Annotated in this window: 57 protein-coding genes (2 of these 57 only partly in view); 29 read left to right on the top strand and 28 right to left on the bottom strand. The window is 69.6% G+C overall.

Translation table 11 applies throughout. The annotated features are described in order from the left end of the window. From KBZ33_RS03275 to rpoD, 3 genes are all read right to left on the bottom strand, one after another. On the bottom strand, positions 1-271 hold the start of the coding sequence (locus KBZ33_RS03275; protein WP_254950408.1) for a glycosyltransferase family 39 protein. 1,529 nt of this gene lie to the left of the window's left edge; the window shows 271 of its 1,800 coding nt (coding positions 1-271); it begins with the start codon at positions 269-271; the stop codon falls past the left edge of the window. A 78-nt stretch (positions 272-349) separates the two neighbouring features. Continuing rightward, positions 350-1,459, bottom strand: coding sequence for a glycosyltransferase family 2 protein (locus KBZ33_RS03280; protein WP_254950406.1), 1,110 nt, complete (start codon positions 1,457-1,459; stop codon positions 350-352). Positions 1,460-1,498: 39 nt separating this feature from the next. Then, positions 1,499-2,848 (bottom strand): RNA polymerase sigma factor RpoD, encoded by a 1,350-nt coding sequence (gene rpoD, locus KBZ33_RS03285; RefSeq protein ID WP_254950404.1) that lies wholly within the window; start codon positions 2,846-2,848, stop codon positions 1,499-1,501. A gap of 436 nt (positions 2,849-3,284) precedes the next feature. On the opposite strand from rpoD, the gene priA reads away from it, so the two are divergent. Next, complete coding sequence (priA, locus tag KBZ33_RS03290; RefSeq protein ID WP_254950402.1) at positions 3,285-5,582, top strand: primosomal protein N'; 2,298 nt, start codon at positions 3,285-3,287, stop codon at positions 5,580-5,582. Positions 5,583-5,606: 24 nt separating this feature from the next. Here priA and KBZ33_RS03295 read toward each other — a convergent pair whose 3' ends face one another. The 3 genes from KBZ33_RS03295 to KBZ33_RS03305 are packed head-to-tail and all read right to left on the bottom strand — an operon-like array spanning position 5,607 to position 8,201. After that, the gene (locus KBZ33_RS03295; RefSeq protein WP_254950401.1) at positions 5,607-6,740 is read right to left on the bottom strand and encodes a DUF3153 domain-containing protein; all 1,134 of its coding nucleotides are present in this window, start codon (positions 6,738-6,740) and stop codon (positions 5,607-5,609) included. Continuing rightward, positions 6,733-7,629 (bottom strand): acetylglutamate kinase, encoded by an 897-nt coding sequence (gene argB / locus KBZ33_RS03300; RefSeq protein ID WP_254950400.1) that lies wholly within the window; start codon positions 7,627-7,629, stop codon positions 6,733-6,735. Before argB ends, KBZ33_RS03295 begins: the two co-directional genes overlap by 8 nt. Next, positions 7,626-8,201 carry a DUF2854 domain-containing protein gene (locus tag KBZ33_RS03305; RefSeq protein ID WP_254950398.1) on the bottom strand — a complete coding sequence of 192 codons (576 nt, stop codon included), beginning with the start codon at positions 8,199-8,201 and terminating at the stop codon, positions 7,626-7,628. The genes argB and KBZ33_RS03305 overlap by 4 nt, the downstream gene beginning before the upstream one ends. 29 nt (positions 8,202-8,230) lie before the next feature. On the opposite strand from KBZ33_RS03305, the gene KBZ33_RS03310 reads away from it, so the two are divergent. After that, positions 8,231-8,506 (top strand): hypothetical protein, encoded by a 276-nt coding sequence (locus KBZ33_RS03310; protein ID WP_255011533.1) that lies wholly within the window; start codon positions 8,231-8,233, stop codon positions 8,504-8,506. 25 nt (positions 8,507-8,531) lie between these two features. Here KBZ33_RS03310 and KBZ33_RS03315 read toward each other — a convergent pair whose 3' ends face one another. Beyond that, complete coding sequence (locus tag KBZ33_RS03315; RefSeq protein WP_254950396.1) at positions 8,532-9,059, bottom strand: single-stranded DNA-binding protein; 528 nt, start codon at positions 9,057-9,059, stop codon at positions 8,532-8,534. 32 nt (positions 9,060-9,091) lie between these two features. Here KBZ33_RS03315 and KBZ33_RS03320 point away from each other — a divergent pair, with 32 nt between their 5' ends. After that, the gene (locus KBZ33_RS03320) at positions 9,092-9,958 is read left to right on the top strand and encodes a precorrin-6A/cobalt-precorrin-6A reductase (RefSeq protein WP_254950394.1); all 867 of its coding nucleotides are present in this window, start codon (positions 9,092-9,094) and stop codon (positions 9,956-9,958) included. Continuing rightward, a complete protein-coding gene (gene cutA, locus KBZ33_RS03325; protein WP_254950393.1) occupies positions 9,951-10,340 on the top strand; it encodes a divalent-cation tolerance protein CutA in 390 nt (129 codons plus the stop codon). The genes KBZ33_RS03320 and cutA overlap by 8 nt, the downstream gene beginning before the upstream one ends. On the opposite strand, the gene KBZ33_RS03330 is transcribed toward cutA, so the two are convergent. The 4 genes from KBZ33_RS03330 to KBZ33_RS03345 all read right to left on the bottom strand — a co-directional run bounded on the left by KBZ33_RS03330 (position 10,276) and on the right by KBZ33_RS03345 (position 14,945). After that, positions 10,276-11,271: an adenosine kinase gene (locus KBZ33_RS03330; RefSeq protein WP_396107891.1), complete on the bottom strand. Its 996-nt coding sequence runs from the start codon at positions 11,269-11,271 to the stop codon at positions 10,276-10,278. The two genes, cutA and KBZ33_RS03330, sit on opposite strands and share 65 nt — an antisense overlap. A 56-nt stretch (positions 11,272-11,327) precedes the next feature. After that, positions 11,328-12,641, bottom strand: a complete 1,314-nt coding sequence (locus KBZ33_RS03335) for an adenylosuccinate synthase (protein ID WP_254950389.1) — start codon at positions 12,639-12,641, stop codon at positions 11,328-11,330. A 74-nt stretch (positions 12,642-12,715) separates the two neighbouring features. Beyond that, on the bottom strand, positions 12,716-13,129 hold the full coding sequence (gene psb27 / locus KBZ33_RS03340; protein WP_254950387.1) for a photosystem II protein Psb27: 414 nt from the start codon (positions 13,127-13,129) through the stop codon (positions 12,716-12,718). Between the two features lie 46 nt (positions 13,130-13,175). After that, positions 13,176-14,945 (bottom strand): proline--tRNA ligase, encoded by a 1,770-nt coding sequence (locus KBZ33_RS03345; RefSeq protein ID WP_254950385.1) that lies wholly within the window; start codon positions 14,943-14,945, stop codon positions 13,176-13,178. 247 nt (positions 14,946-15,192) lie between these two features. Here KBZ33_RS03345 and KBZ33_RS03350 point away from each other — a divergent pair, with 247 nt between their 5' ends. Beyond that, entirely contained in the window at positions 15,193-15,618 is a 426-nt protein-coding gene (locus tag KBZ33_RS03350) for a hypothetical protein (protein WP_255011519.1), read from the top strand. A gap of 431 nt (positions 15,619-16,049) precedes the next feature. On the opposite strand, the gene KBZ33_RS03355 is transcribed toward KBZ33_RS03350, so the two are convergent. Continuing rightward, a complete protein-coding gene (locus KBZ33_RS03355; protein WP_254950381.1) occupies positions 16,050-16,736 on the bottom strand; it encodes a class I SAM-dependent methyltransferase in 687 nt (228 codons plus the stop codon). A gap of 131 nt (positions 16,737-16,867) precedes the next feature. Between KBZ33_RS03355 and KBZ33_RS03360 the strand changes: the two genes are divergently transcribed. Together KBZ33_RS03360 and KBZ33_RS03365 are read left to right on the top strand one after the other, a co-directional pair. Further along, positions 16,868-17,230, top strand: coding sequence for a 2Fe-2S iron-sulfur cluster-binding protein (locus KBZ33_RS03360; RefSeq protein WP_254950379.1), 363 nt, complete (start codon positions 16,868-16,870; stop codon positions 17,228-17,230). A gap of 6 nt (positions 17,231-17,236) precedes the next feature. Beyond that, the gene (locus KBZ33_RS03365; RefSeq protein WP_254950377.1) at positions 17,237-17,602 is read left to right on the top strand and encodes a Spx/MgsR family RNA polymerase-binding regulatory protein; all 366 of its coding nucleotides are present in this window, start codon (positions 17,237-17,239) and stop codon (positions 17,600-17,602) included. On the opposite strand, the gene KBZ33_RS03370 is transcribed toward KBZ33_RS03365, so the two are convergent. Then, positions 17,599-19,116 (bottom strand): hypothetical protein, encoded by a 1,518-nt coding sequence (locus tag KBZ33_RS03370; RefSeq protein WP_254950376.1) that lies wholly within the window; start codon positions 19,114-19,116, stop codon positions 17,599-17,601. The genes KBZ33_RS03365 and KBZ33_RS03370 overlap by 4 nt on opposite strands. A 67-nt stretch (positions 19,117-19,183) precedes the next feature. Between KBZ33_RS03370 and lepB the strand changes: the two genes are divergently transcribed. After that, the gene (gene lepB / locus KBZ33_RS03375; RefSeq protein ID WP_254950374.1) at positions 19,184-19,912 is read left to right on the top strand and encodes a signal peptidase I; all 729 of its coding nucleotides are present in this window, start codon (positions 19,184-19,186) and stop codon (positions 19,910-19,912) included. Here the strand turns inward: lepB and KBZ33_RS03380 are convergent. Continuing rightward, a complete protein-coding gene (locus KBZ33_RS03380; RefSeq protein WP_254950372.1) occupies positions 19,866-21,146 on the bottom strand; it encodes a dihydroorotase in 1,281 nt (426 codons plus the stop codon). The two genes, lepB and KBZ33_RS03380, sit on opposite strands and share 47 nt — an antisense overlap. Before the next feature lie 27 nt (positions 21,147-21,173). After that, positions 21,174-22,499: a histidine phosphatase family protein gene (locus tag KBZ33_RS03385; RefSeq protein WP_254950370.1), complete on the bottom strand. Its 1,326-nt coding sequence runs from the start codon at positions 22,497-22,499 to the stop codon at positions 21,174-21,176. Between the two features lie 107 nt (positions 22,500-22,606). On the opposite strand from KBZ33_RS03385, the gene KBZ33_RS03390 reads away from it, so the two are divergent. From KBZ33_RS03390 to KBZ33_RS03410, 5 genes are all read left to right on the top strand, one after another. Beyond that, entirely contained in the window at positions 22,607-24,016 is a 1,410-nt protein-coding gene (locus KBZ33_RS03390; RefSeq protein WP_254950368.1) for a CPBP family intramembrane glutamic endopeptidase, read from the top strand. A 57-nt stretch (positions 24,017-24,073) separates the two neighbouring features. After that, positions 24,074-24,514 carry a hypothetical protein gene (locus KBZ33_RS03395; RefSeq protein WP_254950366.1) on the top strand — a complete coding sequence of 147 codons (441 nt, stop codon included), beginning with the start codon at positions 24,074-24,076 and terminating at the stop codon, positions 24,512-24,514. After that, positions 24,514-26,364 (top strand): peptidoglycan D,D-transpeptidase FtsI family protein, encoded by a 1,851-nt coding sequence (locus tag KBZ33_RS03400; protein ID WP_396107855.1) that lies wholly within the window; start codon positions 24,514-24,516, stop codon positions 26,362-26,364. Before KBZ33_RS03395 ends, KBZ33_RS03400 begins: the two co-directional genes overlap by 1 nt. Before the next feature lie 128 nt (positions 26,365-26,492). Beyond that, positions 26,493-27,662: a transaldolase gene (locus KBZ33_RS03405; protein ID WP_254950364.1), complete on the top strand. Its 1,170-nt coding sequence runs from the start codon at positions 26,493-26,495 to the stop codon at positions 27,660-27,662. A gap of 77 nt (positions 27,663-27,739) precedes the next feature. Further along, on the top strand, positions 27,740-28,129 hold the full coding sequence (locus KBZ33_RS03410; RefSeq protein ID WP_254950362.1) for a Crp/Fnr family transcriptional regulator: 390 nt from the start codon (positions 27,740-27,742) through the stop codon (positions 28,127-28,129). Between the two features lie 38 nt (positions 28,130-28,167). Here the strand turns inward: KBZ33_RS03410 and KBZ33_RS03415 are convergent, their stop codons facing one another. From KBZ33_RS03415 to pyrH, 3 genes are read right to left on the bottom strand one after another with little or no spacing between them, the layout of a single operon-like run. Further along, complete coding sequence (locus tag KBZ33_RS03415) at positions 28,168-29,307, bottom strand: NAD(P)/FAD-dependent oxidoreductase (protein WP_254950360.1); 1,140 nt, start codon at positions 29,305-29,307, stop codon at positions 28,168-28,170. Continuing rightward, positions 29,304-29,843 (bottom strand): ribosome recycling factor, encoded by a 540-nt coding sequence (gene frr, locus KBZ33_RS03420; RefSeq protein WP_254950357.1) that lies wholly within the window; start codon positions 29,841-29,843, stop codon positions 29,304-29,306. Before frr ends, KBZ33_RS03415 begins: the two co-directional genes overlap by 4 nt. A gap of 28 nt (positions 29,844-29,871) precedes the next feature. Then, the gene (gene pyrH, locus KBZ33_RS03425; RefSeq protein ID WP_254950356.1) at positions 29,872-30,591 is read right to left on the bottom strand and encodes a UMP kinase; all 720 of its coding nucleotides are present in this window, start codon (positions 30,589-30,591) and stop codon (positions 29,872-29,874) included. 99 nt (positions 30,592-30,690) lie between these two features. Between pyrH and KBZ33_RS03430 the strand changes: the two genes are divergently transcribed. Further along, entirely contained in the window at positions 30,691-30,876 is a 186-nt protein-coding gene (locus tag KBZ33_RS03430) for a hypothetical protein (protein WP_254950354.1), read from the top strand. 24 nt (positions 30,877-30,900) lie between these two features. Here KBZ33_RS03430 and cobO read toward each other — a convergent pair whose 3' ends face one another. Both cobO and KBZ33_RS03440 read right to left on the bottom strand, forming a co-directional pair. Further along, the gene (gene cobO / locus KBZ33_RS03435) at positions 30,901-31,602 is read right to left on the bottom strand and encodes a cob(I)yrinic acid a,c-diamide adenosyltransferase (protein ID WP_254950352.1); all 702 of its coding nucleotides are present in this window, start codon (positions 31,600-31,602) and stop codon (positions 30,901-30,903) included. A 62-nt stretch (positions 31,603-31,664) separates the two neighbouring features. Beyond that, positions 31,665-32,864: a site-specific integrase gene (locus tag KBZ33_RS03440; protein WP_261362214.1), complete on the bottom strand. Its 1,200-nt coding sequence runs from the start codon at positions 32,862-32,864 to the stop codon at positions 31,665-31,667. 203 nt (positions 32,865-33,067) lie between these two features. Here KBZ33_RS03440 and hemH point away from each other — a divergent pair, with 203 nt between their 5' ends. From hemH to ppsA, 6 genes are all read left to right on the top strand, one after another. Further along, positions 33,068-34,243 carry a ferrochelatase gene (hemH, locus tag KBZ33_RS03445; RefSeq protein ID WP_254950350.1) on the top strand — a complete coding sequence of 392 codons (1,176 nt, stop codon included), beginning with the start codon at positions 33,068-33,070 and terminating at the stop codon, positions 34,241-34,243. Then, on the top strand, positions 34,224-34,838 hold the full coding sequence (locus tag KBZ33_RS03450) for a M23 family metallopeptidase (protein ID WP_254950349.1): 615 nt from the start codon (positions 34,224-34,226) through the stop codon (positions 34,836-34,838). Before hemH ends, KBZ33_RS03450 begins: the two co-directional genes overlap by 20 nt. A gap of 199 nt (positions 34,839-35,037) precedes the next feature. After that, positions 35,038-36,837, top strand: coding sequence for a biosynthetic-type acetolactate synthase large subunit (ilvB, locus tag KBZ33_RS03455; protein WP_254950622.1), 1,800 nt, complete (start codon positions 35,038-35,040; stop codon positions 36,835-36,837). A gap of 17 nt (positions 36,838-36,854) precedes the next feature. Beyond that, positions 36,855-37,175, top strand: a complete 321-nt coding sequence (locus KBZ33_RS03460; protein WP_254950348.1) for a hypothetical protein — start codon at positions 36,855-36,857, stop codon at positions 37,173-37,175. Continuing rightward, positions 37,172-37,366: a GIVxVP protein gene (locus KBZ33_RS03465; RefSeq protein ID WP_254950347.1), complete on the top strand. Its 195-nt coding sequence runs from the start codon at positions 37,172-37,174 to the stop codon at positions 37,364-37,366. The genes KBZ33_RS03460 and KBZ33_RS03465 overlap by 4 nt, the downstream gene beginning before the upstream one ends. Positions 37,367-37,390: 24 nt before the next feature. Further along, positions 37,391-39,853: a phosphoenolpyruvate synthase gene (gene ppsA / locus KBZ33_RS03470; protein WP_254950345.1), complete on the top strand. Its 2,463-nt coding sequence runs from the start codon at positions 37,391-37,393 to the stop codon at positions 39,851-39,853. Here ppsA and KBZ33_RS03475 read toward each other — a convergent pair. Beyond that, complete coding sequence (locus KBZ33_RS03475; protein WP_254950343.1) at positions 39,824-39,967, bottom strand: hypothetical protein; 144 nt, start codon at positions 39,965-39,967, stop codon at positions 39,824-39,826. The two genes, ppsA and KBZ33_RS03475, sit on opposite strands and share 30 nt — an antisense overlap. 94 nt (positions 39,968-40,061) lie before the next feature. On the opposite strand from KBZ33_RS03475, the gene KBZ33_RS03480 reads away from it, so the two are divergent. After that, positions 40,062-41,762, top strand: coding sequence for an NAD(P)/FAD-dependent oxidoreductase (locus KBZ33_RS03480; RefSeq protein WP_254950341.1), 1,701 nt, complete (start codon positions 40,062-40,064; stop codon positions 41,760-41,762). On the opposite strand, the gene pgeF is transcribed toward KBZ33_RS03480, so the two are convergent. The 3 genes from pgeF to KBZ33_RS03495 are packed head-to-tail and all read right to left on the bottom strand — an operon-like array spanning position 41,704 to position 44,697. Beyond that, positions 41,704-42,537: a peptidoglycan editing factor PgeF gene (gene pgeF, locus KBZ33_RS03485; protein ID WP_254950339.1), complete on the bottom strand. Its 834-nt coding sequence runs from the start codon at positions 42,535-42,537 to the stop codon at positions 41,704-41,706. The genes KBZ33_RS03480 and pgeF overlap by 59 nt on opposite strands. Next, on the bottom strand, positions 42,530-43,414 hold the full coding sequence (locus tag KBZ33_RS03490; RefSeq protein WP_254950337.1) for a Tab2/Atab2 family RNA-binding protein: 885 nt from the start codon (positions 43,412-43,414) through the stop codon (positions 42,530-42,532). Before KBZ33_RS03490 ends, pgeF begins: the two co-directional genes overlap by 8 nt. Next, positions 43,411-44,697, bottom strand: a complete 1,287-nt coding sequence (locus tag KBZ33_RS03495; RefSeq protein WP_254950335.1) for a S1 RNA-binding domain-containing protein — start codon at positions 44,695-44,697, stop codon at positions 43,411-43,413. Before KBZ33_RS03495 ends, KBZ33_RS03490 begins: the two co-directional genes overlap by 4 nt. 71 nt (positions 44,698-44,768) lie before the next feature. Here KBZ33_RS03495 and KBZ33_RS03500 point away from each other — a divergent pair, with 71 nt between their 5' ends. The 6 genes from KBZ33_RS03500 (at position 44,769) to folE (ending at position 49,968) form a co-directional block, all read left to right on the top strand. After that, positions 44,769-45,575: a creatininase family protein gene (locus KBZ33_RS03500; RefSeq protein ID WP_254950334.1), complete on the top strand. Its 807-nt coding sequence runs from the start codon at positions 44,769-44,771 to the stop codon at positions 45,573-45,575. Positions 45,576-45,610: 35 nt separating this feature from the next. Beyond that, on the top strand, positions 45,611-46,342 hold the full coding sequence (locus tag KBZ33_RS03505) for an aldehyde oxygenase (deformylating) (protein ID WP_254950332.1): 732 nt from the start codon (positions 45,611-45,613) through the stop codon (positions 46,340-46,342). 81 nt (positions 46,343-46,423) lie between these two features. Further along, positions 46,424-47,473, top strand: coding sequence for a long-chain acyl-[acyl-carrier-protein] reductase (locus tag KBZ33_RS03510; RefSeq protein ID WP_254950330.1), 1,050 nt, complete (start codon positions 46,424-46,426; stop codon positions 47,471-47,473). A gap of 17 nt (positions 47,474-47,490) precedes the next feature. Next, on the top strand, positions 47,491-48,480 hold the full coding sequence (locus KBZ33_RS03515) for an acetyl-CoA carboxylase carboxyltransferase subunit alpha (protein ID WP_254950328.1): 990 nt from the start codon (positions 47,491-47,493) through the stop codon (positions 48,478-48,480). 25 nt (positions 48,481-48,505) lie between these two features. Then, positions 48,506-49,216 (top strand): SDR family oxidoreductase, encoded by a 711-nt coding sequence (locus tag KBZ33_RS03520; RefSeq protein WP_254950325.1) that lies wholly within the window; start codon positions 48,506-48,508, stop codon positions 49,214-49,216. 8 nt (positions 49,217-49,224) lie between these two features. Then, positions 49,225-49,968: a GTP cyclohydrolase I gene (gene folE, locus KBZ33_RS03525; protein ID WP_254950324.1), complete on the top strand. Its 744-nt coding sequence runs from the start codon at positions 49,225-49,227 to the stop codon at positions 49,966-49,968. 15 nt (positions 49,969-49,983) lie between these two features. Here the strand turns inward: folE and KBZ33_RS03530 are convergent, their stop codons facing one another. Beyond that, the gene (locus KBZ33_RS03530) at positions 49,984-50,514 is read right to left on the bottom strand and encodes a hypothetical protein (RefSeq protein WP_254950322.1); all 531 of its coding nucleotides are present in this window, start codon (positions 50,512-50,514) and stop codon (positions 49,984-49,986) included. A gap of 56 nt (positions 50,515-50,570) precedes the next feature. Further along, complete coding sequence (locus KBZ33_RS03535) at positions 50,571-51,224, bottom strand: phosphoribosylanthranilate isomerase (protein WP_254950621.1); 654 nt, start codon at positions 51,222-51,224, stop codon at positions 50,571-50,573. A 79-nt stretch (positions 51,225-51,303) separates the two neighbouring features. Here KBZ33_RS03535 and KBZ33_RS03540 point away from each other — a divergent pair, with 79 nt between their 5' ends. Beyond that, complete coding sequence (locus KBZ33_RS03540; protein ID WP_254950320.1) at positions 51,304-52,608, top strand: site-2 protease family protein; 1,305 nt, start codon at positions 51,304-51,306, stop codon at positions 52,606-52,608. Here the strand turns inward: KBZ33_RS03540 and KBZ33_RS03545 are convergent. Continuing rightward, positions 52,542-53,432, bottom strand: coding sequence for a lipoyl protein ligase domain-containing protein (locus KBZ33_RS03545; RefSeq protein ID WP_254950318.1), 891 nt, complete (start codon positions 53,430-53,432; stop codon positions 52,542-52,544). The genes KBZ33_RS03540 and KBZ33_RS03545 overlap by 67 nt on opposite strands. A 20-nt stretch (positions 53,433-53,452) precedes the next feature. Here KBZ33_RS03545 and KBZ33_RS03550 point away from each other — a divergent pair, with 20 nt between their 5' ends. After that, positions 53,453-54,262: a sulfite exporter TauE/SafE family protein gene (locus tag KBZ33_RS03550; protein WP_254950316.1), complete on the top strand. Its 810-nt coding sequence runs from the start codon at positions 53,453-53,455 to the stop codon at positions 54,260-54,262. Here the strand turns inward: KBZ33_RS03550 and KBZ33_RS03555 are convergent. Further along, positions 54,223-54,617: the 3' portion of a CRR6 family NdhI maturation factor gene (locus KBZ33_RS03555; RefSeq protein WP_254950314.1), read on the bottom strand. The gene runs 91 nt beyond the window's last position; 395 of the gene's 486 nt are visible here — the last part of the coding sequence; the start codon falls outside the window, past its right edge; its stop codon occupies positions 54,223-54,225. The genes KBZ33_RS03550 and KBZ33_RS03555 overlap by 40 nt on opposite strands.

Genomic DNA, 54,617 nt, shown 5'->3' on the forward strand with positions numbered 1-54,617 from the left:
GGCCCACCATCCAGTACCCCCAGACGGGGTAATCGAAGAAGCGCTCGCCGTTCCACCAGGGGGTGATCCAGTCGCCCCGCTCCAGCATCTGGTGGCCCACCTCCACGAACAGGGCCTCGGTCTTGTCCATCAGACCGAGGCTGCCCAGGCCCTGGAAGAAGGCCAGCCAGCAGAGCAGCAGGAGCCAGAAGCCGGTCAGCACCCAGATCATCCGCCGGTGCATGCGGGCGCTGGCACGCTCCGGCAGGGCCCCGTGGGCAGCAGACACCATCCCTTGATGAACGCCAGGTCAAGAGAAAGTTAAGGCCGGGCGCCGCCAGCGTGGGCAACGGCTGACGGCGGACCCTGCTCAGGGGGTGTTCCAGACGAAACGGGAGGACGCCGCGTACTTCCAGACGAAGTCGACGGCGATCCCCGCCAGCAGGGCGAGCAGCGGCTGCGGAGTGACCTGGCGGAAGAAGGCGGAGGACACCCCGACGTTGGCCGCCATCCCCAGAGATGTGACGAGCAGAAAGCGGATCAGACCGAACACCAGCGCCATGCCGCTGAGCTGCTGGGAGCGGAAGGTCAGCACGTTGTTGATCAGATAGTTGGAGCAGCCGGCACAGACCACCGCCACCACCTGGGCCTGCTCGAAGCCCAGTCCGGCCAGCTGCTGCATCAGGGCGAACACCAGCAGGTGAATACCGATGCCGGTGGCGCCCACCAGGGCAAAGCTGACGGCCCGCCGCGGCACCATCCGCAACAGCAGGGTATGCAGGATCGAGACGCCAAGATCCCAGATCACCGCCACATTCAGCTTCGACTCGCCAGCACTGCGGGGCTGGAATCGCAGCGGCATCTCCGCCACCACCAGGTGACCGTGGCTGAGCGCCAGCAATTCGTAAAGAAATTTGAACCCGTTGACATCCACCTGCCGGACGAAAGGCAGGCACCGCTCCGGACGCAGAACGAAGAAGCCGCTCATGTAGTCGGTGAGATGGCGGTAACGGGGCAAGCTGAAGCGGGCCACCGCATTGGCCCAAGTGGAGTTCCGCTCGCGCTGCTCGCTCAGGCCCATGATGCTGGCCTGATGGTGGAAGCGGCTGCCGATCAAAAGATCGCCACCACCTTCCAGAAGTGCTGAAACGGCGTGGGCCACGGAGGCAGGTTCGTGCTGGCCATCGCTGTCCATGACCACCACGACATCACCGGTGGCATCGAGAATGCCTTCCTTGATGGCACTGGAGAGGCCGAAACGCCCCACCCTGCGGATCAGCCTGACGCTGTCATGGTGATGGGCCAGCTGACGGATTTTATCGGATGTTCCGTCGTTGGAGTCATCATCAACGAACAGCAATTCAAGATCATATTGATCTCCCAACGACAGCAATGAGCTGACGATGGGTTCAACGTTGTCGCATTCGTTGAACGTGGGCAGGACCACCGACAGCCGCAACACATCACCAGCTTCAATCATCAGGAGGGTTGCCCTTATGTGGAGGCTGTCAATGGGCGGCTACTTGATGTATTCCTTCAGAACACCATTGCGGTTGGGATGGCGCAGCTTGCGAAGTGCTTTGGCTTCAATCTGACGAATGCGCTCGCGCGTCACGTCGAAGATCTGGCCGATTTCTTCCAGGGTCTTCATCCGGCCATCATCCAGGCCGTAGCGCAGACGCAGCACGTCACGCTCGCGGGGGCTGAGGGTGGCCAGGACACCTTCGAGGTCTTCCCGCAGCAGGTTCTTGGCCACGTCCTGCTCAGGATTTTCGATGTCGGCCTCGATGAAGTCGCCCAGCCTGGAGTCTTCCTCCTTACCGATGGGCGTTTCCAGGGAGATCGGCAGCTGGGCCGATTTGGCGATGAAGCGCAGCTTCTCGATCGTCATCTCCATGCTCTCGGCGATCTCTTCTTCCGTGGGCTTACGGCCGAATTCCTGCGAGAGGGTCTTGGTGGTCTTCTTGATCCTGGAGATCGTCTCGTAGAGGTGAACGGGAAGCCGGATCGTGCGGCTCTGGTCGGCAATCGCGCGGGTGATCGCCTGGCGGATCCACCAGGTGGCATAGGTGGAGAACTTGTAGCCCTTCTCGTGGTCGAACTTCTCAGCGGCACGAATCAGGCCGAGGCTGCCCTCCTGGATCAGGTCCTGAAAGGAAAGCCCCCGGTTCATGTATTTCTTGGCGATCGACACCACCAGTCGCAGGTTCGACTGGACCATCTTTTCCTTGGCCCGCCGGCCCAGCATCAGACGCCGACGGAACTTGATCAGCGGCATGTCGAAGATGCCCGCCCATTCCTTGCTGTCGGGGAAATGGCCCTTGTCGGCCTCAAATTCGGCCGCCTTCTCCTCCAGTTCGAGCAGGTCTGCGATCTTGCGGGCCAGCTCGATCTCCTCATCGGGCCGGAGCAGACGGATACGGCCAATCTCCTGGAGATAGACGCGAATCGAATCCTCGGTGTAGACCCCCTTGGGCCCCACCTTGATGCCGGCCAGGGCCTTGGCGCTCTTGGCCTCCTTAGGGGCGTCGGCGCCGGACTCCGGCTGGTCATCAACGCCGTTGAGGCCCTCCTCGAGGACCACCACCGCGGGCTGGGCCGCAGTGGGTTTAGCGGCAGTTTTCGCTGCCGTCTTGGGGGCAGTTTTGGCGGCGGTTTTCGGAGCGGCTTTCGGAGCGGCTTTCGGAGCGGTTTTCGGAGCGGTTTTGGCCCCAGGCTTCGCCGCCGCCTTGGCGCGGGGAGGCGTCTTTCTGGCCGTCGCAGAGGCTGCCGCAGCCGCCGGCTCGATCGGCGTCACTTCACCGCTGGCGGTGACGGTGGCCAGGATTTCAGGAACGGCGAGTTTGGCCTTGGCGGCGACTGGGCTCATGGAAACGACGCGAAAAGGAAGAGGGGCGGAGCAGAAGGGAGGCGAGGCAGGACTGGCGGGGACGACCCGCTCGATCCGTCGGGGCTCAGGGGGCGAGTTCTCAACCTGGGGCTCGGATCCTCCACGGACCCGGCACGAAGCAGGTCGGGAGGGAAAGGACAGCAACAGGACGTCGCGGGATGGATGACCCCCGTTACGGAGCCCCTGAGTCTGGATCGTGGATGGATCGCTCCAGGAGCGCGAATGGGATGGGAAGAACGGCCAGAGCCGGTGCAGGGCTGTCACGGGTGGTCTCAGACCGGAGAAATGGCAAAGGAGTAAATCCCTGCATCCTCAGCGGGTCTTCCCTGTGGACGGAACTCTGCTCGGTTCCGACAGCCGCCTTGCGAGCGGCCCAACTCCGCCATCCTAGGAATGGCGTGAGATCTTTGCAAGATTGCTAGCCAGCTCCACCCCCCCTCTGCTCGGGACAGCCGCTCCAGGCTGGCTGGAGGTCTGGCTGGAAGCCGGCCGGGAGGGGCGGATCTTCACCTACGCCAACCCCGAAGCCCTCGGCATCGGCGTGGGCGACCTGGTGCGGGTCCGTCTCCAGGGGCGGCCCCACACCGGCCTGGTGGTGGCCACGGCGACGGTTTGCCCGGCGGCCATGGAGGGACGGACGATCCTGCCGCTGGAAGCGGTGCTGCAGAGCGCCGCGATCGATCCCCACTGGCAGGCCCTGCTTGAGGCGGTGGCCCGGCAATGCCACACCGGCCTGTTCCGCACCCTGAAGAGCGCCCTGCCGCCCGGCTGGCTGGGACAGGCCCGCCGGGCGCCCGCGGGCCAGGGGCGGATCCTCTGGACGGTGCGGCTCAACCCGGACACCAGCGCGGTGGCCAGGCACCCCCGCCAGCAGGAACTGGTGGACCATCTGGCCAGCCACGGGGGAGCGCGGCTGTTGCGTGATCTGGTCCAGGAGGCCGGCTTCGGACGCAGCCTGATCGGCACGATGGAGCGCCGCGGGCTGCTCCTGAAGGAGTCCGGCCGCGGCCCGGCGCGGGCCAGCGGCGCTGGGGCCACCCCCCTGGAGCTCCCCCAGCGGGCCAGCCCAGCCCAGGCCGAGGCGATGGCGGCGATCGCCGACGCCCCACCCGGCCAGGCCCTGCTTCTGTGGGGGGTGACCGGATCCGGCAAGACCGAGGTCTACCTGCAGGCCGCGGCCCGGGAGCTGGCGGCGGGGCGCAGCGTGCTGGTCCTGGCGCCGGAGATCGGCCTCATCCCCCAGCTGCTGGATCGCTGCCGGCGGCGCTTCGGCGTGACGGTGATTGAATATCACAGCGGCATGGGCGATGGCGAGCGGGTCGTGGCCTGGCGCCGCTGCCTCGAGGCCGCCCTGCACCAGGAGCCCTGCCTCGCCGTCGGCACCCGCTCCGCCGTCTTCCTGCCACTGGGCCACCTGGGCCTGATCGTGCTCGATGAGGAACACGACGCCTCCTACAAGCAGGAGAGCCCCATGCCCTGCTACCACGCGCGGGAGGTGGCCCGGTTGCGGGCCCACCAGACCGGGGCCAGGCTGGTGCTCGGCAGTGCCACGCCCTCGCTGGAAACCTGGTGGCGCTGCCAGCCGGGGCCGCAGGGCCTGCCCGGCGACACCCGCCTGTTGCCGCTGCCGGAGCGCATCGGCCAGCGGCCCCTGCCGCCGGTGCGGCTGGTGGACATGCGCCAGGAGCTGGTCGACGGCCATCGCCGCCTGATCAGCCGCCCCCTGATGGCCCGGTTGGAGAAGCTGCAGGAAACGGGCGAGCAGGCCGTCGTGCTGGTGCCGCGGCGCGGCTACCGCTCCTTCCTGAGCTGCCGCAGCTGCGGCGAGGTGGTGCTCTGCCCCCACTGCGACGTGGCCCTGACCGTGCATCGCGGCGCCCGGGCCGGCGGCCAGGAGGGCCGGGAATGGCTGCGCTGTCACTGGTGCGACCACCGCCAGGAGATGGGCGACCGCTGCGGCCACTGCGGCTCCACCGCCTTCAAACCCTTCGGTGCCGGCACCCAGCGGGTGATGGAGCAGCTCGCCACGGAGCTGGAGGGCCTGCGGTTGATCCGCTTCGACCGCGACACCACCCGGGGGCGGGATGGCCATCGCCGCCTGCTGGAACGCTTCGCGGCCGGCGAGGCGGATGTGCTGGTGGGGACCCAGATGCTGGCCAAGGGCATGGACCTGCCGGCGGTGACCCTGGCGGCGGTGCTGGCGGCCGACGGCCTGCTGCACCGGCCGGACCTGCGCGCCTCAGAACAGTGCCTGCAGCTGCTGCTGCAGCTCGCCGGCCGGGCCGGTCGGGGCGAACGCCCCGGCGAAGTGCTGGTGCAGACCTACAGCCCCAACCATCCCGTGATCCGGCACCTGGTGGACGGCCGCTATGGGGCCTTCCTGGCCGAGGAGCTGGAGCTGCGGCGCCAGGGGGGCATGGTGCCCTTCGGGCGGGCCTGCCTGCTGCGACTGGCCGGTCCCAGCGCCAGCGGCACCGCCACCGCCGCCGCCGCCCTGGCCGAAAGAATCCGCCCCGCCCTGGAGAAGGCCGGCTGGGTGCTGATCGGGCCGGCGCCAGCCCCGGTGGCCAGGGTCGCGGGCCGCAGCCGCTGGCAACTGCTGCTGCACGGCCCTGGCACTGCGGTCCTGCCCCTGCCCCCCGAAAGCGACCTGCGGCGGGCCCTGCCCCAGGGGGTCAGCCTGACGATCGATCCCGACCCGCTGGAGCTCTGAAGATTGGCGCCGGCGGCGAGGGCCTCAGGCCGGCAGTTCCGGCAACCCGAAGCCCAAGCGGCGGCGAGTCGCCTGCAGGGCGAGCACCAGCGGCAGGACCAGGCCCACCGCCGCCGCCCCCACCCCCAGGCCGCTCCAGCGCCAGCAGCGCAGCTCCAGCACGTTGATCTCACCGGGCTGCAGGGGCCAGACCAGCTGACGGCGGCCGCCCCGCTCGCCTGGAGGGGCAGCGGCGAGACCGCAGGGGGCCGCCTGCAGGACGGCCGCTGGCCGCACCGGGGCCAGGACGACCGCCAGATCCAGCCCAGGGATCGCCTCCAGCGGCTGCAGATCAAGCTCGAGCAGAAGGTGCTGGCGCACGCCCACCAACCAGTTGCGCTCCTCCCAGCGGACCAGCGGAGCGGCCAGGGCGACACCGCTGAGCTGGCCGGCCACCTTGAGGCTGCCGGCCAGGGCCCCAAGGGCCTGGCCGGCCGGCAACACCGGGGTGGCGAGGATCTGCTCACCACTCCCCTCCGACAACCGAAACGGACCGGGGGCAGGAATCTGGGGCCCATGCCCCTCCAGCGCCGCGGCGAACCGCTTCTGCCAGGGGCTCGGCGGGCCGCCGGAGCTGCGCAGCTGGTGGCTCACCTGCAGCCGCCCGGGCCCCTCGAAGCGCAGCTCGGTGCGCACCTCCATGCAGCCCCCCAGCAGGAAGGCCAGCAGCAGCAACACCACGACCACCACCAGCGCGAAGCCGACCGGGGCCCGGGTGGGGCCCACCGGCGGTGGCGGCGGTGGCTCGGGGCGCCGGCGCGAGCGACGGGACACACCGCCGCCGACCCCTTCGAGGGGGGTGGTGCCGGCCAGATCCGGCAGGGTGAGCGACCAGTTGCTGGGACGGCGCAGCTCCGGGGCCTCCAGCACCATCAGCAGTGCCTTGGCCTGGGCGCGCAGCGTCGGGTCCTGGCAACGCACCAGGCCCCGGCAGCAGGCGGCGGCCTGGTCGGTGCGGCCCTGGCCCATCAGGGCGGTGGCCATCAGCAGGCGCAGCTCGGCACCGGCGGCGGTGAGCGGCGAACGCTCCTCCTGGAGGGGCTCCAGCAGCCGCAGCACCTGGCCGTACTCGCCGCGATCCAGGGCCCGCCGGGCCTCGGCCAGCGGATCCTCAGGCATGCAGCAAGCCGGGGCTGCCCACCACCATGGTGCCGATGCCGGCGTTGGTGAACACCTCCAGGAGCAGGGAATGGGCCACCCGGCCATCGATGATGTGGGCCGCCTTCACCCCCTGGGCCAGGGCCCGGATGCAGCATTCGGTCTTGGGCGTCATCCCGCCTTCCACCACACCGTCCGTGATCAGCTGGCGGGCCTCCGAGAGGCTGAGCTGGCGGATCAGGCTGGTGGGGGCAGTGCGATCACGCAGGATGCCGGGGGTGTCGGTGAGCAGGATCAGCTTCTCCGCCTGCAGAGCCGCCGCCAGCTCCCCGGCCACGGTGTCGGCATTGATGTTGTGGGCCAGGCCCTCGGCATTGGGGGCCACGCTGGAGATCACCGGGATGTAGCCGCTGGCCAGCAGGGGCCCCAGCACCGAGGGGTCCACCCGTGCCACATCGCCCACCACGCCGAGGGTGCCATCGCCCATGGTGCGGGCCTGCACCAGGCCGCCATCGCTGCCGGAGAGGCCCACCGCCCGGCCCCCCACCCGGTTGAGGCCGTTGACGATCTGCTTGTTGACCCGACCCACCAGCACCATTTCCACCACGTCCATGGTGTCGGGGCAGGTGACCCGCAGGCCGTCCTGGAAGCGGGGCTCGATCGCCAGTCTCTGCAGCCACTGGTTGATTTCCGGCCCACCCCCGTGCACCACCACCGGCTGGACGCCGACGCAGGCCAGCAGGGCGAGGTCGCGGAAGACCGCCTCGCGCAGGTCTTCACGCACCATGGCCGCCCCGCCGTACTTGATGACGATGCGGCGGCCGGCGAAACGCTGGATGTAGGGCAGGGCTTCACTGAGCACGGACACCCGCAGGGTGTCTTCCGAGCTGATGTGCCGATCGGGACTCAAGGGACGGGGGCGGCGAGGGGCGGGTCGGAGGAAGCGGGTGCCGGCAGCAGGCTCAGCTTCAGGCGGCCAGGGCCAGCCTGTTGCAGATCAGCGGTGAGGCCGGGACCGAAGAAGCGGCCCAGCCGCTCCTGGCGATCCTGCCAGCGCTGGAACGGCACCCCCTCGCAGTCGATCGTGAAGCGCAGCCCATAACCGCCGTCGTGGTCGAGCTCCTCAACGGCCAGCAGCTGGGGAGGGGAATCCTCATCCCAGAGCTTGAGGGCTTCGAGGGAACTTTCCAGGTGGGCCTTCTGGCCGTAGCGCCAGCGGGTGACGTCGGCCAGGAGTTTGCGCAGCGGCTCGTTCTCAGGCAACTGACGCAGATCACGCAGCTGGGCCGCGGGGGTGAGGCGCTCGGCGGGAGGCAACTCGGAGGACTTCAGGGCCAGCCCCCCCAGCAGGATCGGCACGCCATAAAACACACCGGCCAGGCTGATGTTGGGGCTGTCGGTTGCGTAGGCGATCGAACCGATCACGGTGAGGACGGCACCAGCCACGGTCACCAGACTGCCGGGGGAGAGAAACGCTTGCATCCCCCCATTGTCCAGCAGCGGGGGCCAGGATGGGGCGCCGCCCCGCCAGCTCCATGGCCAGCCAGCCCAACAGCCAGCCCGATCTCTCCAGCGCCAGTCCGGAGGATCCCGGCACAGCCGCCGACACTCCCTGGAGCGCGGTGGAAGCCCCTTCAACGGCCGAACTGCTCTGCCAGCTGGGCGAAGACCGGCTCTGGCTGCTGCGCCAGCTCGACAGCGGCCGCTGGGGCCAGTGGCGGCTCGATCTCGCGGCCCTGGAGCGGGAACTGGGTCAGCTGATCGACCAGGCCGGCGAACGGCTCTGAGCCAGGACCCGACTCAGAAGGGGACTCAGAAGGGAATGTCGTCGTCGTCGCCCAGGGGCACCAGCGGGGAGGTGTCCCACACGGGCGCCGCCGCCTCGACCGGCGCGGCGCTGGCGGGGCGCGTTGGGGCCGGAGCCGGGGCCCGGCGGGGCGCCGGTGTCGCGGCCGGGCCAGCGGCAGCGGGACGGGGCGCCGGCTGGGGGGCAGGGGCTGGTGGAGCCTGGTTCTGGGCCTGGGGGACGGCCGCGCCGGGGCTGAGGGGATGGAGCCGCGCCAGGGTGAACTCGACCCGCTTCTCCTTGGTCCCGTCCTGCCGGGTAACGGTGTTCATGCGCAGCCGCCCCTCAAGGACGAGCCGCTGACCCACCTGAACCCTGTTCTGCAGATCCTGGGCGAGATTGCCCCAGCCCACCACCTTCAGCTGACCCGGCGGATCATCGGGCCGCAGGCCCTCGATCTGCACGGCCATTTCGGCCACCGGCGTCTGGTTGTCCTGGGTGTAACGCACCTGGGGCGCCTCCAGGACCTCCACCTCCAGCAAGCAGTGATTCACGCCAGGACCAACGGATGGAAGGGCCCATCCTGATGCATCCTCCCCACGGGATCGAGGTCGGTCCGCCCGGTCGCTCCGGCGGCTCCTCAGACCGCGACGGGGGCAATGGCTGCGGCAGGGTCTGGCTGATCGCCGGTACGGGGGAAGGGCCGCCCCTGGCCCAGAGGCTCCTGGCCAGCGGCTGGCGCCTGAAGGTGTCGGTGGTGAGCCGGGCCGCCGCCCTGGCCTACGGCGCCCACCCCAACCAGGAGCTGGCCGTGGGGGCCATCGGCGGCCCGCAGGGGCCGGAGGCAGGGATCGCCACCGCCCTGGGCGAAGCCCGACGCCGGGGGGAGCCCTACACCTGGGTGATTGACGCCACCCACCCCTTCGCCATCCGCATCAGCGCCGCCCTCGCCCACACCTGCGCCGCCCTGGGGCAGCCCCTGCTGCGATTGCAGCGACCCGATCTCAACGCGGCGGGCGCGCTGGTGCTGGGCGATCTGGCCAGCCTCGGCGCCCACTGCCGGCCGGGCGAGCGGTTGCTGCTGGCGATCGGCGCCCGCCGCCTCGGCGACGCCGTGGTGGCGGCGCCGGCGGCCCTGCATCACGCCCGCCTGCTGCCCCATGGCGAGGCCCTGGCGCTGGCCCTGGCCGCCGGACTGGCGCCGGAGCGGCTGGCCCCGCTGCGGCCCAGCAGCGATGGCCGCGTCGAGCGGGCCCTCTGCCGCCACTGGGGCATCGAAGCGGTGCTCTGCCGCCGCTCCGGCGGCGCCAACGAAGCCCAGTGGCATCGGATCTGCGCCGATCTGGGGCTGCGCCTGCTGCTGCTGGAGCGCCCCCCGGAGCCCGGCCAGGCCCAAGCCCTGCCGCTGCAGGAGTTGCTGCAACGGCTGGGCCAGAGTGGTCCCCATGCCTGAGTGCGACCCCATCCCCCTGGCCCTGGTGCTGACCACCGAAGCCGACCGGGAGCGGGCCGAGGCCCTGGCCCTGGCGCTGCTGGAACGGGGTCTGGTGGCCTGCGCCAGCCTGCATCCGGTGCTGTCGCTGTACCGCTGGCAGGGGCAACTGGAGCGCAGCGAGGAGGTGCAGCTGCTGCTCAAGACGAGCCCCGAGCGGCTGGAGGCGCTGCGCCGCACCCTGGGGCAGCTGCACAGCTACGACACACCCGAATGGATCCATTGGCAGGCCAGCAGCGAGGGCCCCTATGGCCACTGGTTGCTGCAGCAGCTGCCGCTCAGCCCAGGTGGCGGGCCACCAGCTCCGGCAGGGACGCCTGGGGGCGTGGACCCAGCTGGGTGACCACCTGGCCGGCGCAGAGCGAACCGAGCTGACCGCAGCGCTCCAGGCTCTCGCCCCTGGTGTGGCCGTAGAGGAAGCCGGCGGCATAGAGGTCGCCGGCGCCGGTGGTATCCACCAGGGGGCCGAGCTGGAACGGCTCGATCGCCAGGGTGGTGTCCCCGCTCAATAGCAGGGACCCCCGCTCGCTGCGGGTGAGGGCCGCCAGCTTGCAGCGGCCCCGCACCTGATCAGCGGCCGCTTCGAAGCTGTCGGTCTCGTAGAGGGAGGTGATCTCGGTCTCGTTGGCGAAGAGCACATCGACGTGACCATCGACCAGCTCCTGGAAGCTCTGGCGATGACGCTCCACACAGAAGGCATCGGAGAGGGAGAGGGCCACCTCGCCGCCACTGGCACGCATCACCTCGGCGGCGGCGATGAAGGCACGCTTGGCCTCCTCGCTGTCCCAGAGGTAGCCCTCCAGGTACAACACCTTGGCCTGGCGCACCATGTCCAGATCGAGGTCGGCGGGATCCAGGCCCACCGACGCCCCCAGGTAGGTGCACATGGTGCGCTGGGCATCGGGGGTGACCAGGATCAGGCAGCGGGCAGTGGAGGGTCCGCTGCTGGCGGGGGGCGTCTCGAAGCGAGCCCCCACGGCCCGGATGTCGTGGGCGAAGATCGCCCCGAGCTGGTCGTCCCTGACCCGGCCGATGAACCCGGCCTGTCCGCCCAACTGGGCGATGCCGGCCAGGGTGTTGGCCGCCGAACCGCCGGAGGTCTCGAGCCCGGCGCCGACGCTGGCGTAGAGCCGCTCGGCCTGGGATTCGTCGACCAGGGCCATGGTGCCCTTGGTGAGGTCGTGGGCCTCAAGGAAGGCGTCATCGGCCTGAACGAGGACATCGACGATGGCATTGCCGATGCCGACGACGTCAAAGCGCTTGGCGGGGCTGATCAAGGGGAAGGGGAGGGGGGCTGGGGAAGAGGGGATGGGGAAGCGGCTGCTGGGGCTCAGACGCTGAGCAAGGCCCGCTTGGGGCCGTGGATCGGATCCTCGACCACGATCGTCTGATCCCGCTTGGCACCGAGGGAGACGATGGCGATCGGGACCTCCATCAACTCGGCCAGGAAGCGCAGGTAGGCCATGGCCGTGGGGGGCAGATCCTCCAGGGCACGGCACTCGGCCGTGGAGCACTGCCAGCCCGGCAGAGTCTTGAACACGGGACGGCAGCGGGCGAATTCGTCCGAGCTGCTGGGGAAGTAATCGATGCGGCTGCCGTCGAGTTCGTAGGCCACGCACACCTGGATTTCGTCCAGCTCATCGAGCACGTCAAGTTTGGTGATCGCCAGGCAGTCGAGGCCGTTCACCTGCACCGCATAACGGCCGATGACCCCGTCGAACCAACCACAACGCCGACGGCGGCCGGTGGTGGTGCCGAATTCACCGCCGCGGTCGCAGAGGTGGTCGTTGAGGCTGCCCTCCAGTTCGGTGGGGAAGGGGCCTTCGCCCACTCGGGTGGTGTAGGCCTTGGCCACGCCGATCACCCGGTCGATCAGGGTGGGGCCCACGCCGGCGCCGATGCAGGCGCCCCCCGACACGGGATTGGAGGAGGTGACGTAGGGGTAGGTGCCGTGGTCGAGATCCAGCAGGGTGCCCTGGGCGCCCTCGAACAGGATGTTCTTGCGGGCCCGGGCCGCCTCGTGGATGGTGCGGGTGCAATCCACCACGTGGGGGGCCAGCCGGCGTCCGTAGGCGGCGTACTCCTCGATCACCGCGTCCGCATCCAGGGCAGGGAGGCCATAGACCTTTTCGAGCAGGTCGTTCTTCTCGGCCAGGGGACCGAGCAACCGATCGCGCAGACAGTCCGGATCGAGCAGGTCGATCACCCGGATGCCGTTGCGCTGGGATTTGTCGGCATAGGTGGGACCGATGCCCCGCCCCGTCGTGCCGATGCGGCGATCACCCCGGCGCTGCTCCATCGCCAGATCGAGCAGCCGGTGGTACGGCATCGTCACGTGGGCTGTGGAGGCCAGCTTCAGCCCGGAGACATCGATCTCCAGTTCCAGCAGGGTGTCGATCTCGCCCAGCATCACCTTGGGATCGACCACCGTGCCGGAACCGATCAGGCAGATGGTGTCCGGATAGAGGATCCCGGAGGGGATCAGGTGCAGCTTGAGGATCCGATCCTCAACGACGATGGTGTGCCCGGCGTTGACACCGCCCTGATAGCGGACCACGACATCGGCGGACCGACTCAGCAGATCGGTGATCTTGCCTTTCCCTTCGTCACCCCATTGCGCACCGATGACGACAACATTGGCCAAGGACACAGCGGCCCGTAGCCGCTTCTAAGCACAAGGGGAGAGCTTCTCAGATCGGGGTCCCCTTCGTCAAAGGTTCAGGCCCCACGCACCGCGGACGCCTCGGCTTTCTTGAGCTCCTTCTCCAGCCGGCTGCGCAGCGCCTCGGGCAGGGGGCGGTTGGCGTAGCCGGCGTAGTGGGCCGCCAGGGAATTCACCGCGGTCTGCATGGTGGTGAAGGAAGCCAGGCTGTGGATGTCCTGACGGGGGCGGTAGAGGGCGGTGTAGCCATTGATCAGCTGACGGGCCTGCAGCTCCGCCTCCTGGTGGGCGGGATCCTCCTGGGGCAGGGCAATGGTGGTCAGCAGGGTCTGGGCCACGCTGACGGTGTCATCGACGTAGTTACCGCTGAGGCCGGCGGTGGCCTGGCTGCAACCGCTCAGTCCGAGACAGAGACACAGGCCGAGGGCCAGAAGGGGACGGAGCAGGCTGCGGCGCAGAAAGGCGACCAAGGGAGGAACGGCGTCTGCCGAAATCCTACGGGGATGCACCCGGGAGCTAGAGCAGCTGCTCGAGGGCGGCATCGGCCGTCAACTCCCGCTTGCCCGTGTCGCCGCTGCGGTCCACCAGCTCCACCTTGCGCTCCCCGGCGGCCCGGCCCACCACCAATCGCCAGGGGATGCCGATCAGGTCGGCGTCCTTGAACTTCACCCCGGCCCGCTCGGGGCGGTCATCGAGCAGCACGTCGCACCCCCCCCCACGCAACCGTTCGTAGAGCTCCTCGGCCAGGGCCACCTGCACCGGATCCTGGCTGCTGGCAATCACGATGATCACCGTGAAGGGCGCGATCGCCACGGGCCAGCGGATCCCATCGGCGTCATGGTTCTGCTCCACGGCCGCCTGGGCCAGGCGGGACACGCCGATGCCGTAGCAGCCCATCCACAGGGGCTCCTCGCTGCCGGCCTCATTGGTGAAGCGGGCCTCCAGAGCCTCGGAATACTTCCGCCCCAGCTGAAAGATGTGACCCACCTCAATGCCCCGGGCCGCCGCCAGCCGCTGGGACGGATCGTGCAGGCAACGGTCTCCCGGCTGGGCCGCCCGCAGGTCCACCACCTCAGGGACAGGGCAGAGCTCACCCCAGCGCGCGCCCACCAGGTGCTCATCGCTGCGGTTGGCCCCGCAGACGAACGCCTCGAGATCGGCGGCGGAGGGATCGGCCAGGCGCAGCAGCGGCGGGGCAGCCACACGGGCCTCGCCCTGGCGCAGGGCCGGATCCTCCAGATGGGGGCCCAGGAAGCCGAAGGGGACGGGTTCACAGAGGTGCTCGGCCAGCAGCGGCACGATCTCCAGCAGGGCTCCGGCGTCGGGGCAGCGGGCCGTCACCGCGTTGGCCAGCTTGACGTCGTTGAGCTGCTGGTCGCCCCTCAGGCACACCAGCACCCCGCGGGGGGGCGCCGCCGCGAAACGGGCCTGCAGCAGCAGCACCTTCAGCGTCTGGGTGGGGTCGAAGCCATGGGCGGCGCAGAGCTCCTCGATGCTCTTCTGGGCGGGCGTGGCCAGGGGGTTGCAGGCGCCGGCCTCCAGGGGGACCGGCGGGGCCGGCAAGGAGACGGCCCGCTCCTGATTGGCGGCATAGCGGCCATCGGGACTGGCCAGGATCAGGTCCTCGCCCGCCTCGGCGGTGACCATGAACTCCTGGCTGGCGGAGCCACCGATGGCGCCACTGTCCGCCTCCACGGCCACGGTCCGCAGGCCACAGCGCTCGAAGATGCGTCGGTAGGCCCCGTCCATGGCGGCGTAGGTGCGCCGCAGGCAGGCCTCGTCGGCGTGGAAGGAATAGGCGTCCTTCATGATGAATTCGCGCCCCCGCATCAGACCGAAGCGGGGCCGGATCTCATCACGGAATTTGGTCTGGATCTGATAGAGGCAGACCGGCAGCTGGCGGTAGGAGCGCAGCAGGTCGGCCGCCAGCTCGGTGACCACCTCCTCGTGGGTGGGACCGAGCCCCAGGGAGCGCTCCTGGCGATCCACCAGGTGGAACATGATCCCCTCCCCGGCGGTGTAGCCATCCCAGCGGCCACTGCGGCGCCAGAGATCGGCGGGCTGCAGCTGGGGGAGCAGGGTTTCGAGGGCGTCGACGGCGGCCATCTCCTCCCGCACGATGGCGGAGATCTTCTGGAGCACCCGGAAGAGCAGGGGCAGATAGGCGAAGATCCCCGGTGCCAGCCGGCGCATGTAGCCCGCCCGCAGCAGCAGCTTGTGGGAGGTGATTTCTGCTTCGGCCGGGTCGTCCCGAAGCGTCACCAGCATCAGGCGGGAGACGCGCATGGAGAAAGACCGGCTCGGCGCTGGACGCTATCACCGCAGGCCCGCTGACCCCGACGGCGGAGGGGACGAGGAGTGAGTCACCGCAACGGCCTTACCCCCTTCACACAGAGCCTTCCGCCAATGAAAAACTCTGCTATGGTCAGCCGCTAGTCCAGCGTGTCCAACACCAGTCTCAATGCTTGCTCACCCTGCCCAGGCCGGCTCACCCATGGGCGGCCCCCCTGCGTCGGTGGCTCTGACAGCTTCGGTGACACCGTCGCAGACGTTGCAGGCTGAGTCCGGCGCTGAGGCCGAGACCCTGATCAGCATCGATGAGGTGCAGCGTTCCCTGAACCGATCCCGCGCCTCGGTGTACCGCTACACCAACACCGACCCGCGCAATCTCAACCCCCCCTTCAATCCCCGCAAACTCAATCCCGAGTACCGCAGCGACCTGAAGGAGCCCCTCGTTTTCCACCCCCACGAAGTCGCCCGCTTCGCCCGTGATGTGCTGCGCATCAAGGAGGTGACGGTGGAGGTGCTCAACTCCCCCTCCACCGCGACGCAGCAGCTGCTGGCTTCGATCCTGGAGGAGTTGCGGGCGATCCGTGCCCAGCTCGATGGGGCCGAAGCCCCCCCCGCCGACCTCCAGCTGCACCGCCAGCAACACTCCCAGGCACGGCCCGCGGCCTGAGTTCTCCAACCCTGTCCGAATGCGCTGGCAGGGGGCCGATCGGGCCGATCGGTGTCAGAATCGCTCAAACAACCTTTCTTCTCTGTCCAGTGCACTGGTCCGTCCGCTGCACGACTGCATGGATCACGCCCAACCCGCCCACCAACCCGTTCGTCCCGCTTCCGACTCCGGATTCGATCGAGTCACCAGCCCAGCCCTCCCCCTCGCCGCCATGGGCGACGCCGAACCCAGCGGAGAGCCCGACAGTCCGGGACCCAGATCCCCTCGTTCTGGCAACGGCGTTGATGACGCCGCCGACCTGTTCTTCGACCAACCCTTCGGCGCCGTGGCCGGCTTCCTGCTCGGCCTGATCACGCTCCTGGTGCCCCTGGCCGGGGTGGTCATGGACAGGCCACTGCTTCCCGACCATCAGGAGTCCAGTGAGCGTGGCTTCAGGCCCGTCGCTGTAGCAGAAAGCCCTGGAAGTCGAGGGCCTGGAAAAACGGCGCCGGATCGCTGAGACCGGCGGCCTCCACCAGGGCCGTCAGTCGAGCGATGCCAATCGGATGGAAACCCTGGATCTGGGCGGTGGGATCCACCGCCTCGCCATCCACGCCGCTGGCCCGCTGGAAGCAGCGCCAGGCTTCGGCCACCTGGGGCGACAAGGGTGAGCGCTCCGGTCGCATCAGATCGACGAGCACCAGCTGTCCCTGGGGCTTGAGGCTGCGGGCTAGGGCGGTGAGGAAGGCCAGCTTGGTGCCGTCGTCGGGAAGCGACTGCAGCACCAGCACCGACAGAGCGCCATCGAAACGGGACTCGGCGCCCAGTTCCTCCACCGTGGCGTGATGCCAGTCGATCCGGCCCCTGTTCTGCAGCCGTTGCCTTGCCACCGCCAGCATCTCCGCCGACGGATCGATGGCGGTGAGCTGCCAGTCGGGCCGCTGGGCCTCAGCCTCGAGCAGTTCGGCCCCCGTGCCACAGCCCGCCACCAGCACCGCCGACTCCTGCGTCGACGCCAGGGGGGAGGAGGCCAGCAGGGCCACCGACAGGCGAGCGAGGCTGGCATAGCCGGGGATCAGCTGCTGCACCACCAGGTCGTAGGTGCCTTGCCGGGCCGGGGAGGGGTCGGAAGAGAGCAAGGTCTGCAAGCAACCCAGCCATCGTAGGGAGCCCACCCGGCTGTCCCGTTCCTTTCCCAAGGCAACGGACGTGGGAACGTTGGGACGCGGTGTGACCTAAGTTGGTCGGCGCCCCCCACCCACGATCGACCGTGCCCACCATCCGTTTCGAAAAGGAAGGCCAGCAGGTTGGTTGCATCGAAGGGGCCAATCTCCGCAAGGCGGCCCTGGATGCCGGGGTGAACCCCTACGCAGGCCTCAACAATCTCAACAACTGCGGCGGCCTCGGCCAGTGCGGCACCTGCGTGGTGGAAGTGGTGGAGGGAGCCCGCAACCTCTCTCCCCGCAGCGATGTGGAGGAGGTCTACCTGGCGGATCGGCCCTCCACCTACCGCCTGAGCTGCCGCACCACCGTCAACGGGGACGTCACCATCCGCACCAAGCCGGACTCCGGCGTGGGCAAGGGCTCCAACAGCCTGGTCGGTGCCCTCAAGGCTCTGGTCGGCCGCAAGTAAGCAGCGATGGCTGACCCGGCCGTTCACCGGATTTATCACTACGCCGCCTGCGGCACCTGTCGCAAGGCGCTGGCCTGGATGCGGGAACGGCAGATGGCCTTCGAAGCCATCGACATCACCACCAATCCGCCGTCGCTGGCCCTGCTCAGCGAGGCCCATGGTCAGCTGGGTGGTTTTGGCCGGCTGTTCAACACCAGTGGCCAGAGCTACCGGGCCCTGGGCGCCGCCACGGCGAAGGCGATGGACACGGCCACCGCCCTGGCGGCCCTCGCGGCCGACGGGCGCCTGATCAAGCGTCCCTTTCTGGTGACGGCCTCGGGGCGCATCCTCACCGGCTTCCGTGCCGAGGAATGGCAGGAGTTGCTCGGCTAGGTCGCGTCGGTGCGTTCGCCCTGCTCCTGGGCTCCCTTCACCATCAGTTGGTCGAGCTCCTCGATCAGTCCTTCGATGCCGGCCCGGCTGATCTGGCTCAGGTAAGTCCCTTTGAACTCCTCGAGGAAGGTGCAGAGCAGCTGCTGGGAGCGTTCCAGGGCCGGCCCACTCTCGAGGGCCTCGGCCAGCTCCTCCCAGAAGCGGTCGATGAAGCGCTGCAGCAACTCCAGCTGCTGGTCATCACGCCGACTGAGGCGCTCGCCGGTGCTGCGGGTGAGGTCGAGCAGGCTGTCCACCATTCCTCCGGCCAACTGGCGGCTGAGCCCCTTCTCCACCTGCAGCAGGGGCTGGAGCTGCCGCAGACCCGGCGGCACGATGGCGTTCTGGAGGCTCTGCTGCAGGGCATGGCCCAGTACCCCCTGGAGCTCGGGGGCCAGCCGTGGGGCCACCCGCACCAGCAGCAGGGGGCCCCAGATGCGCACCAGTTCCACCAGTTCCCGCTCGTCGTTGCTCACCACCGTCTGATGGCTGCGCAGGGCCCGGATCCGCATCGGCCAGCGTCGCGAGCGGATCAGCTGCTGCAGGCCATCGATCAGCTGCAGGGCCAGCACCTCGAACAGCTCCACCGCCAGCAGGGCCACCACGCCGCGGCTGATGACGGCCCGGACCGGCTCGATGGTGATCAACCCGCTGGTGTGCAGCCGCTCCAGCACCGGCACCACCCGCAGCAGGCGCCAGAAGGGCAGCAGCAGGGGCAGGTCGATCCAGCGCCGCAGCAGGGCCCGATACCAGGTCAGGCCCGGCAGGCGGCGACGCAGGCGGATGGTCCGCAGCAGGATGTCCAGGGCGAAGACGCTCTGGAACAGGATCAGGTCGTAGCGCCAGAAATGGTCGGTGGGCCGGCCGTTCTCATCAATCGAGCGCCAGTAGGTGGTGGCCACCAGCGGCAGCACCTGCTGGCGCCAGAACAGCCGCTCCTGCTCCCAGGGATGGGAGGCGAGCCAGGCGGGGCTCAGCAGCAGCGCCGCTGCCTCTTTGGACGAGTCCTTGTCGGCCCGCTGGCGCAGGCGGTTCTTGATCTTCTCCAGGGTGCCGGAGGTGCCCGAGGCCAACATCGGGTTGGAGTCGATCATCTCGGCGGTGAGCCGCACCTGGTCCGCCAGGAGCTTTTGCTGGGCGGGGCTGACCTGCCCCGGGGAGCCCTGGCGCAGGGCCCCATCCAAGCGATCGAACTGGCCCAGGTAAGCCTCGGTCTCGCGGTGCGGCTCGATCCCCTTGATCGGGTCCACCCAGGGGGTGATGTCGGGGATGAAGGTGAGCGGCACCACCAGCGGCACCGAGGGCAGCGGGTAGAGGTTGCGCTGCAGCCAGAAGGTGCGCAGGGGGATGTAAGTGACGTCGAAGGCCACCCACAGCAGATTCAGGGCGGCCCAGAGCGCCACGAAGCGATCCCAGCGGTGGCCCAGGCCACTGGAGGGCAGGGCCAGGGTCTGGTGCCAGCGTGGGCGTGCCATCGGGGACCCGGCGGGCGGATGCGTGCCTAATCTGCCTCCCGACCACGGAACCTGCCGCACGAACCCCTTGAGCCCATCGGATCCCCAGCCCGGCGGCGGCGCCCGCGACGCGACACCGCCTCACCCCGAAGCACGGCAGGAGAGCCCCTGGGCCTTCTGGCGCAGCGTTCTGATCACCCTGGCGGTGGCCCTGGGGATTCGCCAGTTCCTGCTGGAGGCCCGCTACATCCCCTCCGGCTCCATGCTCCCCGGTCTGCAGCTTCAGGACCGGCTGCTGGTCGAGAAGCTGACTTTCCGCCAACGCCCCCCCAGACGCGGCGAGGTGGTGGTGTTCCGCTCCCCGTACCACTTCGATCCGATCCTCACCGGACCCACAAAACCCGGCGGGCTGCGCTGCCTGCTGGTCAACCTTCCCCTGATCGGTTCGGTGCCAGGCCTCCAGCAGCCGGCCTGCGACGCCTACATCAAACGGGTGATCGCCCTGCCCGGGGAGCGGGTGGTGGCTGATCCCCGCGGCCGGGTCACAATCAATGGCCGCCCCCTGGCCGAGCCCTACGTCCACAACTACTGTCCCGTCGATCGCCAGGGCGTCGGCCCCTGCCGCACCATCGACGTGGTGGTGCCCCCCGGCCATCTGGTGGTGATGGGCGACAACCGGGCCAACAGCTGGGATGCCCGCTTCTGGCCCGGCGGGCCGCTGCTGCCCGAAACCGAGCTGATCGGCCGCGCCTTCTGGCGTTTCTTCCCCTTCAATACGGCGGGCTCGCTGCCAGAACCCAGCCAGCCGGATCCGTAAGCCCGGTGGCGATCACCCGGCCCTGCAGCTGACGCTCCCGGCAGGGCCGGTTGGCCGCCAGGGAGCCGGCCGGTGCGTCGGCCCAACGCCAGGCACAGTCAGGGTCGAACAGCAGCCACTGGCGCGTGCCTGGGGCCAGGGCCGGCTCCGGCACCCCCAGAAACCGGGCGGGACCCCAGCAGAGCGCCTGCCAGAGCTGCTCGGCCTGCCACCCCTGGCGCCCCACCAGCTCCTCCCAGAGCAGGGGCAGCACCAGGCCATGGCCCGCCACCCCGGGGCGTCGCTGATCCAGGGGCAGCAGCTCCTCTTCGGCATCGAGGGCCACGTGGTGGACCGCAACGGCTCCGATGACGCCATCGGCCAGGGCCTCGATCAGGGCCCGCCGGTCGGTCGGTCCCCCCAGGGCGGGCTCCAGCAGCCAGCCGTCATCGGCCGGATCCAGGCCACCACTGTCCGCCACCAGATGCCACCAGCCCACCGAGGCCATCGGCGGGCGGGCCTGGCGCCGCAGCCGCGCCACCGCTTCGGCGGTGGACACCTGCATCAGCCGCAGGCTCAGGTCAGGGAGGTCGCCGGCCAGGGTGAGCAGGGTTTCAAGGGGGAGGGTTTCGCTGCCGGGGGGATCGAGGGGCCACCCCGCCCGCAGGGCCTCCACCCGCTCCCGCACGAAGCCCCGCTGGGCCAGGGATCCATCCCGCGGCGGCAGCAGCACCGGTCGATCCCCCATCTCAGCCAGCCTCAGGCCCCGCTCCAGCAGGTCGATCGGCGGCAGGGTCGCCGCGGCCGCCAGACCGCAGGCGCCGGCGGCCAGCTGGTCGGCATGGGGCGCCAGCTCCCGGTCGAGGCCATCGACGCTGAAGCTGCCCCAGACCAGCAGCTGCAGGGGCGCGGGCCAGCTCCAGCACAGCCGCTCGGGCCGGTCCCGCCAGGTGGGGGCCCAGGGCAGCAGGGCCACGGTGCCGTAGCCACCGCTGGCGGCGGCCTCGCCAAGGCTGGCCAGGGTTTCGGCCCGCCCCTGCAGCGGCTCCTCCAGCACGCTGTGGGGATCCACCAGCGCGGGGCCCAGCCAGCACCCCCCGCCGTCGGCCGTCGCGCAGCCCCCCCCCGACAGCACCGCCGGATCTGGGTCGATCGCGGCCAGCACGCCCTCGTCCAGCAGCACGTCGGCCCGCCGCGGCGGCTGGCCTGGGGCTTCCAGCAGAGTCACCCCGCGGATCAGCAGCTGACGGACCATGGCAGGGGGCCTCGGGGGGTGGGCCGGCTAGAGGGCGCCGGCGGCCGTGCGGTCGATCACGCCCCCCAGATGGGCGGTGAGGTTGAGGGCAGTCACCACCGGCGCTGCCGTTGCTCCACGGGGATAGTCGATCACCGTGACACCGCCGTTCCCCTGCTTCACGGTCCAGATGTCGGCGGGGGAGAGACCGAGCAAGGCGCAGAGGATCGTCTTGTTGACCGCATCATGGGCGACCACCAGGACCGTCTCCTCGGGCCCCAGCCCGGCGGCGATGCGGTTCCAGGCCGTCAGCGACCGGTCCCAGACCTCGCCGATGGTCTCGCCCTCCGGCATCTGCACCGTTTCGGGACGGCGTTTCCAGGCGGCCAGGAGCTCCGGCCAGCCGGCGGCGATCTCGCTCTCCAGCCGGCCCTCCCAGAGGCCATGGCCGATCTCCCTCAGCCCCCGGTTGGTGGTCAGGGGCACGCCGGGGTGGGACGCCAGGATCACCTCGGCGGTGCGCAGTGGGCGGGCCATGTCGCTGCTGTAGGCCCGCTGCAGCGGGATCGGGGCCAGGAAGGCCCGCGCCGCCTCGGCCTGGGCCAGGCCATGGGAGTTGAGCGGAATGTCGATCTGGCCCTGGAAACGCCCCTCCCGGTTCCAGTCGGTCTCGCCGTGGCGCACCAGCAGCAGCCGGCAGCCCGCTGCGGCCGGCGGCAAGGGCACACCCAGGTGGGAGGTGCCGTTGAGGGACTCGATCTGAACCGACGGGCGCCCCCCCTCGCCACGGATCAGGTTGAGCACCGAAATGGAGGCGTTGTCCAGCCTCAGTCGCTGGAAACGACTGGCCGGCAGGCCGAGCAGATGCAGCACCAGGCAGCGCAGGATGGCGTTGTGGGCCACCACGAGCACGGTGTCATCGTCCCCATGGCGCGCCAGCAGCCGATCGGCGAAATGGCCCGCCTGCTCCAGCAGCTCCGGCACCGGCAGAAAACGGCTGCCGTCGCTGCGTTGCAGCTCCATGGTCTCGGGGGCTTCGCGCCAGCGTCGCTCCTGCTCCGGATCGAGGGCCCGCACCTCGCTGCGCAGCAGGCCGCTCCAGGGGGCCAGATCAATCTCCAGCAGGTCGTCGTCGTAGAGCGGGCTCAGCGGAGTGCCATGGCTGGCCAGCAGGGCCGCTGCCGTGGCGCTGGCCCGCTGCAGCGGCGAGCTGTAGACAGCGTCGAACGCCAGTTCCGCCAGGGCCTCTCCCGTACGACGGGCCTGGAGCTGCCCCGCCTCGGCGAGATTCGAGAGGTCGTCACGGCCCTGGATGCGGTGCTCCAGGTTGAAGCTGCTCAGCCCATGGCGGACCAGCACGATGCGAAGGGGCAAGGTGCTTGTGGCACAGGCCAAACCATCGTATGGGAGCGGGGCGTCGTCAGGGCAGGGGGCCAGGGACAGGGGAGAATCAGCTGCCATTGCCCCCCGAGGTGGTCCGGTTGAACGGAACCCCTTCCCGATCCGGACCCCCCACCGCACCACCAGGCTGGAAATCCCTGCTGGCCCTGCTCAGCCTGGCCCTCTGCGCCCTGCTGTGGCTGGGGGGGCTGATCGACAGCCTGGAGCGGCCGTCGGTGGTGGATTCCCTCAGCCTGCGCCAGCTGGAACTGGGGTCCCTGGCGGCCGAGGCCGTCCCGCCGGGCCTGCGGCCAATCCTGTCCGGGGAGGCCCCACGCCAGGACCTGACGGAAGAACTGAGGCGGCAGTTGGAGGCCTCCGAAGAACCGCCGCTGGCCCTGCGTCGCCTTGAACTGGCCCTGCTGGAGCGCTCTGAGGCGGACCCAGCGGGGCTGATCGATGCCATCGAACTGCGGCAACTGGCGACCCAGGTGGACGCCGTGCGGCGTCCCCTGATCGAAGCGCTGCTGGACGGGGGGCCCGTGGACGCCCAGCGGCGGCAGCGGTTGCTTGCCCCCTGGTCGGCGCCCCTGATGGTGCAGCAGCTGGTCTGCGAACAACTCCCCGGGGGCCAGGGGACCTGCCCGGCGGAGGAGCGTTCCGTGCGGCTGCTGCTGATGCTTGTGGCGGTGACCATCCTGCCGGCGCTGTTTCTGCTGGCGGGGGTTGCCCTGCTGCTGCGCCAGGGCTGGATGGCCTGGCGTCAACGGCTGCCCGCCGCGCCGCCGCTGCTGGGTCCACCCTTGAGCCCCGTCGATGTGACCCTGCTGATCGCTGGCGGATTCGTGGTGCTGGGGGAGGTCGTCGTCCCGATCGTGGTGCAGCCACCGCTCCAGCTCGCCCTGCAGCGCCTGGAGTCTCCGAGGGCCCTCAGCCAGGGCCTTGAGGTGCTGGTGCTCTACGCAGCCCTGATGGCCGTGCCGCTGCTGCTGCTCGCGCTGATGCTGCCGCGCCGGACCCCAAGGCCAGCGGGGGGCTGGCTGCAGTGGAAGTGGCGGCCGGCCGGGTCCGCCTTCAGCGCTGCCATCGTCAGCCTGTTGATGGTGCTGCCGGTGGTGACCGCCTCCAGCTGGGTCATCGAACGGTTCTGGAGCGACCCCGGGGGCAGCAATCCGCTGCTGGAGCTCGTGCTGACCAGCGCCGATCCCCTAGCCCTGGCCTGTTTCGCCTTCACCGCCCTCGTGGTGGCCCCCCTGTTTGAGGAGGTTCTCTTCCGGGGTGTCTTGCTACCGGTGGCAGGCCTGCGGCTCGGTGGCGCCGGAGCTGTGATCCTCAGTGCGGCCGTGTTCGCGATCGCCCACCTGAGCCTGGCGGAGCTGGCGCCGCTGTTCGTGCTGGGCCTCGGCCTCGGCTGGCTGCGCTGGCGCAGCGGCCGACTGGGTTCCGCCGTCCTGATGCATGCCCTCTGGAACGGGCTGACCTTCATGAATCTCCTCTTTCTCGCCGACTGACACCGCTTGCTGCCACCCCCCCGGGGTGGTTCACTTGCGCAGTGCCTCCCAGGTCCATTGGCCGCCTCTCCCGCCCCACGCAGCCAGAATCCCCTGCCAAGACTGAGGCCCCTCCATCTGATCGAGGGGTCGCTTTCGGCGCGGAAGATCGAACGTCAGGCGCCCTGGCTGGCCGGCCTGCATCGGATCAGCAGCGGCGCCCTGGTGGGACTGGGACTCTCCATGCTCGGCCTGAGTGCCCTCACCCTCCACTGGCAGAACCAGTGGGCCTACAGCTTCGCCCAGTTGCAGGCCTCCAAGACCCTGGAGCACCGCATGCAGGAGTCCTCCGCCCTGCTTGAGCAGCACCACCTCAGCCTGGTCCGGCGGCCCGGGCTGCTGGAGCCCACCAGCAGCGAAAAACTCATCCACCTGCCCGAGCCCCACAGCAGCCGTCCCCGCACCTCCCTGCCCCTGCTCGCCGGCTTCCAGTTGCGCGCCATTCCGGCCGGCTATTGATGCCTTCCCCGTTCCGTTCCAAGTCCGGCGACTCCGGTAGCCAGGTCGCCTCCGGCACGGGCAGCGGACGCCGGGCCAAGGGAACGGCAACGCGACGGGTGGTGGAGATCCAGCCGATCCCCACCGGAAGGATGCTGGCGGTCTATCTGCTGCTCTGCGCCGCCCTGGTCGGGCTGGCGGGTCGCCTGGCCTGGCTGCAGGTGGTGCAGGCGCCGGCCCTGCAGGCCAGGGCCAGGGCCATCCAGACCCAGGCGATCACCCCCATCGGCAAACGGCGCACCATCGTCGACCGGATGGGCCGGCTGGTGGCCCTTGATGAGGAGCGGTTCACCCTCTGGGCCCATCCGCGCTACTTCAACATCCCCGGCGACGAACCCCAGGAGATTCGCCCCCCCGTCGACATCGTCAGGGAGCTTTCCAAGGTGCTGGCACGGCCGCCCGGCGAGCTGCTGCAGCGCATCGGCAGCCGCCGCAGCGGCGTCAAGCTCGCCACCGGCCTGGATCCGGAAACGGCCCATCGGGTCCGCGAGCTCGGCATCAGCGGCATCGATCTGGAGGCGTACCCGCAACGGGTTTACCCGCAGGGTCAGCTGTTCGCCAATGTGGTTGGCTTCCTCAACCTGGAGCGGGTCGCCCAGGCCGGCCTGGAGCAGAGCCGCGACCGGGACCTGCGCCGCCAGGAGGTGACGATGAGCATGCGACGCGGCGCCGACGGCACCCCCCTTCCTGACGGTCTTCAGGCCGGGTCGCTCTACGGTGACGACCTGCGCCTGCAGCTCACCCTCGATGCCCGCCTGCAGCAGGTGGCCCAGCAGGCGCTGGGCAAGCAGGTGAAGCAGTGGAAGGCCAAACAGGGCGCCGCCCTGGTGATGAATGCCCGCAACGGCGAAATCCTGGCCCTGGCCTCCACCCCCAGCTACGACCCCAACAAGTTCTGGAGCTTCAACCCCGGCCTGTTCCGCGAATGGTCGGTGCAGGATCTCTACGAGCCCGGATCCACCTTCAAGCCCATCAATCTGGCCCTGGCCCTGCAGGAGAAGGCGATCCGCCCCGGCGACAAGGTCAACGACGTGGGGCAGCTGAGCATCGGCGGCTGGCCGATCTTCAACCATGACCGCCGTGCCAACGGCCTGATCGATTTCCCCACGGTGCTTCAGGTCTCCAGCAACGTGGCCATGGTGAAGGCCATGTCCCAGGTGAAGCGGGAGCGCTTCTGGCATTGGCTGCGGGCCTTCGGCATCGACGAGATGCCCGACACCGATCTGCCCGGGGCCGTGGCCGGCCAGCTCAAGAGCCGCAGCGAATTCACGTCGGCCCCGATTGAGCCGGCGGTCGCCGCCTTCGGCCAGGGCTTCTCCCTCACCCCCCTCAAGCTGCTGCAGCTGCACGGCATGCTCGCCAACGGCGGCAAGCTGGTGAGCCCCCACATCACCCGCGGCCTGCGCTCCGGCGATGCCCTGGCCAGCGCCACCGCACCGACGGGCGTCCAGCTGCTCGATCCCGCCGTCACCCGCACTGTGGTCAAGTGGATGGAGACGGTGGTGGAGAACGGCAAGGGGATGAAGATCCCCGGCTACCGCATCGCCGGCAAGACGGGCACGGCCCAGAAGGCCCGCAACGGCGTGTACATCCCCGGGGCCAGGATCTGCAGCTTCGTGGCGATCCTGCCCGGGGTCGATACCAGCTATGTGGTGCTGGTGGTGGTGGACGAGCCCCAGGGCGGCAATGCCTACGGCTCCACGGTGGCCCTGCCGGCGGCCCGCCACATCGCCGAAGCCCTGCTCGTGATTGAAAAGGTGCCCCCCAGCCAGCCGATTGTCAGGGGGGCCAGGGCCGCCACGCCGTCCTGAGACGCGCCCGTCCTGAGGGCGCCTCCCGCAGGGGGACCTGTCCTCATTCCCACAACCCTGCTGCCTGGCCCAGGGGGACCGCGGCTAGCGTCAACTCCAAAAGACATCGCGCCCGACACCGTTCCACGATGGCCAACCTTCTCGAACAACTGGCCGCCATGACCGTGGTCGTGGCCGACACCGGCGACATTGAGGCGATCCGCCAGTTCACGCCGCGGGATGCCACCACCAACCCGTCCCTGATCCTGGCCGCCGCCCAGATTCCGGCCTACCAGGAGCTGATCGACCGCTCCCTGCGCGAATCCCGTGAGGTGATCGGCAGGGAGGCCCCGGCCGAGGACGTGGTGCGGGAGGCCATCGATGAGATCAGCGTCACCTTCGGCAAGGAGATCCTCAAGATCGTTCCGGGCCGGGTCTCCACGGAGGTGGATGCCCGCCTCAGCTATGACACCGAGGCCACGATCACCAAGGCCCGCAAGCTGATCGGCCTCTACGCCCAGGCCGGCATCGGCCCTGACCGCGTGCTGATCAAGATCGCCTCCACCTGGGAGGGCATCAAGGCGGCTGAGGTGCTCGAGCGTGAAGGGATCCACTGCAACCTCACCCTGCTGTTCGGCTTCTCCCAGGCCGTGGCTTGTGCCGAGGCGGGCATCACCTTGATCTCCCCCTTCGTGGGGCGCATCCTCGACTGGTACAAGAAATCCACCGGTCGCGACAGCTATCCCGGGGCGGAGGATCCCGGCGTGCTCTCGGTCACGCGGATCTTCAACTACTTCAAGACCTACGGCTACGGCACCGAGGTGATGGGCGCCAGCTTCCGCAACCTCGACGAGATCATTGAACTGGCGGGCTGCGACCTGCTGACGATCTCCCCGGGCCTGATGGACCAGCTGCGCCAGAGCGAGGACCACCTGGAACGGCGTCTCGACGCCGCCCATCCGGGCGCCAGCGAGGCCAAGATTCACGTCGACGAGGCCGCCTTCCGCAGCATGATGGAAGCTGACCCCATGGCCAGCGAGAAGCTCGATGAGGGCATCCGGGGCTTCTCCAAGGCCATCGAGACCCTGGAAGGCCAGCTGGCCCATCGCCTGGCGGTGATCGAGGGCGGAGCCGCCTTCACCCACGCGGTGCACGAGATTTTCCTGCTCAACGATCTCGACGGTGATGGCTGCATCACCCGCGAGGAATGGCTCGGCAGCGATGCCGTCTTCGATGCCCTCGACACCGACAACGACGGCCGCCTGGCGCCGGAAGATGTGCGCGGCGGCCTGGGAGCTCCGCTGGCCATCAGCCGCTGAACCTCCGATCTCCGCCCCATTCCTTGATCGGATGTTCACCTTGATGGGCAAGGATGGGCCCCCCTTTCCACTGACGAATGGCCCACACCGTCCATGCCCTCGACACCATGCGCGCCCTCGCCGCCAAAGGTGAAGTGAGGGACGTCGAGGCCGGATCGATCATCTTCCAGGCCGGCGAACCCGGTGACTCCATGTTCGGTCTGCTGGAGGGAACGGTGCGCCTGAGCTGGAACGCCGATGCCGGTCACGAGGACATCCAGGCCGGTGACGTTTTCGGAGCTGGCGCCCTGGTCACAGCGGAACACCGCCGCTACGGCAAAGCCACGGCGCTCAACGCCTGCAAGCTGCTGGTGATGAACCGTGAGAAGTTCCTGTTCGCCGTCCAGGAGGCGCCCATGTTCGCCCTCGAGTTGCTGGGCTCCATCGACCAGCGCCTGCGAGACCTCAAGGGAGTGACGCGCAACTAGGGCTGGACATATACCCGGAGTAGGGCTGGAGGGTGTCCTCAGCCCCGCTGGAACAGCAGCCGCCGGATCACCCGCTGGGCGATCTCCCCGTAGCCCATCTCGCCGGAGAGGATCTGGGCGATGCGCTGGGGAGCGGTGGGCCGCTTGATGCCGAGCTGGTAGCCCACCCGGGGCACCCGGTAGAACACCTGGGCGATGCGTTTGCCCCAGGCCATCGAATCGCCCCAGGCCTCGCGCATGCGCAGGCTGTAGTGCTCCAGGGCCAGGCCATCCCCATCCAGCCACAGGTCGAGGGCCGCCGCCGCTTCGCAGCCACTCAGCAGGGACGGGCGTAGCCCCTCGGCCAGGAAGGGATCACAGAGCGAGGCCGCGTCGCCAACGGCCACCAGGCCAGGCCCGTGCAGGGCATGGTGGCCATTCCACAGCCGCAGCTGGCCGTGGCGCCGCTCGCCCGCGGCCGCTGGCAACCCCAGGCTGGGCAGCAGGGCGGAGAGCACCGCCTCGCTGTCGGCTTCCTGCTGGCCGACGAAGGTACCCACCCCGATGCTGTAGCCCCCCTGGCGTGGAAACACCCAGCAGAAGCCGTGGTGCACCAGGCCGAACTCGAAGCGGGCCATGTCGGCGGGGTCGGGATCTGCCGCCACCTCCACCGAAACCGTGGCCGCGAAGCGGGGACGCGGGGGGCCCAGGCCGAGGGGCACCGCAAAACGGGAGGCGGAGCCATCGGCGATCACCACGGCCCTGGCCCGCAGCGGCCCCTGACCAGGACCCGACACCTCCCAGAGGCCATCGGCGCCGCGCTCAATCCGCTCGACCCTGCAGCCATGGCGCAGGTCGCCGCCCGCCTGAACGGCCTGGTCCGCCAGGAAGGCATCGAGCACACTGCGGCGCACGATCCAGAAGGGGGCCGCCCCGGGCAGCTCCGCCGTCACCGGATCCTCCAGGCACCAGGTGAAGCGCACCCGGCGGATCACCTGATCCACCGCGGGCGCCAGATCGAAGGGGAACCAGCCCTGCACCGAGGCCGCCATGCCACCGCCACAGGGTTTGGAGCGTCCCGGGGCCTGGGCCTCCAGCAGGATCACCCGGCGGCCACGGGCCGCCAGATGGAACGCCGCCGCGCCACCGGCGGCGCCCGCGCCCACGACGATCACATCGGCATGGGCGGTCTGGCTCACACCTTGAGGATGTCGGCTTCCTTCTCCGCCAGCTTCTTCTCCAGCTCGGCGATGTAGCGATCGGTCAGCTTCTGGACCTTCTCCTGCTCGTCATGGCTCTGGTCCTCGGAGAGCTCACCCTCCTTCTCCAGCTTCTTGATTCGATCGACGCCCTCGCGGCGGAGGTTGCGCAGACCCACCTTGCCTTCCTCGGCGTACTTGGCCGCGAGCTTGCAGAACTCCTTGCGGCGGTCCTCGGTGAGGGGCGGGATGTTGATGCGGATCAGGCGGCCATCGTTGTTGGGGGTCAGGCCCAGATCACTCATGGCGATCGCCTTCTCGATCAGCGCCATGGAACCCCGGTCAAAGGGCTGGATCTGGATCGTCTGGGCGTCGGGGGTGGAGATCGTCGCCAGCGACTTGAGGGGCGTGTCGGCCCCGTAGTACTCGACGCTCAGCTTGTCGAGCAGGGAGGGGTTGGCCCGACCGGTGCGGATGGTGTTGAAGGTGCGCTGGGTGGCTTCCACCGACTTGCGCATGCTGGCTTCGAGATCCATGGCAGGGGAAAGGCGGGGAGGGGGAGGGTCAGCGGGGAGGCGCCGGCACGATGCGGGTGCCGATGGGCTCACCGGCGACCGCTCTGGCTATGTTGCCCGAGCCGAACAGGTCGAAGACCACGATCGGGATCGCGTTGTCCTTGCACAGGGCGATGGCGGTGCTGTCCATCACCTCGAGCTCGCCGCTGAGCACATCGAGGAAGGTGAGGGTCTCGTAGCGGACCGCATCGGCATGCTTGGCGGGGTCCTTGTCGTAGACGCCATCCACCTTGGTGGCCTTGAAGATCACGTCGGCGTTGATCTCAGCGGCCCGCAGGGCGGCGGTGGTATCGGTGGTGAAGAAAGGGTTGCCGCAGCCGGCCCCGAAGATCACCACCCTTCCTTTTTCCAGGTGCCGGATGGCCCGGCGGCGGATGTAGGGCTCGGCCACCTCCTGCATGGAGATGGCGCTCTGGACGCGGGTGGGCACACCGGCGCGCTCGAGGCCGTCCTGCAGCGTGATGGCATTCATCACCGTCGCCAGCATGCCCACGTAATCGGCCGTGGCCCGGTCCATCCCCGCCGCCGAGCCCTTCAGCCCACGAAAAATGTTGCCGCCACCGACGACGATCGCCAGCTGGGTACCCCCGGCCACCACCTCGACCACATCGGTGGCGATCGACTGGACGATGGCGGGATCAATCCCATAACCCTGGCCCCCCATCAGCGCTTCGCCGCTGATTTTGAGGAGAACGCGCCTGTAGGCCATCGACTCGTGCGATCGGCCGAACAGTAGCAACCCTCCCGCTGCACCACCAGGTTGCCCGCGCCTCCGTCACCCGCTTCACTGCCCCAAAGGAGCACCGCCATGGCCGTCGACCAGCCCGGACCTCGCAGCAGCGATGTGATGGCCCGCCTGACGCTCTCAGCCATGGAGCGGGCCAGCGGCAGCCCCGGCTTCTGGGGCCGGCCCGAGGTGCACCGCGCCCTGCTGGTCAGCGGGCTGTCGGTGCTGGTGTGCAGCCTGGCCCGGCTGCGGGCCGACCTGGGCTGATCCGGCACGCCCCGGGGATAAGCGTCAGAACTCGATGCCTGCCTGGGCCTTCACCCCCTGCTCCCGGAACGGATGGCGCACCGCCTTCATCTCGGTGACCAGGTCGGCGCGCTCCAGCAGGGCCGCCGGGGCGCCGCGGCCGGTGAGGGCCACATGGGTCAGCGGCGGGCGCAGGGCGAGTCCTTCCAGCACCTGGTCAGGGTCGAGATAGCCCAGCTTGAGGGCCACGTTGATCTCATCGAGCACCACCAGCTTGCGGTCGGCGTCGGCGAGGTAGGCGCGGGAGCGCTCCCAGGCGCTCTGCACCAGCTGGCGGTCCCGCTCCCGGTCCTGGGTCTCCCAGGTGAACCCCTCGCCCAGGGCATGCCAGTGGAGCGCATCGCCGAAGCGCTCCAGGGCCCGGGCCTCCCCCGGCTGCCAGCCCCCCTTGATGAACTGCACCACCGCCACGTTCTCGCCATGACCCAGGGTGCGCAGCACCAGGCCCAGGGCGGCGGTGGTCTTGCCTTTGCCGTCGCCGGTGAACACGAGCACCAGGCCCTTCTCCAGGTTGCGTTCCCCCACCCGCTGCTGCTGCACCTCCCGGCGGCGCTGCATGCGGCGCCGGTAGGCCTCCTGGTCGACCTCGGGAGCCAGGTCGCCCCCCGGGCCCAGCGCCTCGGCCTGGCGATCCAGGGCCAGCGCCCCGTCTGCCGCGGCTGGGGTCGTGGAGGCGATCGCCGTCATGGGAGCCGGTTGCGTTTGGCGCACTCTGGCGGAACCCCGAACGCCCCGGGCGGCCCCTGGCCTCAGGAGGCCCGCAGGCGTGCCAGGGCGGTGTCGACCGCCTGCTGCTGGTCCCGCCGCGTGATCCAGTGGTGGTAGGTGCGGGTGTGGATCGCCACCGAGTGGCCCATCATCCGGGCGGCCACCGTGTCGGGCAGACCGATGTGGATGGTGCGCACGGCCCAGGCATGGCGCAGGTCGTAAGGGGTGATCGGCAGCCCGTAGCGGCGGAACTGCTCCGCCACCCGCCGGCCCACCTGCTGCAGGGTGGTGCGGCGCAGATCGGTGCAGACCTGGGGCAGCCTTCCGTCGCCCTCGGCCAGGCTCTCCAGGCCGAAGCGCTCCACCCAGTCGGGCTGGAACGGCCACACCTGATGCTCGCCGGTCTTGCTGGTGGGCAGCACCCGCAGCACCCTGTCGCCTCCAGACGCCAGGGCGGAAAGATCACAGAAAAAAACCTCGTGGTTGCGCAGGCCGTAGGTGGCCATCAGGCCGTAGGCCAGGCGCCAGCGAGGATTGGGGATGGCCGCCACCAGCTCCTGGATGCGGGCATCGCTGGGCAGGCCCCGGAAGCGGGCCACGTGCAGGCCGTAGCCGCCACTGCGCTCGCTCCAGTCGGACGGCAGCGGCAGTTCCAGGTGGCGGGCCAAAGCCCCCAGGGCGATGCCGCACTGCTGGCGGCTGCGGCTGGCCAGGGGGTAGGTCTCCAGCACCCGCTCCAGCAGGGTGGCCTCCATAGCCGTTGCCCCACGGGCCCCGGCGGCCACCGCCTCGAGACGCCGCAGGTAGGGCCGGTAGGCACCGCTCCAGGTGCTGCGGCTGCCGGCGGGCCGGCGGCGGCGGCGGGGATCGGCGAAGAAGGCGGCCTCGAAACCGGCCAGCAGCGGCCGCAGGTCCCCGGCCTCAGAGATGGTTTCCGGCATGGATGGGGGGGGCACCTTCGGGACTGACGTCTGGGCTGTCTTGGTGGAAGGGCGCCGGCGCCAGGGCTCCCAGCTGAAGCTGCCCTGCTCCAGCGCCTGCCGCACCCGCTCGAGCTGCTCAAGGGCGGCGGCCACACCGGCGCTGGTGGCCGGCAGCCCCAGGCTGATCCGCTGCACCGGCCGCGCCGCCGTGCCCTGCTGGCAAGGCAGGGGGCCGCGCAAGCCCAGTCGCTGCTGGCGGATCTCCAGGCGCAGGCTGGTGCCCGAGGCCGCCAGGCGCTGATTCTCCTGCCGCACCAGTGCTGCCGGGTCGGCGTCAGCGGTGGCGCCCGGATCGGAAGCGGCTGGCAATGGCAGGGCAGCCAGGGCGATGGCGCGGCAAGCAAGGAGCTCAGCCGGAACCTACCCGTGCCATCCCATGGCCGCCAGGGTGCGGTTCGGTGGCCTGGCTGGCGCCCGCCGGTGGGGAGGCGGCGTTACGCTCAGCCTTTCGGATCGAAGGCATGGCCAGGGTCGGCGTGCTGCTGCTGAACCTCGGCGGTCCGGAACGGATCGAGGATGTCGGGCCTTTCCTATACAACCTGTTCTCCGATCCGGAGATCATCCGTCTGCCCACGCCGGCGCTGCAGAAGCCGCTGGCCTGGTTGATCAGCACCCTGCGCAGCGGCAAATCCAAGGAGGCCTATCGCTCGATCGGCGGCGGTTCCCCCCTGCGCCGCATCACCGAACAGCAGGCCAGGGAGCTGCAGAGCCGCCTGCGCCAGGAAGGGGTCGACGCCACCAGCTACGTGGCGATGCGCTACTGGCATCCCTTCACCGAATCGGCCGTGGGCGACATCAAGGCCGACGGTGTGGAAGAGGTGGTGGTTCTCCCCCTGTACCCCCATTTCTCGATCAGCACCAGCGGCTCCAGCTTTCGCGAACTGCAGCGGCTGCGCCAGGCCGACCCGGCCTTCCAGCGCCTGCCGATCCGCTGCATCCGCAGCTGGTACGACCATCCGGGCTACATCAACGCCATGGCCGGGCTGATCGCCCGGGAAGTGCGCGCCTCCGGCACGCCGGAGTCGGCCCACATCTTCTTCAGTGCCCACGGAGTGCCCAAGAGCTACGTGGAGGAGGCGGGCGATCCGTATCAGCAGGAGATCGAGGCCTGCGCCGCCCTGGTCATGCAACGACTGGAAGAGATGCTGGGCCATGCCAACCCCTCCACCCTCGCCTACCAGAGCCGGGTGGGGCCGGTGGAATGGCTCAAGCCCTACACCGAGGATGCCCTGCGGGAGCTGGGCGAGCAGGGCGTCAAGGAGCTGGTGGTGGTGCCGATCAGCTTCGTCAGCGAACACATCGAGACCCTTGAGGAGATCGACATCGAGTACCGGGAGATCGCCACCGAAGCCGGCATCACCCACTTCCGTCGGGTGCCCGCCCTCGACACCGACCCCACCTTCATCCAGGGCCTCGCCGACCTGGTGCACGAGGCCATGGCCGGCCCGGAGGTGAACCTCGACATGGCGGCCCAACTGCCCAAGAAGGTGAAGCTCTACCCCCAGGACAAGTGGGCCTGGGGCTGGAACAACAGCTCCGAGGTGTGGAACGGCCGACTGGCCATGGTCGGTTTTTCCGCTTTTCTGCTGGAATTGCTCACCGGTCAGGGTCCACTTCATGCCCTCGGACTGCTCTGATCGCCCCAGGCGTCACCGCCTGCGGGGCCGGTCGCTGCTGATCGCGGCGACCCTGGGGCTGAGCAGCCAGGGCCTGCCCGCCGAAGCCCGCAACGCCAGCCTCTGGGGCCGGGGGGCCTTTCCGGTGGCCAGTTTCGCGGGATACACGAGCGGTTTCGGCATGCGCTCCCACCCCCTCAGCGGAGACGTCAGGCCCCACTACGGCATCGACATCGCCGCCCCCCTGGGATCGCCGATCCGCAGCTGGTGGACCGGGACGGTGAGTGAGGTGATCGTCGACGGCGGCTGCGGCAACGGACTGGTGATCCGCTCCGGCAGCTACGAGCACATTTATTGCCACCTCAGTGGGCAGGCTGGCAATGGCCTCTATCGCAGCGGCAACGTTCTGCTTCGGGTGGGCCAGCGGGTGGCCACCGGCCAGGTGATCGCCCACGTCGGCCTGACGGGCAGCACCACCGGCCCCCACCTGCACTGGGGCCTGCGCCACCGGGGCGCCTGGATGGACCCGGCCCGTGTGTTGCGGGCCATGGCGGAGAGCCGCCGCCAGCGCAACCCAATCCCCCTGCAGCGACCTAACCTGGGTGTCTTCCGCTGATGGTGTCCAGATCGTTGCCCGGCTTGATGCCCTCCGGGACTTCCGGTCTTCCAACCTGACGCCCCCCTTCCCCCCTCGCCAGTCCCCAGCCGCCGCCGTGACGCTCACGCCCCTTCCCCCCGCCACAGCCGCCGCAGGGCACACAGCCGCCGCAGGGCCAACAGCCGCCGCAGAGAGGGGCGCTGATCTGTCGGCACCGATGCGGGTCAGCGGCGGCTATGCCCTGATGGATGCCCTGCATCGCCACGGTGTCAGGCACATCTTCGGCTATCCAGGCGGGGCGATCCTGCCCATCTACGACGAGCTCCACAAGGCCGAATCCCGGGGCTGGCTGAAGCACATCCTGGTGCGTCACGAGCAGGGCGGCACCCATGCCGCCGATGCCTACGCCCGTGCCACTGGAAAGGTGGGCGTCTGCTTCGGCACCTCCGGCCCCGGCGCCACCAACCTGGTCACCGGCATCGCCACCGCCCAGATGGATTCGGTGCCGATGGTGGTGATCACCGGGCAGGTGCCCCGGGCTGCGATCGGCACCGATGCCTTCCAGGAAACCGACATCTTCGGCATCACCCTGCCGATCGTCAAACACTCCTGGGTGGTGCGCGATCCAGCCGACATCGGACGCATCGTGGCGGAAGCCTTCCTGATCGCCGCCAGCGGCCGCCCCGGCCCGGTGCTGATCGACGTGCCCAAGGATGTGGGTGCCGAGGAATTCGACTACATACCGGTGGCCCCGGGGTCGGCGGTGCCCTCCGGCTTCAAGCGTCCGCCGGCCCCCAAGCCGGAAGCGATCCGGGCGGCCCTGGCCCTGATCCGCCAGGCCCGCCGCCCCCTCCTGTATGTGGGAGGCGGTGCCATCGGCTCCGACGCCCACGCGGAAGTGCACCAGCTGGCGGAGCGGTTCCGTCTGCCCGTCACCACCACCTTGATGGGCAAGGGGGCCTTCGACGAGAACCACCCTCTGGCGGTGGGCATGCTGGGCATGCATGGCACTGCCTATGCCAATTTCTCCGTCACCGAGTGCGATCTGCTGATCGCCGTCGGGGCGCGCTTCGATGACCGGGTCACCGGCCGGCTGGACAGCTTCGCCCCCCGGGCCCAGGTGATTCACATCGACATCGATGCGGCCGAAGTGGGCAAGAACAGGGTGCCCGAGGTGCCGGTCGTCTCCGATGTCCGCCTCGCCCTTGAGGCCCTGCTGCAGGCCTCGGTCGGCGAAAGCTCCAACCGGCGCACCGACGCCTGGCTGGAGCGCATCGACACCTGGAAGCACCACTACCCCCTGGTGATTCCCCAGCCCACCGGGGACATCGCCCCCCAGGAAGTGGTCATCGCCCTGCGGGAGCTGGCCCCTGAGGCCTTCTACACCACCGATGTGGGCCAGCATCAGATGTGGGCGGCCCAGTTCCTGCGCAACGGACCCCGTCGCTGGATCAGCAGTGCCGGCCTGGGCACCATGGGCTTCGGCATGCCCGCCGCCATGGGCGTCCAAACGGCTTTCCCCGACGAGCGGGTGATCTGCGTGGCGGGGGACGCCAGCATCCTGATGAACATCCAGGAACTGGGCACCCTCAGCCAGTACCAGCTGCCCGTGAAGGTGGTGGTCATCAACAACGGCTGGCAGGGCATGGTGCGCCAGTGGCAGGAGAGCTTCTACGAAGAGCGCTATTCCAGTTCCGAGATGACCGGAGGTATGCCCGACTTCCCCGCCCTGGCCGAGGCCTTCGGGGTCAAGGGCATCGGCATCACCGACCGGGCCCAGCTGCGCTCCGGCCTCGCTGAAGCCCTGGCCCACCCCGGTCCGGTGTTCGTCGATGTGCGCGTCCGGCGTAACGAGAACTGCTACCCGATGGTTCCCCCAGGAGCCAGCAACGCCCAGATGGTGGGTCTGCCCAGCCATCCCGAACTCGCCATCGATACCATCCGCCAATGCAACGCCTGCGGCAGCACCACGGCCAGCGCCCACCTCTTCTGTCCCAGTTGCGGCGCCAAACTCTGACCCTGCTCGGGGTCCTGTTGGCCATCTTGTTCGTCTGGCCCGGTGCGGCGGCGGCGGCGGAGGTGTTTCAGGTGCGTAGTGGCACCCTGCTGCAGGTGGGCGATGGCAACCGCAGCTACGCCGTGGAGCTCGCCTGCATGGAGCTGGTGGCGGACCACGAGACGGAGGCGACCGCCTGGCTGCGTCAGGCCCTGCCCCGTCGCACCAAGGTGAATCTGCGCCCCATGGGCCAGCGGGATGGCACGCTCCTGGCCCAGGTGAGCCTGCTCTCCAGTGGCGCCGACATCGCCACCGGCCTGATCGCCGCTGGCCTGGCGCAGGCGGAGGCCTGCCCATGAGCCTCAACCGCACCGCCAAGGGCATCGTGCTGGTGCCCACCCTGCTGCTCGGTGGAGCTTTTCTGGCCGCCGGCACCTGGATGGAGGGCCCCGCTGCCGCCAACCGTGGCCTGGCCCTCACCCTGGGAGGGTTCCTGATGGCAGCCGGTCTGCTGGCCCAGCTGCTGCCCGAACCCGGCCCGGACCCATAGTTGGTGTAGTCAGGGCGAATGGGGATGCGGAACTCCGATCAGCTCGTTGTGCCCCTGGCACAGGTCGGCCTGGACTCCATCGCCGAGGTGGGGGGTAAGAACGCCTCCCTCGGGGAGATGATCCAGCAGCTGGGGCCTGCGGGCGTCCAGGTGCCGGGAGGCTTCGCCACCACGGCCGCCGCTTACCGCCTGTTCATCACGGCCAACGGGCTCAGGCCCGCCCTCACCGCGCTGCTCGACGGGCTCGATACCAATGACCTGGCGGCCCTGCAGGCGGCCGGACAGGGGGCCCGCCAGCTGCTGGGTGGGGCGGTCCTGCCGTCCCCCCTGGCGGCGGCGATCGTGGCGGCCTACGCGGAGCTGGCCGCCGAAATGGCCGCCAGCGGTGTCCCTGCCGCCGTGGCGGTGCGCTCCAGTGCCACGGCCGAGGACCTGCCGGAGGCCAGCTTCGCCGGGCAGCAGGAGACCTACCTGCACGTCGAGGGCGAGGCGGCGCTGCTGGAGGCCTGCCGGCGCTGCTATGCGTCGCTGTTCACCGATCGGGCCATCGCCTACCGGCAGCAGCACGGCTTCGATCACCTGGAGGTGGCCCTCTCGATCGGGGTGCAGCGCATGGTGCGCTCCGACCTGGCCAGCTCCGGGGTGATGTTCAGCATCGACACCGAAACCGGTTTCCGCGACGCCGTGCTGCTGACCGCCGCCTACGGGCTGGGGGAAAACGTGGTGCAGGGCGCCGTGAACCCGGATGAATGGCTGATCTTCAAGCCCACCCTGGAGCGGGGTTTCGCCCCGATCCTCAGCCGGCGACTGGGCAGCAAGGCGCTGCGCATGGTCTACGCCGACCCCAGCGGCGGCGATGGCCGGGCGGTGCGCAACGAAGCGGTGTCCCCGGACGACAGCCGGCGCTTCGCCCTCAGCGATGGCGAGGCGCTCACCCTGGCGCGCTGGGCCTGCGTGATCGAACGCCACTACAGCGAGCGCCGCGGCGTGCCCACCCCGATGGACATCGAATGGGCCAAGGACGGCCTCAGCGGGGCGCTGTTCATCCTCCAGGCCCGGCCGGAGACGGTGGAATCCCGCCGGGGCGGAGCGGTGCTGCGCAGCTGGCACCTGGAGCCGCACCAAGCTGAGGAGATCACCAGCGGCCGGGCCATCGGTGCCTCGGTGAGCAGCGGCCGGGCCCGGGTGATCAACGATCCCAGCGAGATCGCCCGGTTCAGCAGCGGCGACCTGCTGGTCACCCGTCGCACCGACCCCGACTGGGAGCCGATCCTGAGGAAGGCCAGCGGTGTGGTCACCGACCAGGGGGGCCGCACCTGCCACGCGGCGATCATCGCCAGGGAGATGGGCCTGACGGCGATCGTCGGCACGGGCGAGGGCACCAGCCGCATCGGCGACGGCGACACCGTCACCCTCAGCTGCTGCGAGGGGGATGTGGGCCATGTGTACCGCGGGGCCCTGCCCTTCCGGGTGGAGGAGCAGGCCATCGACGACCTGCCGGACACCCGCACCAGGATCCTGATCAACGTGGGCAATCCCGAGGAGGCCTTCAACCTGGCCTCGATCCCCTGCGACGGAGTGGGGCTGGCCCGGCTGGAGTTCATCATCGCCAACCACATCCGCGTGCATCCGATGGCGTTGCTGCAGCCCGAACGGGTGACGGCGGCGGCCGATCGGGCCGCCATCGCCGAGCTGATCGTGGGCTACGACGACCCGCCCGATTACTACGTGGACCTGCTGAGCCAGGGCATGGCCCGGATCGCCGCCGCTTTCCATCCCCGGCCGGTGATCCTGCGCTTCTCCGACTTCAAGAGCAACGAATACGCCCGGCTGCTGGGCGGGTCGGCCTTCGAGCCGGCGGAGGAGAACCCGATGATCGGCTGGCGGGGGGCGTCGCGCTACTACGCGCCGGCCTTCCGCGCCGCCTTCGGCCTGGAGTGCCAGGCCCTGCGCCGGGTGCGGGAGTCGATGGGCCTGGGCAACGTGATCCCAATGGTGCCCTTCTGCCGTACCCCCGAGGAGGGGGACCGGGTGCTGGCCGTGATGGCCGCCGAAGGACTGGTGCGGGGGAAGAACGGGCTGGAGGTGTACGTGATGTGCGAGCTGCCCAGCAACGTGATCGGTGCTGAAGCCTTCGCCGAGCGCTTCGACGGCTTCTCGATCGGCTCCAACGACCTCACCCAGCTGACCCTGGGACTCGACCGGGACTCCGCCCTGGTGGCGGACCTGTTCGACGAGCGGCATCCCACGGTCAAGGAGATGATCCGCCTGGCGATCCGCACGGCCCGGCGTTGCGGCCGCAAGATCGGCATCTGCGGCCAGGCCCCCAGCGACTATCCCGACTTCGCCCGTTTCCTGGTGGAGGAAGGGATCGACTCGATCAGCCTCAACCCCGACGCGGTGGTCACCACCCGGATCGCCATCGCCGCCATGGAGGCCGAGCTGGACGCGGCCGCCTCAGCAGGAAGCCTGACGCAGCCGGACTGAGGGGGCGCCCATGGGTGGGGCCCAGAGGCGCCAGAGCAGCAGGCCGTGGGCGCTGCAGCGCACCACGCAGAGCGCCGCCAGACCCATGCAGAGGGGACAGTGAGCCAGACCCATCAGAACGTCGGCCCCAACCTCGATCAGCTTCCACCATGGCACCTTCCGCGGCGTCGTGCCCTAGAACGCCAACAGCCCCCTGCCTGCACCGGCCGTGCTGCGCCTCAGCGAGCTGAAGTTGCCGCTCGATCACAGCACCGCCGATCTGGAGGCGGCCATCACCCAGCGGCTGGGGCTGGCGCCCGGTGAACTGCGCAGCCACCAGCTGGTGAAACGCAGCGTCGATGCACGCCGGCGCGGGGCCATTTCCCTGGTGTACTGCCTCGACCTCGCCCTCGAGGGCGGCGCCCGGCGCCGCCTGCTGCGCCGCTTCGCCGGCGATCCCCACCTGCGACCAACCCCGGACAGCCGCTACCGCCCCGTGGCCCGGGCCGAGGGGACGAGCCCGGCGCTCCGACCGGTGGTGGTGGGCGCCGGCCCCTGCGGCTATTTCGCCGCCCTGCTGCTGGCCCAGATGGGTTGGCGGCCCCTGCTGCTGGAGCGGGGCAAGGTGGTGAAGGAGCGCACGGCGGACACCTTCGGCTTCTGGCAAGGCCGCCGCCGCTTCGATCCCGGCTCCAATGCCCAGTTCGGTGAAGGGGGCGCGGGCACCTTCTCCGACGGCAAGCTCTACAGCCAGGTGAGTGAAGAGCCCGCCTACATCCGCAAGGTGCTTGAAGAGCTGGTGGCGGCCGGGGCCGACCCCGACATCCTCACCCTGCACCACCCCCACATCGGCACCTTCAAGCTGGCCACGGTGGTGCGGGGGCTGCGGGCCCGGATCGAGGCCCTGGGCGGCGAAGTCCGCTTCGGCCAGCACGTGGTGGAGCTGCTGCTGGAGGAGGGGGCCGACCGGCAGCTGGCCGGTGTGCGCCTAGCTGACGGCACGGCCGTCGCCACCCGGCATCTGGTGCTGGCGCCGGGCCACAGCGCCCGCGACACCTTCCTGATGCTGCACGCGTTGGAGGTGGCCATGGAGCCGAAACCCTTTGCCGTCGGGGTGCGAATTGAGCATCCCCAGGCCCTGGTCGACCAGGCCCGCTGGGGGGAAGCCGCCGGCCACCCGCGGCTCGGCCCCGCGGAGTACAAGCTGGTGCACCACTGCAAAAGGGAAGCCACAGCCGGCCGCAGCGTCTACAGCTTCTGCATGTGTCCGGGCGGCCTGGTGGTGGGCGCCACCTCGGAGGAAGGCTGTGTCGTTACCAACGGCATGAGCCAGCATTCCCGCCAGGAACGCAATGCCAACAGCGGTCTGGTGGTGCCCGTGAGCCAGGAGGATCTGGCGCCCTACGGCAAGCCGGGGGGGGAGGCCCTGGCCGGGATCGCCTTCCAGCGCCACTGGGAGCACCAGGCCTTCCGCGCCGGCGGCAGCGATTACCGGGCGCCGGCCCAGTGGCTCGGTGATTTCCTGGCGCGTCGCCCCAGTCAGGAGGCGCCCCCGGGGGCGGTGGAGGGGTCGTACCAACCCGGCCTCCGCTTCGGCAGCCTCGATGGCTGCCTGCCGGACTATGTGCTCGAGGCGATCCGGGAAGCGCTGCCGGTTTTCGGCCGCCGCATCCCGGGCTATGCCATGGATGGTGCCCTGCTCACCGGCGTGGAGACCCGCACCTCCTCACCGCTGCGGTTGCAGCGTCATCCAATACGGCTCGAAAGCCTGAACACACCGGGGCTGTTCCCGGCGGGGGAAGGGGGAGGCCATGCCGGCGGCATCCTCTCGGCGGCGATCGACGGCATCAAGGTGGCGGAAGCCGTGGGTCTCAGCCTCTGTGCGCCGCCGCCCCCTGGGACACCACCCCACTCCACTGCACGGCCTTGACCCCGTCGCGGCGCCAGGAATGGAACAACAGTGGCTCGGCCACCGTGCAAAGCGGGCAGAGGGCGATCTGCTCCGGCGCCAGACCGTCCTGCTCCAGCTGCAGCGCCGTGGCCCGGCGGATGTCCAGCCGATCCTTGCCGGGAGCCGGATCCAGCAGCAGGGCACCGCAGCGTTCGAGATCCACCAGGGCGCCATCGGGCACCGGGACGCTGCTGCCCGCCACCATGGCCGCGGCCACCTGCAGGGTGACGGAGCGCTCCACCTGGTAGCGGATGCCGTCCACGGCTGGCCCGAGGGCCACCCGCAGCTGGTCCCGGCGGGCTCCGTCCGCCACCAACGCCTCGATCGCCGCCGGCACGATCCGGCCCGCGACCCCACGCCAGCCGGCGTGGCAGGCCGCCACCCGGCCGCCGGCGCGGTCAACGATCAACACCGGAGTGCAGTCGGCGCCGCACACCCAGAGGCTCTGGCCGCCGCGATCGCTGCGCAGTCCATCGGCCTCCGGCCAGGGGGCCCGCTCGGCGTCCCCGGCAGCGAGCACGGTGCCGCCATGCACCTGGCGGGTGCGATGCACACCAACGCCGGCACTGATTTCCCCAGCCAGCTCCTCTGGCTGGCGGCCCTGCCACTGGCGGGTGAAGAAGCCGTGCTCGAAGCCGGCCAGCAGATCGCACTGGAGGTAATGGCCGCCGTAGGTGCCCACCCAGGTCCAACCGGGCAGGTCATTGAAGCCCGCATCGGGCCGCTCGAAGGGGGCCTCGAGCGCCTCAGCCATCCGGCTGATCCCGCAACAACCAGAAGCCTTCGAGGGCCGGAGCCTCCTCGCTCGCCTGGATGGCGATGAACTGCAGACCGCCGGCCCGCTCCCGGGCTTCCGCCAGGGCCACGCTGGCCAGCTGCGCTTCCTCCTCCGGCAGGCGGGCCAGGATCCAGCGATCCTCCAGGCCAGCCTCCAGCACCAATTGACCGGCGCAGACTTCCAACCGCGCCGGCTCCAGGCCGGACAACCAGCCGGCGATGGCCAGGGCCCGCCGGCGGCTGAACAGCCGGATCCCTGGGATCGGAGTGGCGGGATCCACACCATCAGGCAGGGCCACCAAGCCGGGGAAGGCGATCTCCCAGCCGCCGGCCTCGGCCAGCGTCGCGGCAGTGAGGGTGGCCCAGCTCCAGCTGTCGCCCCTGGCCGCCTCCGGCAGGGGCAGGGCCACCGGCGGGATCGGTTGCGGGGGGGGGGCCAGGGGACCGGCCATGTAGCCCGGCTCCTGGGGGTAGACGGTGGCCTGTCGCTCCCGCAGCCACTCCACCAGGCCATAGCAGCGCCGGCTCGGCACCAGCTCCAGGCCAAGCCCTTCGGCGGCCCGCTGCACCATGGCGCGCATCGAGCCGCGCCAGCAACGCAGCCGCCGCGGCGGGCCGAAGCCCTGCTCGGCGGCGTCCTGGATCGCCGCTTCGATCGCCCCGCGCAACCACTGGGAATTGACGCTGGCAGCCGGGCACGCCATGAACCAGCGGAAGGGCTCAGGTGCCGGCTGCAGACCCGCGGTGGTGCAGATCAGCAGTTCCCAGCGCTTCTTGCCATCGGCCTCCAGGATCGGCCTGGAGTAGTAGTCGAGTTCCCAGTCAGGGCCAGGCGCCAGCAACGCTCCACTCATCCTGCGTCCTGTTCCTGCTGGCGCAGCAGCGAGCGGGCTCGGTGGGCCCGGTCCTCGGCCTCGGCCATCACGGTCTCCTTGGCGATCAACAGTTCCCCGGCCGGGCCTTCGAGCAAGGCGGTGTTGAGGGCGATGCGGCCGCGGGCGGGGTCGATGGCGGTGACCAGGGCCTTGATGGCCTCCCCCTGCTGGAAGGCCTCCCGCAGGTCGCGCAGGACGCCGCCGGTGATGCAGGAGTGGTGCAACAGGCCGCTGACGCCACCCAGATCGATGAAGTAGCCGTAGGGCTTGATCGAGGCCACATGGCCTTCGACCAGCTGCCCCACCTCCAGGGTGGCGAAGCGGGCGGCACTGGCGGCCCGCTTTTCGGAGAGCACCAGCTTGCTGGTCTCGGCGTTGACCTCCAGGAAGGCCACCCCCAGGGTCTGGCCGACGAGGGCTTCGTGATTCTCACCCTCGTTGAGCTGGGAGCGGGGGATGAAGCCGCGCAGCCCCTCGAGATCGCAGGTGACGCCACCACGGTTGAAGCCGCTCACCTTGACCTGCACCACCTTGCCCTCCTTCTCCAGCTGGCGCACCTTCTCCCAGCTGTGGCGCAGGGCGAGGGCACGGGCGCTGATGGTCACCATCCCATCGGCGTTCTGCTCACGGGTGACGAGCACCTCGATCGGCAACCCCTTGGGGAAGCGCTCCTTGAGGTTGGTGATCACCCCGAGGCCGCACTCGCTCTTGGGCATGAAACCGGGGGCCTTGCCGCCGATGTCGACATAGACACCGTCGCTCTCCATGCCGATCACCACCCCCTTGACCACCTCACCGGTGGTGCCGATCGGAGCGTTCTCATCGAGGGCGGCGAGGAAGGCCTCCTCATCGAAATCGAAGTCGTCCACGGTGCGGGCCTGGCGGGAGGCCGTCGCAGGGGCGGCCTCAGCTCCGGCGTTGGAGGCAGTGGCGGTGGCGGATCCGCGTGAGGTTGAACCGCCACGGCGATCGGTGGCCGGGCCGAGCAGGTCGGCCATGGTGAGGCCCTCGAGGGCATCCATGTTGAAGCGGTCCTCGTCCGCCGGGGGCGACGACGGCGGCCGCAGCGGCGGCGCGGCCGGGCTCGACACCACTGGAGCGAGGGGCGCTTCGGCGGCCACCTCCTCCTCCTTCTTGATCATCAACACCTGGGGGGGCTTGCGCAGCGGCACAGGGGCCGACCCGGAAGGTCTCGCCGGCGGCATGGGGCGCTGGGCGGAGTTCCGGGGCTGACGCGGCGCGGGGTTGCCGGTTCCTGCCATGGAGGTCCTCAGCGAAGCACGGGGCTCCACACTGTACGAATCACCCGTTGAGGCCCGTCCTCCCCCCGCCGATGCCCCCCTGCAGCGAGCGTCGCCTCGCCAGCCTCAGTTGGACAGCGGTGCAGGAACAGGCCGCCCGCCCGGGAAGCACGGTGGTCTGGCCCTTCGGCGCCATCGAGCAACACGGCCCCCTGCTGCCCCTGGGCACCGATGCCCTGTTTGCCGAGCGGGTGGCCGAGGCCGTGCTGGAGCGGCTCGACCCTGACCTGCCGATCTGGCGGCTGCCGCTGCAGAGCATCGGCTTCTCCCCGGAGCACCTGGGCTTCCCAGGAACCCTCAGCCTTCCCGCCGATCTGATGATCGAGCTGGTGCGCTCCGTGGGCAGGGGGATCGCGGCAGCGGGCTTCCAGCGGCTGGTGCTGTTCAACGCCCATGGCGGCCAGATCGGCCTGCTGGAGGCGGCGGCGCGGGAGTTGCGGGTGCTGGAACCCGGCCTGGCGGTCCTGCCCTGCTTCCTCTGGCGCGGTGCCGATGGACTGGCGGAACTGATTCCCGAACCCGAACGCAACACCGGGCTCCATGCCGGCCTGGCGGAAACCAGCCTGATGCTGTTTCTCGAACCGACCACCGCCGGAGCCCTGCCTGCCGCCGACGGGCTTGCCCCCAACCCGGCGCCCCCCAGCGGCTGGAGCCTGGAAGGGGCCTGCCCCTGCTCCTGGCGCACGGAGGAACTGAGCGTCAGTGGGGTCATCGGTGATCCCGCTGGCGCCAGCGAGGACCTCGGCCGCAAACTCTTCCTGCGCCTGGTGGACAGCTGGGAGCGGCGCCTAGACGCTCTGGTGCGTAGCGATTGGCCACCGACTTCCAGCAGGCCATGACTAAAGTTGCAGGGTTGACTGAGTCTGCGGTCCCCATGCCCACCCTGGAAACCACCACGTCCGTCGATTCCGCCCTGGGCCCGCTTGAGGGGAGCGAACTTCCCGACTTCACCACCGCCGCCTACAAGGACGCCTACAGCCGCATCAACGCGATTGTGATCGAAGGCGAGCAGGAAGCCCACGACAACTACATGTCCCTGGGGACGCTGCTTCCTGACCAGGCCGAGGAGTTGGGCCGCCTGGCGCGCATGGAGCTGAAGCACATGAAGGGTTTCACCGCCTGCGCCAACAACCTCGGCGTCACCGCCGACATGCCCTTCGCCCAGGAGTTCTTCTCCCCCCTGCGCAACAACTTCCAGGCGGCCCTCAAGGACGGGAAGGTGGTCACCTGCCTGCTGATCCAGGCCCTGCTGATTGAAGCCTTCGCCATCTCGGCTTATCACATCTATATCCCTGTGGCCGATCCTTTCGCCCGCAAGATCACCGAAGGAGTCGTCAAGGACGAGTACACCCACCTCAACTACGGCCAGGAGTGGCTCAAGGCCCACCTTGAAGAGTCCCGCGCCGAGCTCGAGCAGGCCAACCGCGACAACCTCCCCCACGTGCGCCGCATGCTGGATCGGGTCGCCGCTGATGCCGCAGTGCTTCACATGGAAAAGGAAGACCTGATCGAGGATTTCCTGATCGCCTACCAGGACGCCCTCACCGACATCGGCTTCACCCCTCGGGAGATTGCCCGCATGGCCGCTGCAGCGCTGCTGGGCTGAGCTGACCACGCAAGCTCGCCGGGGGAGGATGTAGCGTCGGCGACATCCGGCCCTGCCCTGCCGCCGCGTTCTCCTTCCTGCATGTTCGGCCTGATTGGTCATTCCACCAGCTTCGAGTCGGCGCGCAATCTGGCGCGAAGCCTCGGTTTCGAGGAGTACGCCGACGGGGATCTGGACATGTGGTGCAGCGCCCCGCCCCAGTTGGTGGAGAGGATCAGCGTCACCAGCCCCACGGGCCAGTGCATCGAAGGGGCCTACATCGACTCGGTGTTCGTGCCGGAGATGTTGAGCCGCTTCAAGACGGCCAAGCGCAAGGTGCTCAATGCCATGGAGCTGGCCCAGAAGAACGGCATCGACATCACCGCCCTGGGTGGCTTCACCTCGATCATTTTCGAGGATTTCAAGCTGCTGAGGGAACAGCAGGTTCGCGCCACCACCCTCGACTGGCAGCGCTTCACCACCGGCAACACCCACACCGCCTGGGTGATCTGCCGCCAGGTGGAAGCCAACGCTCCACAGCTGGGCCTTGACCTGCGTCGGGCCAAAGTGGCCGTGGTGGGCGCCACCGGCGACATCGGCAGTGCCGTCTGCCGTTGGCTCTCCCAGCGCACCGGCGTCGAGGAACTACTGCTGGTGGCCCGCCGTCCCCAGCCGCTGGCCGATCTGCAGCAGGAACTGGGCGGTGGCCGCATCCTTTCGCTGGAGGACGCCATGGCCGAGGCGGACGTGGTGGTCTGGGTCGCCAGCCTGGCCCAGGCCAGCAGCATCGATCCGGGCCGGCTGCGCCGCCCCTGCCTGATGATCGATGGCGGCTACCCCAAGAATCTGGACACCAAGGCCGCCGGCGAAGGCATCCACGTGCTCAAGGGCGGCATCGTCGAATTCGGCTCCGACATCGGCTGGCAGATGATGGAGGCGGCGGAGATGGCCAATCCCCAGCGTCAGATGTTCGCCTGCTTCGCCGAAGCGATGCTGCTGGAGTTCGAAGGCCTGCGCACCAATTTCAGCTGGGGCCGCAACAACATCACCCTCGAGAAGATGGATCTGATTGGTGCCGCCTCGCTTCGCCACGGGTTCCAAGCCCTTGGCCTGGAACATCCGGCACCGGTCCCCAGCCTCTCTTCCACCTGATCCCTGCCTTCCCGACCATGGCCCGCCGCGTCCTGCTGGACTTCGAAAAACCACTGGTGGAGCTGGAGGAGCAGATCGAGCAGATCCGCCAGCTGGCCCGCGATTCCGAAGTCGATGTGAGCCAGCAGCTGCTGCAGCTGGAAACCCTCGCCACCCGGCGCCGCGAGGAGATCTTCAGCTCCCTCAGCCCGGCCCAGAAGATCCAGGTGGCCCGCCACCCCCAGCGGCCCAGCACCCTCGACTACATCCAGGTGATCACCGACGAGTGGCTCGAGCTGCACGGCGACCGCCGCGGCAACGACGACCGCGCCCTGGTGGGCGGCGTGGGTCGCATCGGCGACCAGGCGGTGGTGCTGCTCGGCCACCAGAAGGGCCGGGACATGAAGGAGAACGTGGCGCGTAACTTCGGCATGGCCTCGCCCGGCGGCTACCGCAAGGCGATGCGGCTGATGGACCACGCCGACCGCTTCCGCCTGCCGATCCTCAGCTTCATCGACACACCCGGCGCCTATGCAGGGGTCAAAGCAGAGGAGGAGGGCCAGGGCGAGGCGATCGCGGTGAACCTGCGCGAGATGTTCCGCCTGCGGGTGCCCATCATCGCCGTGGTGATCGGTGAGGGGGGCTCCGGCGGCGCGCTCGGCATCGGCGTGGCCGACCGGCTGCTGATGTTCGAGCACAGCGTCTACACGGTGGCCAGCCCCGAGGCCTGTGCCTCGATCCTCTGGCGCGATGCGGCCAAGGCCCCCGCCGCCGCCGAGGCCCTGCGCATCACCGCGGCTGATCTTCTGCAGCTGGGGCTGGTGGATGTCCTGCTGAAGGAACCCTCCGGCGGCAACCACTGGGCGCCCATGCAGGCCGCCGAGACACTCCGCACGGCCCTGCTGGACCAGCTCGATGCGCTGAAGACCTGCAGCGAATCCGCCCTGGTGGAGGCCCGCTACGCCAAGTTTCGGCGCATGGGCCAGGTTCTGGAGGGGGCGGCGACGGATCCCGCCCACGCGCCGTAGGGTTGACCTCCTGCCACTGCGCCCGTTGCCCACCGCCCTGATCACCGGTGCCTCCCGCGGCATCGGCGCCGCCGCCGCCCGCCGCTTCGCCGCCGAGGGTTACGACCTCCTGCTGGTGGCCCGCAGCACTGCCGACCTTGATGGCCTGGCCGAGGAGCTGCGGGGGCTGGGCCGTCACATCGAAACCCAGGCCCTCGACCTGGCCGAGGCGGAGGCCATCCCTGGCACGATGGCCGAGCTGCTCGGGCGGGGGCTGGTCCCTTCGGTGGTGATCAACAACGCCGGTGCCGCCTGGACCGGCCCCCTGGCGGCCATGCCCCTCGAGCGCTGGCAATGGTTGCTGCAGCTCAACCTGACCAGCGTCTTCCAGGTCTGCCTGGCGGTGCTGCCCGGCCTGCGCCAGGCCGGTGGCGGCAGGATCATCAACGTCAGCAGCCATGCCGCCAGGAATGCCTTCCCGGACTGGGGGGCTTATAGCGTCAGCAAGGCCGCCCTGGCATCGTTCAGCCGTTGCCTTGAGGCAGAGGAACGCTCCGCCGGCATTAAGGTGAGCACCCTCACCCTGGGGGCGGTGAATACACCTCTTTGGGACAGTGAAACCGTCCACAGTTCCTTCGACCGACGTGCCATGCTTTCACCTGAGCAGGTGGCTGAATCCCTGCTCTACCTAGCGCGGCAACCCCATTGCCAGACGGTTGAGGACCTCACCCTGATGCCTGCCGCCGGAGCCTTCTAACCCCCCTTATGACATCCACCCTCCCCAGCGGCCTCAGCGCCCGTCAGGTCGCTCCCGTCACCACCCCCATTCCCGTCAGCCTGCGGATCCGCGAGCGACTGCAGAAGCAAGGGGTGCCGTTCCTGGCCAACGACAACATTTCCGAGCATCTGCGCGAAGGCGAGCTCGACCAGCTGGAGATCGAAGTGGCCGGCAAGGTGCGCGAGTTGCTGCGCAGCCTGGTGATCGATATCGAGAACGACCACAACACCGAGGAGACGGCCGAACGGGTGGCCAAGATGTACCTGCACGAGGTGTTCAAGGGGCGCTACCACGAGCAACCCAAGATCGCCAGCTTCCCCAACGTGAAGCAGCTCGATGAGATCTATACCGTTGGTCCCATCTCGATCCGCTCCGCCTGTTCCCACCACCTCGTGCCGATCCTGGGCAACTGCTGGATCGGGATCAAACCGGGCGAACGGGTGATCGGTCTGTCGAAGTTCTCCCGGGTCGCCGACTGGGTCTTCTCACGGCCCCACATCCAGGAAGAGGCCGTGATCATCCTCGCTGACGAGATCGAACGACTGTGTGAGCCCCTCGGCCTGGCGATCCTTGTCAAAGCCCAGCACTACTGTATGAAGTGGCGCGGCGTGAAGGAACCCCAGACCAGCATGGTCAACTCTGTCGTGCGCGGTGATTTCCGCCACGACCCCAGCCTCAAGCAGGAGTTCTTTGAGCTCGTGCGTCAGCAGGAGTCGCTGCTCGGTAACTGAGCCGCTGCGTGACGCTCAGGATCCGGGTCCGGCCATGACCGGCCCCACCACCTGGGACACGCTGCGCTGGCTGCCGCTTGAGGTGGGCACAGCTACCACCACCATCACCTGGTAGGCCACGTCGGCCGGCGTCAGGGCATAGGTGGGGCCGCTGGCCCCCTGGATCAGCTGCCAGTGGCTCCGGCCAGGGGCCAGGCGATACCAGTGAAAGGCGCTGGGGGGCAGGGAGGCCAGCACGTCAGCCGTGGCCGTGGCTTGCAGCAGGGCTCCCTGCCGGGCTTCCCCCTGCAACAGCAGCTGGTTGAGCCCGGCTATCCGCTGCTGCACCGCCCCCTCGATCTGCTGATCCCCGGCGATTTCCTGGCGCAGCAACTGGATCTGCTGCTGGGGATCGGCCGTGATCCCCGGCACACACTGCAGCGTCCCCTGCACCAGCTGACAACCCACCAGATCCTGGGCTTTGAGGCCGGCCCCTGGCCCCATCAGCAGCAGCAGGCCCAGGGGCAGGGCGGCACGAAGGCGGAGGGCGCGACGAAGGAAGGACAAAGGGGACTCAGAGATCGGACTGCACCGATCCTGGACCCGGCAGTGCCAAAAGCCAATCAACCGGTGGCGGAACCACGCACCGCCGCCACCAGGGCCGCGACCCGCGCCAGGTTCTTGACGCCGGGGCGATCCTCCAAGGAGCTGGAGGCATCAAGACCATCGGGGCGGAGCCGGGCCAGCAGCTCGGTCACCGTCTCGGGGCCGACGCCACCGGCCAGCCACCAGGGGAAGGTCGGGCGGAAATCCTCCAGCCAGGCGGTGGGGATCCGCTGCCCGGTGCCCCCCAGCTGGCCGGGCTGCCAGGCGTCCAACAACAGGGCCTCGACCACCTCGGCATAGGCGGCCGCCGTCTCCAGATCCTCGGGGGAGCGCACCCGCAGGGCCTTCCATATCCGGACACCCAGCCGCTGGGCCAGCTCACCGCAGCGCTCCACGCTTTCATCCCCATGCAGCTGGAGCACCGCATGGCCCCGGCCCACGCCGAGCTCCTCCAGCCGGTCGTCGCTGGGATCGGCCACCACGAGCACGCCGAAGCAATCACCGCCGGCGGCCATGGCCGCGAACAGATCGGGCCGTTGCGCCACTGGCACAAAGCGGGGTGAGCTGGGCACGGCGATGACGCCGATCGCATCGACCCCCAGGGCGGCGATGGCGATGGCCTGGGCCGGCTGCCTGAGCCCACAGATCTTCAGCAGCGGGGAGGAAACCAGAACAAGGTTGGCCGGGGTGCCTTTCTAGGATGGGGTCGAAAACACCGGCTCTGGCCGGATCTCTGCCCGGACGGTGCCCGTGGGTGAAGGCTGGCAACTGCTGACGATCCGCGGCATTCCCCTGCGCATCCACCCGAGCTGGTTCGTGATCCTGCTGCTGGCCACCCTGGGCTTCCAGCAGCAGTACGCCCTCAGCCTCCGCGGCCAGCTCGCCCCGGCGGCGCTCTGGGCCGTGGCCCTGGTCACCTCTTTGGCCCTGTTCGTTTCCGTGCTGCTGCACGAGCTGGGCCATTCCCTGGTGGCCCTGCAGCAGGGGGTGAAGGTGAAATCCATCACCCTCTTCCTGCTGGGGGGGGTGGCCAGCGTGGAGCGGGAATGCTCCACCGCCCGCGGTGCCCTGATGGTGGCGGCGGCAGGACCGGCGGTGAGCCTGGTGCTGGGCATCGGCCTGCTGGCCTCCACCCATGCCGCCAGTCACCTCACCCCCGTCCTGGGGCAGGTGGTGGAACGGCTCGGCGCCCTCAACCTGATCCTGGGGCTGTTCAACCTGCTGCCCGGGCTGCCCCTGGATGGAGGCCTGATCGTCAAGGCCCTGGTCTGGGAATTCTCCGGCAGCCAAAGGCGGGGCGTCGAGGTGGCCAACACCTGCGGCCGCTTCCTGTCCCTGTTCGCCGTGGGGATGGGCACGGTGCTGCTGCTGCGGGGTGGCGGCATCGGCGGAGCCTGGCTGATTCTGCTGGGTTGGTTCGGCCTGGGGGCGGCCCGCAACCAGAAGCAGATGCTGGTCGTCCAGCAGGCCCTCAAGGATCTCAAGGTCAAGGATGTGGCCCAGCGCCGCTTCCGGGTGCTGGAGGCCGACACCAGCCTGCGGGAGCTGAGCCGGATGCGCCTCGGCACCGCCCCGCCGATCGCCGAGGCCGGGGAAGGCGCTGCCCCCTCCGACAAGGACGCCCATGGCCCAGCGGACTGGCTGCTCGTCTGCGACCGGGGCCGCTGGCAGGGTGTCATCGACGACGCTCCCCTCCAGGCCCTGCCCGTGCAGTGCTGGGACAGGGAACGGGTACGCGACCATCTGCAGCCCCTCTCCAGCCTGCCCTCCATCCCCGAATCGGCCGCGCTTTGGCAGGCCGCCCTCCAGCTCGAAGACGGTGGCCACCAGCGGCTGCTGGTACTGAGTCCGGCCGGACTGCCCTGCGGAACCGTGGAGCGGCCCGAACTGGGAGATGCGGTGCTGAAGAAGCTGGGTCTGCGGCTCCCCGCCAATCTGCTCTCCGCCGCCAGGCGTGAGAACGGCTATCCCCTCGGCATGGCCCTGGGTCAGGTGGCCCGCGGCATGGTCAGCTCGGGGGAGGTGTCCCTGCTCACCGACAAGGTCGCCCGATAACAGCCCAGGCCTCGGGCGATCACGGCCAGCTCCGCGGGGCTGAGGGGCCGGACCCGTGGCAGGCAAGTGTCGTGATCGCCGCCGCCATGGCCCCCCTCAGCCAGGCCCTCTGCAAGCCCCCCAGCCAGCAGGGGCAGCCAGCGCGCCGCCGAGCGGTACAGGTGCTGCTCCAGGTCCTGCCCGGCCAGTGGCAGGGGATCAAGCTCCGGGGGATCGCCGCTGAACACCTCCCGCCAGAGGCTGGGGCAGGGGTCCAGCTGGATCGATCCGTGCTGCAGCAGATGGCCGCCACGCCAAAGCTGGGCACTGCCCACCCGCTTGGCGCCGTTGGCCTGCACCAGGTCGGCGACGGTGCTGGTGGCGAAGCAGCTGCTGCGTTGCAGGCTGGCCGCCTGGCTGCCGCACAGCAGCGGCTGGCCCAGGGCCGCGAACGCTTCAACGAGCCAGACGAGGGCCCGGCCGTAGACCGCAGAGCGTGTTCCCTGCGGCCGGGGCCACACCAGGGCATAGGTGAGATCGCCACCATGGAGGACGGCCCGGCCGCCACTGGGCCGTCGCACCAGATCAAGGCGCCCCTGCCGGGCCAGATCACACCAGTGGGGCTCGAGGCGCCGCTGGTGCCAGCCCAGGGAAAGGGTGGGCCGCGACCAGCGGTAGAGACGGAAGGCCGGCGCAGGAACCACCTCGGACGCGGGCTTGGCGGCCGCTGGGCCCTCCAGCAACCAGGCATCGATGGCCATCTGCCAGGCCCCATCGAGCTGGCAGGGTGCGATCCAGCGAACCGGCGCCGCCGGCTGGACGGATGGGGCGGCCTGCGTTCTCATGGCTCCTGTTCGCCCGGCCCATGGCAACGACCCTGATCTGGAGTCTGCTGCCCCTGCTGCCCCTGGGACTGGTGGCCGGCCTGCTCTCCGGGTTGCTGGGCATCGGCGGTGGGCTGATCTTCTCCCCGCTGCTGTTGCTGCTGGGCCTGACGCCCCACCAGGCCCTGGCCACCAGCACCCTGGCGATCGTGCCCACCACGCTCGGGGGCACGATCGCCCATGTCCGCAGCGGCAGGCTCACCTGGCCGGGAGGCGTGGCGATCGCCGGCGGGGCCGCCCTCAGCGCCGGGCTGTTCAGCCGCCTGGGCCTGGGCCTGGCCGGCTGGCAGCTGCTCGGCCTGCAGGCGCTGCTCTATGCCCTGCTCACGGGGCTGGTCCGGCCGCGCAGCCAGCAGGCCCCGGCGCACGAACGGGAGCCCCATCCCCTCGCCCTCGCCCTGGTGGGGGCCCTGGCGGGGGTGGCGGCCGGCCTGCTGGGGGTGGGTGGCGGCCTGGTGATGGTGCCGGTGCTGGTGGGGGGGCTGGGGATACCCGTCCACGGGGCGATTCGTTACAGCACGCTGGCGGTCCTGGCCTCCTCCTGCAGCGCCTCGCTGGCCTTCCTGGCCGATGGACGGGCGAATCCGCTGGTGGCTCTGGTGCTGGGAGGTACCGCGGCCGTGGCGGCCCAGTGGTCCGCCAGCCGGCTCGAGCGGGTCCCGGAGGAACGGCTGGTGTGGATGCTGCGGGCCATCACCCTGGTGCTGGCGCTGGAAAGCGGCCGCCGCGCCGTGGGCCTGTGGTTCGAAGCTCAGGGGATCACGCTCCAGAAACCGGGGTCGAGCTCGTAGCCCAGGACGGCGGCCATCTGGCCCAGGTTGGCGCGGCACTCGATACCTCCGGCGGCCGCCCAGTCGTCGAGGAGGAACAGGCGCTGGGTGATCCAGAGATCCAGGCTCTCGGGGGCGAAGCGGATCCCCTCGGTGGGGCTGAAACCATGGGGCAGCAGCATCGCCACATGGCGGGTGAGCTGACCGCCGCTGCGCTCCAGGACCAGGGGCAGCCAGGGATGGAGCGCATCGGCCCGCAGACTCCACAGCCGCAGTTCGGCGATCTCCGAGAGTTCGCGTGGGTCTTCTGCGTCCCGGGGCCAGTCGAAGTCGATCTGCAGTCCGCTGGCGGCGGTGAGCAGCTCGGCCGGTGCCA

Origin of the sequence: Cyanobium sp. Cruz-8D1 (assembly GCF_024345975.1) — a bacterium.
Classification (GTDB): Bacteria; Cyanobacteriota; Cyanobacteriia; order PCC-6307; family Cyanobiaceae; genus Cyanobium.

Excerpts from the sequence above, each read along its gene's own strand:
- pgeF (WP_254950339.1), bottom strand. The coding sequence starts at position 42,537 with ATGGCTGAGGCGCTCGAGGCCCCCTTCGAGCGGCCCGATGCGGGCTTC.
- ilvB (WP_254950622.1), top strand. The coding sequence starts at position 35,038 with ATGCGGGTCAGCGGCGGCTATGCCCTGATGGATGCCCTGCATCGCCAC.
- KBZ33_RS03365 (WP_254950377.1), top strand. The coding sequence starts at position 17,237 with ATGGCTGACCCGGCCGTTCACCGGATTTATCACTACGCCGCCTGCGGC.
- folE (WP_254950324.1), top strand. The coding sequence starts at position 49,225 with ATGACATCCACCCTCCCCAGCGGCCTCAGCGCCCGTCAGGTCGCTCCC.
- KBZ33_RS03320 (WP_254950394.1), top strand. The coding sequence starts at position 9,092 with ATGCATCCTCCCCACGGGATCGAGGTCGGTCCGCCCGGTCGCTCCGGC.
- KBZ33_RS03370 (WP_254950376.1), bottom strand. The coding sequence starts at position 19,116 with ATGGCACGCCCACGCTGGCACCAGACCCTGGCCCTGCCCTCCAGTGGC.
- frr (WP_254950357.1), bottom strand. The coding sequence starts at position 29,843 with ATGGATCTCGAAGCCAGCATGCGCAAGTCGGTGGAAGCCACCCAGCGC.
- KBZ33_RS03405 (WP_254950364.1), top strand. The coding sequence starts at position 26,493 with ATGGCCAACCTTCTCGAACAACTGGCCGCCATGACCGTGGTCGTGGCC.
- KBZ33_RS03410 (WP_254950362.1), top strand. The coding sequence starts at position 27,740 with ATGGCCCACACCGTCCATGCCCTCGACACCATGCGCGCCCTCGCCGCC.
- KBZ33_RS03465 (WP_254950347.1), top strand. The coding sequence starts at position 37,172 with ATGAGCCTCAACCGCACCGCCAAGGGCATCGTGCTGGTGCCCACCCTG.
- pyrH (WP_254950356.1), bottom strand. The coding sequence starts at position 30,591 with ATGGCCTACAGGCGCGTTCTCCTCAAAATCAGCGGCGAAGCGCTGATG.
- KBZ33_RS03545 (WP_254950318.1), bottom strand. The coding sequence starts at position 53,432 with ATGAGAACGCAGGCCGCCCCATCCGTCCAGCCGGCGGCGCCGGTTCGC.
- hemH (WP_254950350.1), top strand. The coding sequence starts at position 33,068 with ATGGCCAGGGTCGGCGTGCTGCTGCTGAACCTCGGCGGTCCGGAACGG.
- KBZ33_RS03280 (WP_254950406.1), bottom strand. The coding sequence starts at position 1,459 with ATGATTGAAGCTGGTGATGTGTTGCGGCTGTCGGTGGTCCTGCCCACG.
- KBZ33_RS03490 (WP_254950337.1), bottom strand. The coding sequence starts at position 43,414 with ATGAGTGGAGCGTTGCTGGCGCCTGGCCCTGACTGGGAACTCGACTAC.
- KBZ33_RS03510 (WP_254950330.1), top strand. The coding sequence starts at position 46,424 with ATGTTCGGCCTGATTGGTCATTCCACCAGCTTCGAGTCGGCGCGCAAT.
- KBZ33_RS03400 (WP_396107855.1), top strand. The coding sequence starts at position 24,514 with ATGCCTTCCCCGTTCCGTTCCAAGTCCGGCGACTCCGGTAGCCAGGTC.
- cobO (WP_254950352.1), bottom strand. The coding sequence starts at position 31,602 with ATGACGGCGATCGCCTCCACGACCCCAGCCGCGGCAGACGGGGCGCTG.
- KBZ33_RS03500 (WP_254950334.1), top strand. The coding sequence starts at position 44,769 with ATGCCCCCCTGCAGCGAGCGTCGCCTCGCCAGCCTCAGTTGGACAGCG.
- KBZ33_RS03380 (WP_254950372.1), bottom strand. The coding sequence starts at position 21,146 with ATGGTCCGTCAGCTGCTGATCCGCGGGGTGACTCTGCTGGAAGCCCCA.
- KBZ33_RS03450 (WP_254950349.1), top strand. The coding sequence starts at position 34,224 with ATGCCCTCGGACTGCTCTGATCGCCCCAGGCGTCACCGCCTGCGGGGC.
- rpoD (WP_254950404.1), bottom strand. The coding sequence starts at position 2,848 with ATGAGCCCAGTCGCCGCCAAGGCCAAACTCGCCGTTCCTGAAATCCTG.
- KBZ33_RS03305 (WP_254950398.1), bottom strand. The coding sequence starts at position 8,201 with ATGCAAGCGTTTCTCTCCCCCGGCAGTCTGGTGACCGTGGCTGGTGCC.
- cutA (WP_254950393.1), top strand. The coding sequence starts at position 9,951 with ATGCCTGAGTGCGACCCCATCCCCCTGGCCCTGGTGCTGACCACCGAA.
- KBZ33_RS03295 (WP_254950401.1), bottom strand. The coding sequence starts at position 6,740 with ATGCCTGAGGATCCGCTGGCCGAGGCCCGGCGGGCCCTGGATCGCGGC.
- KBZ33_RS03430 (WP_254950354.1), top strand. The coding sequence starts at position 30,691 with ATGGCCGTCGACCAGCCCGGACCTCGCAGCAGCGATGTGATGGCCCGC.
- KBZ33_RS03550 (WP_254950316.1), top strand. The coding sequence starts at position 53,453 with ATGGCAACGACCCTGATCTGGAGTCTGCTGCCCCTGCTGCCCCTGGGA.
- ppsA (WP_254950345.1), top strand. The coding sequence starts at position 37,391 with ATGCGGAACTCCGATCAGCTCGTTGTGCCCCTGGCACAGGTCGGCCTG.
- KBZ33_RS03515 (WP_254950328.1), top strand. The coding sequence starts at position 47,491 with ATGGCCCGCCGCGTCCTGCTGGACTTCGAAAAACCACTGGTGGAGCTG.
- KBZ33_RS03475 (WP_254950343.1), bottom strand. The coding sequence starts at position 39,967 with ATGGGTCTGGCTCACTGTCCCCTCTGCATGGGTCTGGCGGCGCTCTGC.
- KBZ33_RS03495 (WP_254950335.1), bottom strand. The coding sequence starts at position 44,697 with ATGGCAGGAACCGGCAACCCCGCGCCGCGTCAGCCCCGGAACTCCGCC.
- KBZ33_RS03345 (WP_254950385.1), bottom strand. The coding sequence starts at position 14,945 with ATGCGCGTCTCCCGCCTGATGCTGGTGACGCTTCGGGACGACCCGGCC.
- KBZ33_RS03310 (WP_255011533.1), top strand. The coding sequence starts at position 8,231 with ATGGGGCGCCGCCCCGCCAGCTCCATGGCCAGCCAGCCCAACAGCCAG.
- KBZ33_RS03505 (WP_254950332.1), top strand. The coding sequence starts at position 45,611 with ATGCCCACCCTGGAAACCACCACGTCCGTCGATTCCGCCCTGGGCCCG.